Source organism: Streptomyces sp. NPDC002573, assembly GCF_042889625.1.
Lineage (GTDB): Bacteria > Actinomycetota > Actinomycetes > Streptomycetales > Streptomycetaceae > Streptomyces > Streptomyces gibsoniae.
This window is the reverse complement of the sequence record NZ_JBIARC010000044.1, coordinates 1-56,512: the sequence shown is the minus strand read 5'-3', so window position 1 is coordinate 56,512 and position 56,512 is coordinate 1. Positions and strand designations below refer to the sequence as shown.

Below are 56,512 nucleotides of genomic sequence, written 5' to 3'. Positions count from 1 at the left end.
CGCGCGAAGTCAATTCTGCCATTCTTGATGTGCAGAGACTGAAGATAGCGAACCCCGTCATCTGCGAATAGGCCGCGCGTTGGGCCGACATATCCATTCGTCAACTGATTCAAAGCATGGTTTAGTGACAGCATGCGCCAGTCGGGGTTAGCGGTTTCAGGCTCGATCACGTTGAGATCAGGCCCACCTTCACCCTGAACGCTGTCATGGAATGCCACGCTTTGTCGTTCCGCGACAAGTTTCTGTTGGCGTTCGGTCGCGCGATTCAGTCCGTCCATGCGGGCGGTCTCGGCGTCGAGGAAGTCGGCGATACGGCGCTGCTCCTCCAGCGGTGGAGACGGGATCTCAAGCTCACCAATGAGCGCAGCGCTCAGATTCTGCAGCCCCGTCGTTGAGGAGCTCAACTTCCTAATCTGCTGCTTGGCGTACGTACTATTCATGAAGTACCACGCGAATCGCGAGTTGTGGGTTGGTGCGAAACGGAGTCTCTGCAGGAAGTTCGAAAATGAAGCTCCTGCCGATTCGTCACCAACGTATCCGGTCTTTCCCAGGTGGGCGTCACTACCACTGGATCGCACGACCAGAAGGTCACCTCGGGCCAGACGTGTTCGTGAAATATCCCGTTCGGTCAATGAACGATTTGCAGGGTCCTTAGAATTCAGGTTTCCGTCGAGATCAATCTCCGTAGACCGTAGTACAGGCACGCCGCGACCGTCTTCCGGGTCATCACCCCAAGCTCCCGAATCTGTATCCGCAAGGCAGTACTTGAGCTTCATCAATTCGTCACCTCCCCCAGCAGCGCCTGAATCTCCGCCTCCAGCGACTTCAACTCCGCGTCGATCTCGGCCAGCGGCCTCGGCGGCTGATACACGTAGAAGTGCCGCGTGAACGGGATCTCGTAGCCGATCTTCGTCTTCGTGTGGTCGATCCACGCGTCCGGGACGTGTGGCAGCACCTCGCGCTTGAGGTAGTCCTCGACGTCCTCACCGAGCGGGACGTTCTCGTAGTCCCGCAGGTCCGCATCCGGCTCCGGTGCACCCTTGACCTTCTGCACCTCGCCCTCCGGGTCCCGGACGCCGACCGCCTCCCGTACCGCCTTCGCGAACGGCGCTCCCGTGGGCCAGGTCAGACCGGCCGCGACCACCGCGTCCTTGAGCGCGATGAACGCCCCGGACTTCGTCATCCACGTCGAGCCGAGCAACGTACACACCGCCGCGACGAACTCCTCGCTCCGCTCCAGCTTGGCCACGGGCTTGGCCTCCGCCAGCGCCGCCAAGGTCTCCTCCGTGACTTCGAAGCGCAGCTTTAGGGGGCGTTCGACGGTGATGCGCTGGTAGCCGAAGTCCTCGTTGGCGAAGACCTTCGCCTTGCCGTGCAGCGGGTGCTCGGGGTCCTTGGTGACCTGGAGGGCCTCCGCATACAGGCGTGTGATGTCGCCGATGTGGTCGGGGCGGCCGTTCGTCCCGTCGCCGAGCTCCTTGCGCTTGTCGCCGAGCGACTTGCGCATCTTCTGCCACTGGTCGCGCGCGTCGAGCAGGACGACCTTGCCCTTGTGGTCGGGATCCTTGCGGTTGGTGAGGATCCAGAAGTACGTGGAGATGCCGGTGTTGTAAAAGAGTTGGTCCGGGAGGGCGACGATCGCCTCCAGCCAGTCGTTCTCCAGGATCCAGCGGCGGATGTTGGACTCGCCGGACTCGGCCGCGCCCGTGAACAGCGGGGAGCCGTTGAAGACGATGGCGATGCGGGAGCCGCCCCCACCGTTCACGTCCACCGGCTTCATCTTCGAGATCATGTGCTGGAGGAAGAGCAGCGAGCCGTCGTTGATGCGCGGCAGGCCCGCGCCGAAGCGGCCGGCGTCACCGAGCGATTTGTGCTCGTACTCGACCTCCTCCTTGACCTTCTTCCACTCCACGCCGAACGGCGGGTTGGCGAGGATGTAGTCGAACGTGCGGCGGGCGTGGCCGTCGTCGGAGAAGGAGTTGCCGAAGCGGATGTTCTCCGGGTCCTGGCCCTTGATCATGAGGTCGGAGCGGCAGATCGCCCAGGACTCGGGGTTGAGCTCCTGCCCGTACACCTCGACCGTCGCATCCGGGTTGAGGGCCTTGATGCGATCGTCGGCGGCGCTGAGCATGCCGCCCGTACCGCAGGCAGGGTCCATGACCGTACGGACGATCCCCGGCAGGCTGAGGGCGTCCGCGTCGGGCGCCACCAGCAGGTTGACCATCAGCTTGATGACCTCGCGTGGGGTGAAGTGCTCACCCGCGGTCTCGTTCGACTGCTCGGCGAAGCGGCGGATCAGCTCCTCGAAGATGTAGCCCATGTTGTGGTTGGGCACGACATCGGGATGCAGGTCCAGGTCGGTGAACTTGCCGATGACCTGGTAGAGCAGGTTCGCGCCGTCGAGCTTCCTGACCTGCTGGTTGAACTCGTACTTGTCGAGGACCTCGCGGGCGTTGTCGGAGAAGGCGCCGACGTAGATCTGCAGGTTCTTTGCCGCGTTCTGCGGGTCGGCCGCGATCTTCCGCAGCGTGAGCTCGCTCTTGTTGTAGAAGGAGTGGCCCGAGGCCTTCCGCAGGAAGCGGTCGGTGTCGATGTCCTGGCCGGCGAAGCGGGCCACCGTCTCGACGACCTTGTCCCGTGTGGGCTCCAGGACGCATTCCAGGCGCCGCAGCACGGTGAACGGCAGGATGACCTTGCCGTAGTCGGACTGCTTGTAGTCGCCGCGCAGGAGGTCGGCGACGGACCAGGCGTGGTTCGCCAGTTCCGTGTGCTTGCTGCTGTTCAAGGTTTGCCGGGTTCCTTCCGAGCCGTTCCGCCGGGCGAGGGGGTGGTGCGGCCGAGTGTGGTGGATGAGTGAAGAAGTGCGCCAGGGTCCGTCAGGACGATGTCGTCTCGGGTGGGAGCAGCGCCCCCGCTGTCAGGCCGGTGGTCAGGAGGTCCGCATATTCGCGGGCCAATTCGGTGGCCTGGCGGGCGGCGGTGCGTAGTTCGTGGACGCGGCGGAAGGCTTCGCCGTAGCGGCGCTGCTCCTGCAGGGGCAGTAGCGGTACGCGTAGCCGGCCGGGTTGGAGGTGGATGGTGGTGCTGCCGGTGGATGCCCCGGTGATGTTGTCGTGCGCGCCGACGAAGCCCGTGAGGAACCAGGGGTCCAAGCGTGTTGGGTCGGGACGCAGAAGGTAGAGGTCATGGCCGAGTAGGACGCCGATGTCCTGCTCGTCGGCCAGTCGGGCCATGCTCCCGCCGTCCCCTGTGAACACGCGTACCAGAATGTCCCCTTCGGTGATAACGGGTGACGACTTCAAGGGCATGCTGTCGAGGAATGTGCCGGAGGCGGGTACGCCGTCCGCGATGTCAGTGCCGTAGAGGACCAACCGTCCGGCGTTCTCGGCCCTCCATTGCGCGCCTTCGGTCTTCTCCCGGGTGTCGGGAGCTGCCCGCAGGATCTCCAGGGCGCCGCCGCGGGCGAGGTCGGAGATTGTGGCTGTGCGCCACTGCCGTGGGGAGTCGCCGGTGGGCTGCCATGTGCCCTGAGCGGCCTCGACGAGGAGGTCGGCGTGCTCGGTTAGTTGCTTGCGGTGGTCGTCGGCTTGCCGCGCCACTTGGGCTGGGTCGATGTCGGCGGGCAGGGCGCGGACCTGGCGGGCTGGGGTGAGGTCGACGACCTCGTCAAGGAGGTCCAGTACAGGCACGGCCCGGGCGATGCCGGGCTCGTCGGAGAAGGACTCTGGGCTGGCGCGGAAGGCCGTCCAGTGGTCCAGCACGATGTCGGTCAACTCGTCCCAATCCAGGGCGTCGCGGCGTCGGCGCGTCCCCGGCGAGCTGAGCGTGCTCCCGGCCGTGTTGCGTGGCCTGTCTTGTTGCCGCTCGGCGCCGGCGTCCACGAACAGCACCGAGGTGCGGTCCGAACCGTCAGGCTCTGGGGTCTGGAGGATCCACAGTTGGAGTCCGATGTGCATGGGTGTGGCCGCGCCTGATGGCAGGGCTACGACGGCGCGTAGGGCGCCGCCACGGACCAGTTCGGCGCGCACGCGGCGGCCCGAGGCGCGGGCGGCGATGGCGGGGGGCAGGAGCAGCACCGCGTAACCGCCGGCGCGCAGGTGGGCAAGGGCGTGCTGGATCCAGGCGAGTTCGGATTCCATGCGTGGTGGGACGCCGTAGGCCCAGCGGGGGTCGTAGGCCAGTTCGTCGTGGCCCCAGTCGCGGTCGCCGTAGGGCGGGTTGCACAGCACCGCATCCATTGGGGGCTGAGGGAAGGCGTCGTGGCGCAGGCTGTCGCCGGCCTGTACGGCCACCGCCGCGTCGGGCGTGGCCAGCAGCAGGCGCACTGCACTGCGTTGGGCCTGGACCGGCAGGGCGTCCTGGCCGTACAGCTCGCGGGGGCCGTAGCGTGCGGCGGCGGCCAGCAGGGTGCCACTGCCGCACGCTGGGTCCAGGACTCGGGCCGTGTCCGCGGGTAGTAGGCGTGCCATGAGGTCGGCCAGGCGGTCGGGGGTCTGATAGGTGCCGGTGGAGGCGCTGTCGTCCAGTTCCCGCTCTGCGAGTACGTCGAGGGCCACCTGGGCGCCCTGCTCCCGTACGCAGTGGATCAGCGCCCGCACGATGCCCGCGTCGGCTGCCGTGAAGGGGGCGGCCTCGGTCTGGGGAACTGTGTCGGCGAGGTCGGCGACGGCGGCGTCCGCGTGTGCGGCGAGGTCGGCGTCCGACAGGTCGGCCAGCACGGTGAGCTCGTGTGGGGAGCGGCGGGAGGTGGCGAGGACCAGAGGGAGAAGTGATGCGGCCGAGCCCGCGTCCGCGGGGTGCAGTCGCAGCAGAGTGCGCAGCTCCTCGGCGGGGGCGGCAGCGGAGGTCTGGCCGCGGGAGCGCAGCCAGGCACGCACGGTTTCCAGGTCGTAGAGCGGGCTGGTCTCGGTGCCGCCGGCTGGCGTTGGGAAGTCCTCGTGCCGACGGCGCCAGTTGCTGACGGTGGCGCGTGTGACCCCCGCGATGCGGGAGATCTCCGCGGCTGTCACCTGGGCTGACGGCTGGGCCATGACGTGTTCCCACCTCTCGTCGGGTACAGCGAACACACTACACCATCCACTAAGCCCGAAAACAGGATTGACAGTGCTTTCATTGTGATGCTTATCTGTAGACGCTTCCGGCTGCCACGGCCGGCGGGAGCGTCCCTGGGGGAGTCGGTACGGCCCACCCCGGGACAGCAGACGAAGCCTCACAACTGGAGAGACCTGCTTGACCGAGACGGGCGATCCCGAACTGACCTTGTACTACCGCCACTTGGCGCAGTTGCTGAACCGCGATGCCGACGCGAACTTCCGGGCCCTGCTGGTCCAGGCCCGCCACATCACCGGCACGTCCCACGAGACCACCCTCTACGACCACCAGCAGGCATTCCGCCTTCTGTGGCGCCATCTGGAGCGCAGCGGCTACCTGCGCCGCGCCCGCCGCGAAGCCCAAGCCCGCCTCTCCTCCGGTCACGCCGCGCCCGACGAGCGCGCCGACCTGGAGCTGTTCCTCACCGTCTACGGCCAGGTCCACCCGTCGACCGCGACCGGCGCCTGACCCGCATGCCCCATCAAGCGGGCGTCTGGCGCCGCCCGCCCTCTCTCCCGCTGTCCCGTCACGAAGACAAGGAGGCAACAACTGCCATGGGTCGTCGTTCTCCCCTCGCCCACGCATCCCGCCCCGCCACGTCCACTCGCAGCTCTGTGTGCGTGAACGACAGGGTCAAGGCCGTCGCCGGGCCGATCGTGCTGGCCACGGACGCCTCGGTGGGCCCGGACCGGGTGGCCTCCGGCTACCTCGCCACCACCGGCCATGCCGGTCTGCGTGCCCACATCTACCCGAAGTACCTCGTGCACCCTCGCTCCCGCGTGGTCGTCACCGAACTGCGCGCCGTGTACTGGGGTCTCACGACGGTCCTTCACACGCACCCCGGCCGGGCCCATCGAGGTCCGCGTGGACAACCTGCAGGCGCTGCGGCACCTGCACAGCTGGCAGCAGGGCGGGACGGACATGCCCGAGGGCTACGACACCCACCTGCGCTCCCAGGGGCGCCGGCCCTGCCTGGTCAAGCTGCAGTTGCTCGCCGAGTACACGCCGGACCTGACGTTCGTCCACGAGAAGGCCCACGCCGGTCACCCCCTCAACGAGGCCGCCGACTCCCTCGCCAAGCTCGGCCTGCGGTGCGTGCGCGGCGTCGTCCCGCGCACCGAACTCCCGCGCCTGGTCCCGCTGTGGGCCACAGGCGCCCTCGCCGCCTGGGCCGCCTGACGCACATCCCAGCTCCACACGTCATACGCACCCGCAAGGTGCATCTACATCCCCTGGAGGGACCATGAGCCAGCAGCAGTACCCGCAGCAGCCCCAGCCCGGTTGGGGCGGCCCGCAGCAGCAGGGTTACGGCACTCCGCCGTTTCAGCCGCAGCCGCCGAAGAAGTCGAAGGCGGGGAAGATCGTCGGATTCGGCTGCCTCGGCGTCGTTGCCTTCTTCGTTCTGATCGGCATCGTCGCCGCGGCCAGCGGCGGAAACGGCGACTCCACCGACACCAGCGCCAAGGACAAGGCCGTCGCAGCCGGCCGCACGCCGGAGTCCGACAAAGCCGAGGCGACGCCCGCGCAGAAGACGAAGACGCAGGCCGAGCAGTTCAAGGCCTGCGTCGCCAAGTCCGGTACGACTACGGAAAAGAAGGCCGTCCAGCACGTGACGAAGGTGACCGGCGCGGACAAGCGGAACGACATCCTGGACTCGGCGGAGGTCTACACCGACTTCACTGGCGGGCTTACGAGCGGCAACCAGGGAGACGCGAAGCTCATCGCCTCCGCGTTCACGTCCTGCTACGAGTCCAAGAACGGGCTCGTCAGCGTCTACGGCCAGGATGGCGACCTCATCGCCAACGCCAACTACTGATCTCTTCGGCCAAGGCCGTGACGGTGGCACGACGGCAGCTCATTCTTCAGCGGCAAATGGACCGACACCAACGCCGGCTGACCGGCTGACCGAACGGGTCAGTACGCCTTTGAGTGCGGCGGCGCGGAATTGCCCCGCCGCCTCGGTGTCGCCCCCGTCACGACCTGCTGCGAGGTGCTCACCCTCCGATTCCGTACCTGAAGGACAACCGTGAACCGAGTCAACATCATCGCCATTGCCGCCTGCGGGTTGACCGCCCTGTCCGTCACCGCGGCCACGGTGGACCACGTCACTACCCACTCTGCGCTCGCCAGCGCCCGCCGCCAGGTGGCTGCTGCCGACCATCGCGCCCGTCAGGCCGCATCCCGCCCGCCCAAGGTCGTCACCCATACGGTCACCAAGACTGTGGACAAGCCTGTCTTCGGCCGCTCAACACTTCTCGGCGCCTACGCGTCCGGCGTGATATCGGGGGGCGTGTACGCCGACGACGGCAGCATGACCTACACCGCGAGCGACAGCACGTGCTCACAGGAGTACGCCCAGATCTCCCAGGTGCCCACCGGCGGTACCGTCCACCGCGACGACTTCATGAAGGCGTGCCTGACTAACGTCAACGACACCGCCAAGGCTGACTCTGCGCCCTGACTGGCCTTGGCGCTGACCTGTAGGTCACAGGGCGGGTGGGCGCGGCCCCCCTCAACGGGGCCGCCGACTTCCTCGCCAAGCTCGGCCTGCACTGAGTGCGTAGAGCGTCCCAGGCACCGAACTCCCGTGCCTGGTCACGCTGTCGGCCACCGACGCCCTCACCGACTACCGACGCTCTCGGGCCGAATTTCCCCGCTGTCGGCCGGGGGTCCGGCGAACCTGCCTCGCCTTCGGCCCGCCCCTCGGGCTCTCCCACACTCTCACGCGCCCACCCGGAGCACCTCATGACTGAGACGAAACACCCCCAGCACACCGCACATCATGCCGCCACCCAGCCGCCCCAGACCACTCCGTCCATGCCCATAGCCGAACTGGTGGAGGCCCGTCTCGCGGAGGCGGTTCTCAGCGAGTCGGTGAAGGTGCTCCTCAGGAGCGCGCTGGGTGAGGGGGAGGCTGAAGGGACGTCCTCCGTCGGCCGGATCTACCTGGCCTCCGTTGCCGTCACCGGATTCCGCGGCATCGGCCCCCGCACTTGGTTGAACCTCAGCCCCCGGCCGGGCGTGAACCTCGTCGTGGGCCGCAACGGGTGCGGCAAGTCCAGCATCGCCGAGGGCATCGAGACCGCGTTTACCGGTACGAACATGCGCTGGCATGGGCTGCACGCGTCGCGCAGCAGCAACTGGCGCAACCTCCACCTCGAGGACAGTGCCAAGCCGGAGATTGAGGTCAAGCTCGCCATTGAGGGCGACACCGGCCGCAGCACGCTCACCCGCACGTGGGCGAGCGAGGACTTCGGCGGCTCCGAGGCAGAGTTCAAGCGGCCCGGACACGGACGAGTCCCTCTCGACCAGGTGGCTTGGAAGCAGGCCATGGAGGACTACCGGCCCTTCCTGTCGTACGTCGATCTCGACCGTCTGATCAGCGGCAAGCCCTCCGAGATGTACGACGCCATCGCGACGATCCTCGGCCTGCGGCATCTCAGTGCAGCGGACGGCCGGCTTCACGCGGAGGAGAAGGCACTCGACGACGCGGCGAAGGCGGCGAAGGCTGAAGTTCCGGAACTCGTTGACGCCCTGTATGCGCTGGAGGACGACGAGCGCGCGGTGCGCGCTCTCCTGGCTATCGACACCCCGGGCAGCCCTGATTTCGACACGATCGACGCCCTGGTGGCGGGTCTGCCCACCGACACCGACGAGGGTTTTCTCGCCGAGCTGCGGATCGCGGTCGCCGTGCAGGGCCCCGACATGGCGCAGGTCGCCGCCGCGGTAGCCGGGCTGCGCAACGCCCTCGCCGATGCCGAAGGAGTCCGCGGCACGAGCGCCGAGGACGCTCACCAGCGCGCCGACCTCCTTGCCAGGGCTCTGGCCCACAGCGACCAGCATCCCGACGAGGGGTCCTGCCCGGTCTGCGGAACGGACCGCGTCCTGGACGGGGAGTGGGCCGCGCGTGCCGCCGCGCAGATCGCCGTACTGCGGCAGGAAGCCAAGGCCGCCGACGACGCGCGCAGCGCATTGCGCTCCGCGGTACGTGCCGTACAGGACCTCGTGCACAGGCCCCAGCGGATCCCGGCCGCGTTGACCGACCCGTGGGACGCCTGGGCCGCCTGCCGCACGGTCAGGGATCCAGGCGAGCTCGTCCGGATTGCCCACGAGGCGGCCGCAACTCTGGCTGACGCTTGCGCGGCGGTCAGGGAGAACGCCACGCGGGAGCTGGAGAAGCGGGATGAACGCTGGCGCCGGCTCGTCACCCGCCTGGCCGGTTGGGCGGAGCGGGCCCGTGCCGCTACGGAGTGCGATCCCCGGCTGAAGAGCATCCGGCGAGCCCGAGCCTGGATCAAGACGCTGAGCGCCGAGCTGCGGGAGCAGCGTATGGAGGGCTTCGCCGAACAGTCGCAGCGCATCTGGGAGAAGCTTCGCCAGGAGAGCAACATCGACCTCAACGGTGTGAGCCTGCGCGGCAGCGAGAAGGCCAACGTACGCAAGCTCGTCATGGACGTCTCCGTCGACGGCCAGGACGCCTCGGCGCTGGGCGTCATGAGCCAGGGCGAGCTGCACTCACTCGCGCTGTCCTTGTTCCTGCCCCGCGCTGTTACGGCCGACAGCCCGTTCGGTTTCATAGTCATCGACGACCCGGTGCAGTCCATGGACCCCGCCAAGGTCAACGGGCTCGCTCAGGTCCTGCACGAGCTCGGAAAGCACCGGCAGGTCGTGGTGTTCACCCACGACACCCGGCTCCAGCGGGCGTTCACGAGCCAGGAGTTGCCGGTGACGGTGTTCCAGGTCGAGCGGAGCAAGGCCTCGCGGGTGAAGGTCGAGCGAGTGACCGACCCGGTCGCGCAGGCGATCGCCGACGCGAGGGCTATCGTCCTCACCCCGGACCTGCCGCTGGCGGCCCGGACGCATGTGCTGCCCAGCCTGTGCCGTATCGCGCTGGAGAACGCCTTCCTGGAAGCCGCGTGGATCAAGCACCACCTCTCCGGCGGACCTGAGCAGGAACTGCACGCCGCTGTCGACGACGCCGAGAAGTTCACGAAGGTCGCGGCGCTCGCCCTGTTCGGCGACATCACACGGGTCCGCGACGTCGACAAGGAAGTGCAGAACCGCTACGGAGGGCAGGCGGCTTACCTCGTCAAGCAGTGCCAGAGAGGAGCCCACGCCGCAGGAGCGCAGGTCACCGACCCGCGCCGTTTCGTCCAGGACGTCGAGGCTCTGGCGCAGAAGGTGCGCAAGCCGGAGGTGAGCGCCCGATGAGCGTCTCCGCTGCATCCTCGCTCTCCGTGTCCGCCACACCTGCTTCCCCCGCCTCCGTCGAAGAGCTCCTGCTGACGGCGGACCGTCTTCTGGCCGGCGACCTCGGCGGTGCAACGGACGCCGGCCGTCACCGCGGGGCCTCACTGGCCCTGAGGACTGCTCTGGAGATCTGCGTGGACCGGGTGCTCGACGCCGCGGTACCGGGGCTCGCCGGCGCCACCATGCGGGCCAAGATGCTCTGCTTGCGTTGCTATCTCCCTGGGGAGGCTGCCCGGCGGACCCGCGCCGTGTGGTCGCACCTGTGCCTGGGGTGCCACTACCACCAGTACGAGATCGGTCCCTCCTACGAGCAGGTCTGCGGCTGGCGTACGGAGGTCGACGAGCTCGTCCGGACGCTGGAGGTGCCTTGAGTGTTTGATCACCGCGGTCACCATTGGCCGCCGTTCAGCGGTCAGGTTTCCCCCGGCGCCGAGACCAACGCACCGCGGTCCCTCACGAGATCCGGCCCTTGTGACGCGAAGAGGCGCTATCCGGCGGGGGTAGGGCCTCTGGACCTGTCTTGCGGGCCGATCTGTGCGACCAGTTCGCACAGGACAGTGGCGCGGATCTCTCGCGTGCCGAGACCCTTTTCGGTCACTCCGCTATCTGATCTACTACGCAACAATGTCGTGAATGTGCTGGTGGCAGGCGGTTCGAGGGTTTGCATCACCGCTCGCATTGGGCCGATCCGAAAGGGGCATGGGGGATGAAGGAGGGGGTGGTGCACATCGCTCTCAAGGGCGATGTGGTCGCCATGTGTGATGCGCCGATCGACCGTTCGGCGCCGCGAGCCGAAGAGCCGGAGCAAGCGACTTGTCAGGAATGCGTCGACCTCTACATCGAGGGGTGGGCGGCAGCCCAAGAGCAACCCTCTGTAGGCGCACCCCCGATGCCCGCGTACCCGCCCTCTCTCGCGTATCCGCCTTCTCCAGCCAGACGTCCAGCCAGGCTGGTGGTTGCAGTTGGAGTCGGCTTGGCTCTGGCTGTCGGCGGTGTCGTCTACGCGGTCGCGGGCGGCGGGGACGAGACTGAGCATGTAACTGGCTCGGTCGTCGACTGCTCCCAGACCGAACTTTTCCAGCCCAAGGGGAGTGCGGCGATGCTGCCCGCGCGAGTTGCGCAAATCCGCTTCGTGAACGATGGGGACCAGCAGGAGACCTTTTCGCCGCAAGTCGATGGCGCAACGCTCGTAGCGAATGATGGCAGCCCAGCAAAGTTCACCCTGGCGCCGCACGAATCGAAGGTAATCAACTACCCCATGAACCCCCAGCGGTACGGAAGCAGCGAGGGAAGTTGCTACGCCCTGGATGTCAGTGCTGCTCGGTGAACCTTGCGGTAGCCGCTTCCCTGCCCTGGCGATTAACAGCGGTCGTTTATGCCGGTTTCGGATATGCCTGCGGTATGGGCCGGGCCGCCCATCTGGCAGGGACGGCGGCCCGGCTGCGGTGGGGTCAGGAGGCGGCGGACTTATCGACGGTCGGCTTGACGGAAGTGCGCTTGCGGACCGGGCGCGGCTTCGGCTTGGCGTCAGCGGCCGGGGGGTCGGGCTTGTCGGCACGCTTGGTGCGGCGGGGCCGCGGCGGGGTGACCTTGGGCTCGGCCAGGGCCCGCGTTTCCGGCTTGGGCTTGGGCGCGGACCCGGGCTGGTCAGCGTCGGCCTGGGTGGTCGCCTCGGCGTCGGCCTCGGCCTCGGCTTCGGGCGCGGGGTCCCAGGGCCGGTGACCGACGTACAGAGGCTTGGCGTCGAAGGCGGGCAGCAGGCGGTCGGTGATGGCGTTGTAGAGGACGACGCCGGGGTCCATGTCGGCGGTGAGGCGGCCAATGTGGACGGGGGTGTGCCAGCGGCGGCCGTGCGGCAGGGGGTTGATGCCTTCGATGGGCTGGTGGTCGGCGGGCTGGGTGCCGCCGGTGGCCCACAGCTGGATGCTGCTGCCGTTGCCAAGGAGGCGCATGCCGATCTGGCGGTCGTGGGGGCCTTCGAGGCTGATGATGTCGTCGGTGATCAGCTCGTTGACGTGCCAGGTGTCGGTGCCGAGGTAGCCGGTGAGGGTTTCGGCGGTGGCGTGGAGGGCTGAGGGTGCGAGTTGCACGGGGTTCTCCAAGGGGTCGGTGCTGCTGGCGGGTTGGGGCCCCGCCCCTGGTGGGGCGGGGCCGGGTTGGTCAGGCGGGGAGGCCGGCCAGGAGGGCGCTGGTGGCCTGGACGAGCTGGGTGACGCCGGCGAGCTGGGGGGTGTTGGCTTCCTCGCTGCGGGCGTAGTTGGTGGCGATGCGGAGGGTCTCGCGGGCCTTGTCGGTGTCGCCGCGGCCGAGGTGGTTGCGGGCGGTGCTGAGCTGGAAGGCGACGACGCGGAGGGCTGCCTCCTGCTCCTCGCAGGTGGAGCGGATGGCGAGCTGGCGGGTGCGGTCGGCCCACTTGCGGGCGCCCGCTTCGAGGGCGGAGGGGTCGAGGTGAACGTCGAGGGTCGGGGCTGCGGACTGCATGGGGTTCTCCAAGGGGGCGGGTGGTGCTGTGCGGAGGCCCCGCCAGGGCGGGTGGGGCCGGCGGTTCAGGCGGGCAGGAGGCGGATCTCGTCGCCGTCGTCGAGGAGCATCGAGAGGGTGGAGCCGCTGTCCCAGCTGACGTGGAGCTGCTGGAGGTTGGGGTTGAAGGAGCGGACGGTTCTCTCGTCGCCGGGGCGGAGGTCGGTGTGGGGGTCGGTGGTCGCCACGAGGGCGACGCGCTGGCCGCGCTGGTACCTGGGCATGGGAAGCTGTCTCTCTCGCGTGAACGGTTGACTGTTGTGGCACATCCAGAGCTGCGGGCGGCGGAGTGATCCGCCGCCCGCAGCGGGATCAGAACTCGGAGCGGACGGTGACCTCACCGGTTCCGGTGGTGTTCAGCGTCGTCTCGCTGAGCTTGCGACCGATGGCCCAGACCTCGGCGCCGTGTCGCCCTCGACGCGCGACCTCAGCTCCCAGCCGCACTGGCAGTTCGTGGAGCACTTCGTCCGCTGATCGCCCCTGACGTGCGGCGGGAACTCGGAGGTGACGGTGACCTCACCGGTTCCGGTGTTCAGTGTCGTCTGGCTCAGGTTGGCGCCGAAGGTCCACAGCTCGGCGATCGCCGTGCCGTCCTCGTCGCGCATCCTCAGCTCCCATCCGTCGTGGTGAATGGAGTGCGTCTGCTGCTCGCTCATGTGCAGTTCCCCTCGCGGTGTAGGCCGGGCTTTCCCCCGCCCCATCGCTCTTATTCTAGCTGCTCTCGGTGGGGGGTCAAGATTTTTACCGGCAAAACCCCAGGTTAGACGGCCTTTGAGCTGATCAGCCGGTCGGCGAGCGCCATCGCCTGGTGCGCCGCTTCCGCCACCGCGAGACGGCCGAGGATCTCGTCGCGCTCCTCGAACAGGTGCTTGCGCTCCTGCGCGGCCCGATCCGCCAGGCCGCCGTCAGCGAGGGTGTCGCCGCAGGCGATGACGACGTTCGGGCCCAGCCCCCACACGATCGCGTTGACGGCCGCGCTGGCCGCGGCCAGCGGCTCCAGCTCGTTCAGCCACCACTCGAAGTCGGCGGGATCCAGCTGCATGTGGCGCAGGTGCTGGGCCAGCGCGCGGAACATGCCGCCCGTTCCGCCGGCGGGCTCGTGGAAGCGCATGCCCTTCTCGGGCGCCTCCGGGCACGTCATCGCAGCCATCATGTCGCACAGCTCCGGCGGCGTGTGGAACTCCCCCAGCCCTTGTTTGGCGCCGTGCGAGCGCAGCGAGGTGATCGTCCACGACATGACGTCGGTGTCGGAGCGGCACCAGGGGTCGGGGTCGCCGGTCAGCTGCAGGATGCCGTAGCGCAGCGCCGTCTCCGTCACCCGGCGCACCGCGTACGCCTTCTCCATCACGCCGTCCTCGGTGAGCCAGCCCATCAGCGGCGCCATGCGGGCGCCCAGGTCGGGCCGCTGCGCCCAGGTGTGCGCGTAGATCTCGCGGTAGCCCTGAATCAGCTCGAAGTCGGAGGCGTTGCTGATGATGCGGGTGACGTCCTCGGTGTGGCCCTTGATGGGGAACAGGGCCAGCCCGCCGACGATGCTGACGGGGATGTCCATGCGGTAGCCGCCCCAGTTGGAGGCGTGCCAGGTCTCCGAGACGGCCTCGCCGAGCCGCTGCCCGGCGTCGCGCGGGTTGCCGATCAGCAGCGGCGCGATCTGGCGCGGCGCGGGAATGGGGGTCTGCACGGACGGCAGTTCGGGGCGCGGGTCGGCGAGCAGGCCGCCGGGCTCCTCCTCGGCGGCGACGACCGGGCGGGGTGCGGGCGCCGGGCGAGGCGCCGGCGGGGCGGTGACGGTGCGGGCCGGCTTGGGGCGGGCGGCGAACGTCGCCGGGATGGGGGTCTCCTCGGCGTCGGCGAACAGGTCGAGCTGATCCATGGCGTGCTCCGTTTCAGGTGCGGGCATGACGGCGCCCCGCCACCCGGCCCGGGGATCCGGCCGGGGGCGGGGCGCTGCAGGCTGGGTTGGGTAGGGGTCAGGGGCGGTCGTTGACGGCGCTCACGGTGTCGGCGAGGCAGAGCATGGCGGCGGCCAGGCCGCTGAGCAGCTGGGTGATCTCGCCGGCGTCGTGGGAGGTGATGTCGCTCGGGAGCCACATGGCGGCGTCCTCGGCGATCTCCCGCAGGCTCGGCATGCTCGGCCTGGTGCGCACGGGTTCGGGCTGGCTGTTCGGGCCTTCGCGGCGTGCGTGCACCACGTCGGCGACGGTGTTGAGGTGGCGGCCGGGGCGCTGGCCGGGGTACTCGTTCTCGCCCCAGTAGTGGCCGAGGGTGAGGCGGACCTTGCCCTCGGTGTCGTCCCAGTCGGCGTGGACGGAGTACAGCTCCTCTTCCGGGACGCTCTCGACGAGCAGGGCCGGGGCGAAGACCGTGGTGCCGTCCTGGACGGCGGCGGGGGCTATCGGGGTGATGCCGAGCTGGTCGAGCGCGCGGTTGATGCGGCTCGCCCGTTCGCGGGCGGCGTGGCGGGCGGCGAGGATCTTGCGGGCCTCGTCGGCTTCCTGGCTGCGGGCGTAGGCGGCTTCGGCGTCGGCGAGCCACTGGGCCGCCTCGGCGAACTCCTTGGCGGTGTCGGTCTGCTGGGGCTGGGTGTCGCGGGTGAGGTCGCAGCCCTCGCAGTCGGTCACGTGCCAGTCCATGCCCTTGCCGCAGACGCACCACCAGGTCGCGAAGTGCCAGGTCCACTCGCCGCCGCCGATGCCGTACAGGCCGTCGGCGTCGGGGTTGACGATCGAGGTGGCGCCTTCGGCGTCTCCGTCGTGGTACTGCCAGCTGACCTGCGCGACGACCACGCGGGGCTCGCCCTGGTCGGTGCCGCCATCGATGACGTGGACGGTGTCCACGCTGTCGTAGCCGCACTCGACGGCCATCTCCTGCGTGCGGGCGGCCATCTCGCGGACGGTGTCGAGGGTGAAGCGCGGGCACAGCCAGCCGTTCCACCGGTGGGTGGGGTCGACCTTGGCGTCGAAGGGGCCGAACGTGTCGTCGATGCAGACGCGGGTGTCGATCACGGGTTGCGTTCCTCATCTCATGGATGGGGCTGGCCCCCGCGGGTGCGGGGCCCGGCCTGGTGGGTGGTGCGGGTCAGAGGTCGGAGGCGGAGGCGGCGAGCGCGTTGACGAGCAGGGCCACGGCCTCGTCGTGGCGGCCGTCGGCGGCCAGCGCGGCGTAGCGGAAGAGGGTCGCCGCGGCGGTCAGAGCGAACTGGCCGACGTACTGCTCGAACGTCAGCTCACGCTGCCGCCAGGCACGGTGCTGGTATCCGGCGCGCAGCGCGGAGGTGGCCAGGGCGTCGGCGTACCGGATGGCCTGGCCTGTGAGGTCGAGGTCCTGCGCGGCGTGGGTGAGGGCCCGCGTGGCGGCGTCGAGGACTTGGTCGACCTGCCGGACGGCTGGTGCGATGCGGCGCTGGGAGCGGCAGGCGCGCTGGCGGGCGCGGACGCTGCGGATGCGCTCGACGTCGTACAGCTGCCGGGCGCAGCGCCGGGCCTGGTCGGTGGTGGGGGCCTGAACCTCGTACGAGGTCAGGCAGGCCACGCACAGCTCGCTGTGGAGCTCGGCGCGGGCGTCCGCGTCGTCAGGGAGGGGTTCGACGGCGACGATGCGCATCGCGTACGGCTCGTCGTTGAAGACGACGAGCCAACGGAGGCTGGCAGGTGTCTCGGTCATGCGGGACTCCAAGAGGTCGACAGGAAAAGCAGAGTTGTGGCACATCTGAGGGCCGGGTGGCGTGGTGCTGCGCCGCCCGGCCCGGGGGTGTCACCTGGTAGGCCGGGTCTTTTTCAGGCGACGAGGCGGGGGAAGGTGACCACGAGCGCGGTCGCGTTGTCGCGCTTGTCGCCTCGCCTCACGCCCACGGCCAGGGCCTCGGCCACCAGGGAGGCCGCACTGTCCTTCGCGTCCAGCGCGAGTTCGGCGGCTGCCTCCAGCAGGCCCGGCTCGTGGGTCTCCAGCGGGTGGTACACCCCGTCGGAGCACAGGATGAGCTGCGCGACCAGGTCCACCGGCACCTGGGTGTCGCCGATCACCCCGTCTTCCAGGCAGGCCGTCACCGAGTTGTGGTCCCACTCATGCGGGGTGCGGCCGGCGTCCAGCAGCTCCTGCGCCCAGTTGTGGTCCTTCGTCAGCTGGTGGAGCCCTGCGACGTGGGAGAGCCGGTAGGCGCGGGCATCGCCCGACCAGGCCAGGCGCAGCAGGGGGTCGCCGCGGTGGTAGACGGCGACGACCGCGACCGCGCCCGGGTCCATGTGGCGCCAGCGCCGCGTCCGCAGCCGGGCGTGGATCTGGACGCGGACCTGGGCGATCGCGTCGGTCGGATTGCCCGAGAGAGCGGCTTCGCGGGCAAGGGCGGGCGCCCACCGGCGCACGTGAGCCTTGACGTCGTTCTCGTCGCCGATGCCGTCGAGGACGACGTACGCCCACCGGCCGCTCGCCGGGTCGAGGTGCACGGCGTGCGCGTCGCACTGCAGGTTGCGGGTGCCGATCGCCTGGGCGGCGGACACGTCGGGGCGGGTGGCGACGACGGTCGCCGCGCGCTGCAGGCGCGCCCAGTGCGCGACGAGTTCGGCGCTCGCGGCCGGAAGCGGCTGCAGCAGGCCGTCGCGGCGCTCGGGCCCAGTGATGACGACGGGGCCGCGCAGGTCCGGGCCGGGCGAGCCCGCGAGGTCGTGCCAGGTGCTGAGCGCGACCTTGTTGCGGGGCCGCTGGTGCGCGTCGGGGTTGGCGTGGATGGTCAGGTGGCGGCCGAGCCGCCAGGCCAGGGCGGGGCCGTCAAGTTCGGCGGCGATCGCCTTCTGCTGCCGCTCGGGGTCGCCAGCCAGGGGGAAGTCCTCGATGTGGCCGCCCGGCTGAACGTACAGGGCTTCGGTGTTCACAGGTGTCCTTTCGGATGTCGGGAGGTGGCCGGGCCTGCGGTGGGGCCCGGCTGTGGGCGGGCGGTCAGGCGATGGTGCTGTAGCGGTCCTTGAGAGCGTTCATGACCTTCGGCAGGACCTCGTGAAGCTGCGGGGGGACGTCGGTGTGCTGGCGCGTCTCGTCGAGGGCACCGAGCAGGACGACCGTCCCGTACAGCGGGTCGGGCAACTGCTTGCGGTAGATGGCGTTGACCAGCGACGTCGCGTACAGGTTCTGCTCCTTGGTGAGCGCGCCGTCGGCGTCGACGGCCACCGACAGGCGGCGGTTGCCCTCGGGGCGGGCGTAGTGGGCGATCTCGACCCAGCCGCCGACGGCCTTGCGCAGCGCCTCGACCAGTCCGGCGCCGGGGGGCAGCTGCAGGTCGGTGAGGGTGCCGTCGGGGTCGAGGCGGACGGCACGAATGGTCTTGCTCATGGCTTCTCCTAAGGGGTTGAGGGCTGGTGTGTTCTGGGCGCGGTCCGTGCACCGGAACGGGTTGGGGCACTGCGGCTTGCCGTCCCACCACTTCGCCCGCCGGCGGGGAACGGGGTGAGCGCACCAGGAGCAGGTGAGCGGGCCGGTGGATGTCGGCTGCCGTGTGGGCATCGGGCTTCGCCAATCGGGTTGAAGGCGGGGGCCGCCGCGGCGGCGGCCCCCGGTGGCGGGTCAGAAGGGGCGCAGGGCCAGGGAGAGTTCGGTCAGCAGCTGGCGGCCGACGTGCAGCACGTGGCCGGTGGTGAACTCGTCGGCCTCGGCGCACGCGGCCATCTCCACCAGGCACTTCAGGAGCACGTCGGGCATGCAGGCGACCCACGTGCGGTAGTTCTGGCCGTAGGAGGCCCGCCGGTGGGTGACGGTCAGGGTCCGGTCGATGGTGATCGCGGCCTCACCGGCGGCTTCGGCGCTCAGACCGAACCGCTCGGCGAGCAGGTGCTGCAGGTGCGGGCCCTCGACGAGGATGTCGGCGAGCCGGTCGGCCGTGTGGCCGGTGGTGAGCGCGTAGGGGGCGGCGAGCGCGTCGGGGTGGGCGGTGATGTGCATGGCTTCCTCCAAGAGGCCGTGGTCGTGCGGGGACACCACCGGCCGCCCACCTGCAAGGAGTGGGCGGCCGGCCTTAGCGAGGGGTCAGCCGATCTGCCAGATGTCCTGGTAGGCGTCCAGCCGCTTCAGGACGTTCGAGAAGTTCTGGGAGCGGGTGTGAACGAAGTCGGCCGTGTCGATCGGGCCGCGCTCCGGGTTGATGAGCTGGAGCGTGATCTTGGTTTCGTCGCCGGCGCCGGGCCGGGCGGTGATCTTCAGGACGGCCAGGTCGTTGGCGTAGCGGACGTAGACGCTGTCGCCGACGATCGCGGTAGACGCGTCTTCGGCTTCGCCGCGGTTGGCGGCGATCAGGCCCAGCAGGGCGCTCACGGGCTTCTCCAAGAGGTCGTTGAGCGAATGAGGGTTGTGGCACATCTGGGGGCGGGTTGGGCAGTCGGGGCGGCTTCCCCCCGACATACTGCTCTTATTCTATCGGCCTACCTCGCCCCGTCAAGATTTTTTCCGCATATGCGCAGGTCAGGGCACTGCCGGTCGGGCAGATACTCAGGCCACGGCACCCCGTCCAAGGCCCGCCGGTGCGTGTCCGGCACCACTGCCAGCGGCCAGCCCGCCCAGTGCAGGCCCATCGCGGCGAGGATGAACGCGTCCGCCTTGTCGTAGCGGCCCACCCCGTCGCACTCCAGGCCGTACCGCTCGGCGACCGCATCGCGCACCATGCCCTTGGCGATACGGGCCCGCTTCGCCTTCGGGTAGTCCTTGGCCGGGTTGGCGCTGCCGGTGGCGTAGATGGTGCGGGAACTCGGCGCCACCACCACGTACGGGACGCCCCGCTCCCACAGGTCCTGCGTGAGGATCCACCACAGTCCCGCCAGCTCGTGGTGCCCGGCCTGCCCTCCGTGCCTGTACGCCGCGCCCTCGATGACCACCAGGTCCGCCGAGCGGGTGCGCTCCCGTATCTCCTGGCGTAGCCACCGCAGCCGGTGGTGCCCTTTGCCCTTACAGCGCAGCGCGTCGGCCCAGCCCTCGCCGGCGATGCCCGTGCACGTCAGCGACGGGTCGATGCCGATCACCAACGGCGGCGCGGTCGGGGCCGCCACGGCGGCGGGCTCCAGGACGAGGGTGCTCAACGACAACTCCTTCACGGGCGCGGCGTAAGAGGGGGTCAGTGCGGGTGCTGGGCGGGCTGCTCGCCGTCGGCGGCCGGCTCCTGCGCGGCGGCCCGGACCAGGTAGGCGACGTCGCCGATCAGCGCGGTCAGGGAGTGTCCGTAGTTCTCTGGGCTGGCGTTGGCCGCCGCGAGGTACAGGGCCTGGCAGGTCGGCATGTCGCCGTTGGCGTAGGCGGTAATGAACCGCAGGGAGAAGGTGTGCGCCGGGTGCTGGGCGCAGCCGTCGTCCGGGTCGGGGGCGACCATCGCCCACAGGCCCTCCGGGCTGGGGTGCCCGTACAGGTGGATGAGGGTCTGCCGTCCGGCTTCGGCGAACGCGCGGCACACGCCGTACATTTGGCGGCGGTCGGTTGCTTCGGCGATCTTGCCCATCGTCTGCATCGTCCGGTCGTAGTCGCCTGCGACGGCGTGCTGCAGGACGTTCATGACCAGCTGGGCGCGGCGGGTGGTGTCCACGGTGGCTGTGCTCCTTGCGATGGGGTGGATGGTGGGGGCCGCGCGCGGGGCGGGTCACCGCGGGCGCGGCCCGGATCGGGGGGCGGTTCAGTCGGTGTGCTCGGGCGGCAGGAGGCCGAGGCTGGCCGCCCATGCGCGGCCGCCGGACGCCCACGCCACCGCGTGCAGGGCGAGGCGTCTGTTCGGCTCGTCCAGCGCGTTCAGGTTGGCCAGGGACAGGACGTGACGTCCGGTCAGCACGCAGGCCAGGCGCAGGACCTGCCACTCCGCCGGGTTTCCGATGAGCGGGCCGTCGCCGGCGGACAGGCACGCGGAGGCGACCTGCCGCCAGGCGATGCGGGACTGGCCGTCGCCGTCGGCGACGATCAGGCGGGTGCGCTGCAGCTCGGGCAGCCAGTGGCCGTGCGAGGCCAGCAGCCACACGGCGGCTTCTTCCTGCCACGATCCTGCGGCGCGTTCTCCCAGGCGGGCGGCGAGGGCGGGGATGTCGTTCACGGGTGTCTCCAAGAGGTGTTGTGGGTCAGTGGCGGGGCTTGGGGAGGTGGCCGACGTGCCAGCCGCGGCAGGCCTGGTTGCGGCAGCGGTAGGCGGTCAGACGGACGGCACCGTTGGCGATGAGCCGCCGACGGTGCTCCTCGGCCTGCTCCTCGGTGTCGTGGCGGCGCTTGCCGGTGCAGGCGCGGCCCTTGGTGCGGATCACCGCACGCCCACCGGGGCGGTATCGCTGCTGGCGCAGCCGGGGCAGCGGTCTGCGGGCACCTGCCAGTGGGCCGGGTCGGCGACGCCGACGATCAGGCCGCCGCACACCGCCACCTGCCCGTCCTTGGTGCGGTCCCGCTTGTGGACGGCGCTTCCGCTGCTGGTGAGCCACACCCATTCGCCGCGCAGGCTCAGGCAGGTGACCTCGATGGGGGTGTGGTCGATGCGTCCGATGGCGGTGTGGGACAGCTCGCCGGGCCGGCTGGTGGGCTTGGGGGTGCTGAAGTCGGTGGCGCCGATGGCCTTCACCCACTGCTCGAACACGCCGGCGCCGGGGTGGTACAGGAGGACGCGCAGGCCGAGCGGGTCGTCGCCGGTGGCGACGCTGATGTGGTCGATCTCGATGCTGTTGGCGGGCAGGCCGGGGTGGGAGCTGGCCAGGACGGCGCCGGCGATCATCGGGGCGATGGCCTGGCGCAGCGGGCGGGCGGTTGCGGGGTGGGGCATGGTCTCTCCAAGGGCAAGGTGGGGCCCGCCCCCGGGGTCGGGGCGGGCGGATCTCTCAGGTGGTGGCGAAGTCCAGCTGCAGCTGCTTGGGCTGCTTGGCCTTCTCCTCCCTGCGGCGCGCTGAGACCTCGCGTGTGGCCTGGCGGCAGGAAGGGCAGACGCGTTCGCCGTGGCGTTTGTGGTCCCGCGCTCCGGCTTCGGTGCCGCAGGAGGCGCGCAGCTTCGGCTCGGCCAGCTCGTCCTCGAACACGTCGTCGAGGGCGTCGATGACCTCACCGTTGCACCACAGGCGTCCGCCGGCGATGCCGTCGAACTTGGCCTGGGCCGGTTTGACGGTGGCGATGCACGCGGCGCGGAACGGGCACGGCCCGCACGTGTCGAGCTGCGGCCTGCACAGGCGCTTGAGGTCGGCTCCGGTGCTCCAGTCGTCCTCGCTGGGCGTGAACCCGTCCCGGCCGCTGCACGGTGCGGAAAGCGGCCAGTCGCCGGTCACAGGCGCTCCTTGATGCGCTCGCCAATGTGGCGGGCGACGTTCACCGACACCGCGTTCCCGGCCTGCATGGTCTGCTCGGCCTGGGTGCCGAACAGGCGGTAGCGGCGGAGGAACCTCTGCGCTTCCAGCTGCTCGCGCGGCTTGAGCATCCGGAAGAAGCACTCTTCGATCGCTGGCGCGCTGCGAAGGAGGGCGGCCGAGTCGTGGGTGGTCAGCGTGTGAACGGGCTCGGCGGCCGTCTTCACGGCGGCCTTGCGGTAGGGGATGACGAGGGTGTTGCGTAGCTCGGGCGGGACCGGCCCGGCGCCGCCGGGGATGACCAGGCCGTGATGGTTGCCCTGCGCGGTGACGCTGGTGATCGGCTCGGTGGCCAGCGCCGGGTTCGCGTTCTGCCGGTAGGTGATCACGAACGGCTCCGGGTCGACCGTGACCAGGGCTTCGCTCTCGCGGGTCAGGCGGGTGCGCATCGGGTCGCTGACGTCGCTGCAGGCGGTGTTCCAGCTGCCGCCGGTCGGCACGAGCAGCGCGTCGCCCTGCTTGATGGTGCGGGTGGAGAACGGGCGCTCGGCCACCGGATAGGCGCGGTCGGTGCCGTCCTTGCCGTGGTTGAGGGTGATCGAGGACGTCGTATGGGGGAACTTCGCCAGGCCCGCGCGGATGCGGTCCATAGTGGTGTCCGCCAGGGGCTTCTTGCGGTCGCCGATGCGCTGGCCCAGGTCTTCCCAGTTGATGACCGAGGCGGCCGGCCGCACGTACGGCTCGACCTCGGCATGGGCGCAGCGGGTATTGGGGCAGCGGTAGCTGTAGTCGCGCAGGTACTTGCCGATGCGGACCCGGGGGTTGAACCACGCCTTCTTCGCGCGGACGTCCTTGCCGCACTCGAAGCAGAACGCCGTCGGGCGGGGCTCCAGGTCCGGCTTGGGCATCCCCTTGAGGCGGAAGACCACATAAATGCGGTCCCGCCACTGCGGGGCGCGCAGGTTGTCGTCGTCGCCGACGTGCGCGGAGGTCGCGCACAAGATCTGCGGCTGCTCGTAGCCCAGCTCCGTCATCGCCTTGACCCAGGTCTTGAACAGCACCCAGCACTGCGCGAATTCGACGACGTTCTCGACCACCACGTACGGGAACCGCTTCGCCTCGCAGGCCCGCACCACGCACCAGGCGGTCGCCCGCGTCCGCTCGAAAGCCTCCGGGGTCAGGGCCTTCCACGACTCGGCATCGTCGTCGCCGAGCTGGTCGAGGACCTCGAACAAGTCGATCTGATCGGTTCGATGAACGCGGCCACCGGCCGGGGACACCTCGATGCAGATGACCGAAGCCCACAGAAGCAGGGCGCGCGGCAGGAACCGCATCGGGTAGCCGGTGACGTCGGCGGTCAGGTGCTCGATGGTGGGGTGGTTGGCGGCGTGCGAGTCCATCGCGGTCTGCCAGTGGTTCATGGCGAGTCGACCGGTCCAACCGGCTTCCACCAGGCCGGAGGAGGAGCCGCCGGCCCCGGCGAGCAGGTCGTTGAACGTCAGCTCAAGGCTGCGCGGAAGTGTGGCCAACAAGGTGTTCTCCGAGAGGTGCGGGCGGCCCCGCACACGCGCTTGCGGGGCCGCCAGGTCGGGCGAGGGGTCAGAGGAGGGAGAGGCGGGAGACGAAGACGACCTGCAGCACGTCGCGGCGGTGCCACACCGTCACGGGCCAGTCGTTGCCGCCCTGCTCGTGGACCGGCTTCCAGCCGTCCTCCTCGAGGAGGTGGGTCTGCCAGCCGTAGTCCTTGACCGCCTCGGCGTGGGTGTCGAAGGGGCCGGTGATGATGCGGCCCTTGCCGACGTGCTGGGAGTCGACGCCGACGAAGCTGACGGCGAACCGTTGCGCGGAGGCCATCAGCAGCTCGCCGAGCTTGGTCCCGGCCGACTGGGTGTCCGCGTCGGGCAGGGACTTCAGGTGCAGGGCGACTGCGGCGAGCATCGTGACGATGTCCGCGCCGTGCTTGTCGTGCTCGCCGCCTTCGGTGGAGTCGAAGACCAGGGCGTCGAAGGTCGGGTTGTCGTGGTGGCTGCGCTGGACGATCCAGCCAGTGACCTGCTCCAGCCGGTCGGGCAGCGCGTCCTGGTCGGCGATGACCAGGTGCGTGCCGTCGGGCAGGTCGACGGTGAGGTGGGTCTGTCCGCCGCAGGTCTCGACGTCGCAGACGAGGCCGGCCATGCGCAGCGGCGTGGTGACGGGCTCGTACTGCCGCCACAGGGCCTGCCACTCGGGCCGGTCGGTGCGGCCGTGGTCAGGCAGGGGTGCGAGGTTCATGTGATCTCCAAGAGGTGGTTCGTACGGTACAGAGTTGTGGCACATTACGGAACGGGGCGGCGGGTTCGTTCCGCCGCCCAGTTCCGTGCGGGTCAGGCCGTCTGGACGTGGCGCGCGGCCAACGGGAAGCCGAGCTCGGCGGCGATCCGCTCGGCGACCTCGGCGCTGGCCGCGAACCGGCCGTCCTTGTGCTCGCGGGCGGGGACCTTCAGGCCGTGGAACTCGCCGTGCGCCTCGGTGATGGCGATCGGCCAGGCGGCGTCGAGGAAGCCGACGACCCCTTCGGCCGCGACGACCAGGACGTCACCGTCGCGGATGTCGTCGCGGCACTGGGTGGCGTCGTACGCCTCGGCAGCGGAGCCGTCGAAGCGGTGGACGGTCGGCCCGGCGGCCGGGTCCTCGACGGTGACGACGCCCTCGGTGCTCAGCGTCGTGATGCTCAGCTTCACGCCGAAGGACCAGACCTCGGCAACGACCCTGCCTTCCTCGTGCCGGACCTTCAGCTGCCAGCTTCCGCCTTCGCAGGAGGCGGTCGAGGTCGGGGACTGCTCGCTCATGCGGTTCTCCAAGAGGTGAGCTTTGCTCGGTCGAATGGTGTGGCACATGCTGGTCCAGGCAGCGGGGTTTCCCGCCGCCCGGACCGACGGATTCAGGCGCTCAGCTGGGCTATGTGCGTGTGAACGTCTGCGGCCACCTGGCGCAGGCCGCGGCTGGTGAGCGCGCAGTCGAACAGCTCCATGTAGAAGCAGTGGCAGACCAGCTGCGTGAACTCCTCGCGCGTCATGCCGTGCGACTCGCCGTCGAAGGACGCGTTGATGGCGTTGCGCACGAGGTCTTCGGCGTTGTGGATGTCGGCGACCGTCACGCCGTCGTGGCGGTCGACGATGTCGTCGATCTCCAGGTCGCCGGCGGGCGGCTGGGGCGGGAGCGTCGATTGCGTTGTCAAGCTTCTCTCCAAGCGGTCGGCTGGACGGGGGGCCTTCCCCTCCCCCATCCCTCTTATTCTAGCTGCGAACAGGTGGGGGTCAAGATTTTTCTTCGGGCGGCGGATCGGCCTCACGGGCCTTCTCCCGCCCCTGGCGGGCCATCTGACGCGCCAGCAGCCGGGCCGCCGCAACGTCCTCGGGCCGCTCCTGCACGACCCGCCGCGCCTGGTCCAGGTCCTCCTGCCACCCGCGCAGCCACTCCCGGTTCGTCTGCCGCTCCACATCCGCCCGCTCACGTTCCTGTGCCGCCCGAGCGGCACGCGGGTTCGTGCCGCAGGCACGGCAACTCGCAGCAGAGACAGGGTGCCTGGCGCAGCCACGGGTCTCCCCTGCGGCGCCAGCCGCGGGGGTAGGGGGGAAAGGAAGGACAGAGGAAGAAGAAGGAAAAGAAGGGGTTCCCCCGGGGGAACCCAGTGGGTTTCCTCCGGGGAACCCTGAGGGTTCCCCCGGGGGAACCCTGCCGTCGCCCTCCTCAGGGTTCCCCCCGGGGAACCCTGGCCGCTCCACGCCCTCACCGGCCGCGAGCGCCCGCACATCGAGGTCCTCGTGCGTCATCGCGGGCTTGGACGGGGCTGCACGAGCGACGCCCGAGCGGGCCAGCCGCGGGTTCTTCGGCGCGGCGTCAGCGGCCCTGAAGCGGGCGTCCAGATCGTCGTTGGAGGGGATCGCGGGCACGCCCATCGGGAAGACCCGGTACACCGCCCTACGGCCCGCCTTGCCGACCTCCACGCGCTCTATGAGGCTCTTGGCGACCAGCTCGGTCACGATGGTCATGCACCGCTTATCGCCCACGCCGACCCACGCGCGCAGCCTGCGCAGGCCCGGCTTGGACAGGCGCGTCTCGTCGTCGGCCGAGTCGCAGATCTTCATCAGGGCCAGCTTCTGAGACTGGGTCACCACGTCCTCGGGCAGGTACGCGGCCACGACCATCAGGTGGATGGACAACGGAAGTTCCCTTCAGGGCGCACCGCCGCCCGCCCCAGGCGGGGGCGGGCGGCGGCCGTCTGGGTCAGGCCTTGAAGGGCCGCACGGAGATGATCTTGGGTGTCTTCTGGGCGGACTTCTTCTCAGGGACGGCCAGGCCCGCCGCCTTCAAGTTGGCGATCATCCGTATCTCGTCGGGGATCAGCGGCACCGGGATTCCCGCGTCCTCGTGCACGTCGACCATCGCCTCCACGTCGACGTCCCACTTCGCGTTGCCGCCGCCCCACCCCAGTTCGTTGGCGCCGTACGCGCCGGCCGGGGAGGTGTCGACCTTCGCGCGGGCGAGCTTCTTGATCCGCTTGCCCTCGGTCTCCAACTCGTGGCCGCGCACGTAGTCGGCCAGGGCCTGCGCCCGGTCGGCGTCGTCGTGGATGAGGATCGTCTGCACCGGCGTGCCGGGCGGGTTGGGCAGGCCCCAGCAGGCCGTCATGAAAATGCAGTGGTCGCAGATGGCGTCCAGGCCCGGCCCGTCGAAGTCGCGGCGGCCCTCCTCCGGGCTGTTCAGCTCGCGTACGCGCTGCACCCACCAGCGGGCGCGTGTGGCCTCCATCGGGTCGAAGGGGAACTCCTCGATGTGCTCTTCGCCGTTGTCGCGGTTGACGAAGCGGAAGCGGATCCGCGCCACCTCCAGCGGGCCCAGCTTGGCCAGGTACCGCTGGCCGCGCACGTCCTCGAAGCCGACCGTGCGCAGCAGGTCGGCGTACAGGTACACCTGGCGCAGCTCGGCATCGGTGGGCCCGTAGCGGCGCACCTTGTCCCACAGGAACGTCGACTTGGTCTTGACGTCCTCCACCGTCACCCCGCCGGCGGCGGCCACCTTCGGGCGGTGGCGGGCCGGAACGCGGGCGGCGGTCGCCGCATCGAGCTGCACGGCGTCGATGTGGCCCTTGATCGTGTCGTCGGCGACGGCACGCTCCACCAGCCAGCCGTACTCGGTGCGCGCCGCACCCAGCAGGCCCTCGTGGATGTAGGTACCGAGGATCGCGGCACGCTTGTCGGTCTCGTCACTCGGGGCGGTCCCGGCCACGATGTAGGCGGCGCGGCGCTCGCACACCGTGTCCGAGGCGCCGAGCTGCCTCTGCAGGGAACGCGGCCGTCTGGCGTCAACGTCGTGCGCGGCCGTCCACAGCGACGGTGTGGTTTCCACAGCGTCTTCCACAGGCTGAGCGGTCATCAGGTCTCCAAAGAATGAGGGCGGGCGGGCCGTAGGGGGCCCGGCCCGCCGGGCAAGTCAGCGGCGGGCGGGCGTGCGCTTGGCGGCCGCGCGCTTGGCGGCGGGCGTGCGCTTGACGGGCTCCTTGCGGACGGGGCGCTTGTCCGGGTCGGGCTCGTCTTCGGGCTGCTCGTCGCCCTCCTCGGCCCGGCGCTCGACGGCGGCCCGCAGCCGGTCGGCGTCGCTGACCGGGCCCTGGCCCATCTCCGTGGGCGGGTTCTCGAGCTGGGCGACCTTCTGCTCGATCGCGTTGCGGATGGAGACGACCTCGGCGCGGGTCAGGCCGGCGTCGTCCTTGTCCGCGTCCCACCACAGCTCGCGCAGCTTCTCCACATCGCGCAGGTCGGTCACGTCGTGTTCCTTCAGCCACGCCTGCACGCGATCACCGACCAGAGCGGGCATCTGGCGGGGCTGCGAATCCACCGAGCAGCCCAGCCGGTTGAAGACGAGGTCCTCGATGGTGAAGTCCGGCAGGTTCAGCGGCTTGCCGTCCTCGACGCGCAGCCGCAGCGAGCGGGCCTTGATGACCTGCGGGGCCCGGCCCCGGCGCATCCGCACCCACACGGAACAGTCGAACGCCAGGTCCTTCTGCGCGGAGACCTTCCACTCCCGCAGGGCGCGGCCCTTGTTGTCGGTGACGGGCCTGCCGCCCTCGTCGATGGCGGTGACCTGCTTGCCCCGCGCGGTGATGATGGCGATGCCGGGGAACGTCTGCAGCAGGTGGATGACGTCCATCCACCGCTCGGTGGCGTCGTTCCAGAAGTTCATGCCGACGTCGATCGCGGCGTCCGGGTCCTCCTCCAGGCGCTGCGCGTTGGTCCTGCCGCGCCGAGCGCGCTCGTTGGCCCAGGTCTTGAGCATCCGCCACAGCGCGGTGCCTGAGTCGATGGACAGCACCACCGGCGGCTCGCCGGCGGCCGCCGCCCGGCGGGCTTCGAGGTAGACGGCCCGGATCTGCTCCAGGATGTCCCGGTAGGAGCCGTCGTGGTCGATGATCAGGTAGTCGGCGCCGGGGATCGCCGCGTACTCGTCGGAACTGCCCTCCGCCAGGTCGATCCAGTACACCTGGCCGATCTGCTCCGAGGCGGAGAACTCGGCGACGGAGTAAGTCTTTCCGCTGCCCTCATCTCCCTCGATGAGGATGAGTGGCCACGGCACGATGCCGGTCGGCTTGCGGGTTTTCAGCTTGATGCCCATCTGGGCTGCTCCAAGAGGTCGTTGGTGTCATGCGGCGCGCAGGGCCCTGGTCTCGAACAGGTGCGACTACTCGGGGTGGCGTTCGATCGGGAGCCGCACGTACCGGCTGCGGAAGTTGTTGTTGAGGCGGAAGGCGTCGCCTTGGGTGGCCTCTCCGTAGCGCCAGCGCCGGCGAAAGCCCTTGGCGACGCAGTCGGCGGCCAGCGCCTCCAGGTGCCGCAGCACCCACGGGTTGGGGTCGTGGAACGCTTCGAACCGCTGCTGGATGGACTGGCCGGGGTGAATGGCGGGGTGCTGGACGGGCTGGATGTCGTCCAGGCCGGGCAGTTGCTGCTGGTGAACGGGCACAAGCCTCCGGATGTTCTGCTACCGATCCAATGATGTGGCACATCTTTCAGGAAGGGTCTGACGTGATCAACCAGCGCACCGCACCGAAACCCGCGCCCGGCGGTCGACGACCGGGCTGCGGCCGAGACGGCATGCATCGTTCCTCCCAAGACGAAGAGCAGTGGCCCACTCCGGACCGCTGCTCTTATTTTAGCCTTCTGGGGGGATGGTGTACAGCTAGTTTCCGCAGGTCAGACGGCCTTTGCGGCGAGCCCACGGGGGACGATCGAGGAGCCGGGACCGGTGTAGCGGCCCTGCCGGAGCGCCGCCTCGACCTGCGGCACGATCGCCCACATCACCTTGCGGGACTTCGCCCGGATGTCGGGCGCGGCCTCGATGAGCGTGTCCAGCAGCCACAGCGGCGACCCGGACAGCTGGTAGTCCGCCGGCGCGAACCGGCCCTGGCGCACCACCGCCGACAGGTTCTGCTGGCTGGTCAGGCCGAACAGCTGCGTCGCCTCCTGCAGGCCCAGCAGCGGCGGCACCTCGCTCACGCTGCTCGCCCACACACCGGGCTCCTGCGCGGCCACGAGCTGCTGCAGCACCCGCTGGTCCAGCTCCTTGGGCCGCGGCTGCGTCTGCCCGTACCCGCGCACGAACGACAGCAGCCAGTACGGGGACCCGGACACGATCAGCGCATGCTTGTAGTCCAGCACGCCTCGCCCCAGCCACGCCGTGACCTGCGGCCCCTTCACCCCGTACAGGGCGGCGAACTCCTGCCTGCCGGCCAGGAACGGCTTCCCCGTCACCACCGGATCCCCTTCTCTGTCTCCTCCTGGAATGCACTTAGATTCTACCTAGGACGGTCCGGGGGCCCGTTCTCGCAGACTGCTACTCTTGAGCCATCCAAGAGGTCGAGGCCCCCACCAGGTGCGGTGGGGGCCTTGGTCTTTGCCGGGTCAACGGGCCTGGCTACGCGGCGAGGTCGTACTGCGGGGGCCGGGCGTAGCCCAGCAGCCACCCGAAGCGCGGCGATACGTACTGTTCGGCCAGGCGGAACACCGCGTAGTAGCAGAAGCGGCCAGCGGCGTCAGCACCCCGGACAGGGCCTGCGCGTCCAGGTGCAGGCCGTGCGCGGCGGCGATCGCCACCAGCCAGCCGACCAGGGCCGGGATGCCGGTGCGGATCAACGACACGAATAGGTTCACGGTTCAGGCCTCCTTGGGTTGGCGGGCGATCGCAGCGTTCGCCCAGAACATGACTTCTTCGAGGCGGAACATGGCCGCCTGCTTCTCCGCGCCGACGGGCAGCTCGGAGTGCAGCGTCAGCGCCAGCTCCAGGCACGAGGAGCGGATGTCCTCGTGGGCCTGGCGGCGCTCAGCGGTGTCGGCCGGATGGAACGTGAACCGGCGGATGACGTCGTCGGCGGTCACCGGCTGCTCACTTGTGGCCGTAGGCGAGGCGGAACAGGCAGGCCCAGCCGCGCGGACCGATCGCGGTGTCGTGCGGCTTGCCCTTGGTGCGGAACTCCGAGTGCGCGTCGAAGAACCGGCCCACACCGCCCTCGGTGCGCGGCCCGTACATGTCGGACAGGTCCGCGTCCGTGATCTGCAGGAACCCGGCCGCGCGCAGCGCCTTCTGCAGGCCCTTCGCCGACGGCTTGGACTTGCCCGGCGCCAGGCCGGCCGGGAACGGCGGCGGCACGTAGGGCTTCGACGACGGCGGCCCTGGAACCGGTCGCGGCGCCGGCTCGGGCACACCCGCCCAGTCCTTCCACGCCGCGACCGTGGCGAAGTTGCACACGTCGACGTCGGTGTAGTTCCGGATGCCGTACTGGTGGATCACCCACGGGTGCTTGACGCGCGGCTTGCCCGCTGCGGCGCCCGGGTCGGCGATCCACAGGCCGTCCCCACACTCGGAGGTGGTGTCGTGCCGATCCCAGAAGTCGAGGTTGCAGTAGAGCATGACCCGCAGGTGCGGGCACAGCTTCTTCACCGCCTTCAAGAAGGCGTCCTTCTCCGCGCACGTCGCCGCGGTGTGCGCGGTGGTGGTCTCCCAGTCGCACGCCAGGACATCGCCCGGCTTGGGGTCGGCGCAGTGGACGAAATACTGCGCCTGCGCCTGGATGTTGGAGGGCCACAGGAAGTGGTACCAGCCCACCTGCTTGCCCTCTCCCCGTGCGGCCTTCTCCTGCTCGTCGCGGAGCGGGTTGGCGTAGGTGCGGCCCTCCGACGCCTTGATCAGGACGACGTCCACGCCGTCCAGGTCCGGGTGCGGCTGCAGGCTGCTGATGTCGATGGCCTTGAGCATCTCGGTGTCTCCTTACTTGCGCAGCTGCAGGGCGTCGGCGTAGCGGCGCAGCAGCTGGTAGGTGGCGAGGGTCATCAGGCCGTCGCCGTCGTCGCCCCACGACCTGGACCAGGAGTTGCGGAAGCGGACGACGGTGGCCTCGGGCTCGATGCGGCCGGCGTGGTCCTGCACGACCCGCTCCAGGGCGACCAGGCAGATCTCGTGCCCGCCGACCACCGGCGAGGACGACCAGTTGCTGCCGTCGACGAAGCCGTACCGGTCGGGCTCGAACCACGCCTTGAACCACGGGGTTCCGTACAGCACGCCCCCGGACTGCAGCAGCGATGCGACCGCGGTGGCGGTGGTGGCGTGCCGGTAGTGGCCGACCAGGCCGCGCCGCTTGAGGACCTTGGCGATGGCCAGGCCCGAGCTGCCGGTGTCGTTGGGCGGGAAGCGGCCGTCCGTGTCGTCCACGCCGGTCGCGTCCGCGTACAGGCCGATCGCCCACTCCTCGGCGCCCTTGGCGTCGGCCAGGTCCAGGCCGACCGCCTTGGCCTCCGTGTCGTCGAGGAGCAGCGACACCGCGGCGGTACCGCCGTTGCCCGTGCACGAGCCGAGCGCGTCAACGTCCTCGGCGCGGGGCACGACTTGGGACACGCGGATGCCCTGCGCGAACAGGTCCTCCTGGTCCAGGACTGGGACGCGAGGGGTGTGCGAGGTGGGTTTGAGGACCGCCCCGGTGTGCTCGTGCACCCACTGAAGGGAGCGGGCGTCGAGGACCTGGTGGCGGCCCAGCTTCGTGTGATGCGGATAGCGGTGGGTGAGGGTGCCGTGAGTAAGGGGCACGTCCGGTGCCGTTCTCCCCCGCGCCGGACGAACAGATGGGTTTTTGCGCCGCGGTACGGCCCGCTACGGGCCGGCGCCGAGCCTGGCGGACAGCCACAGCTGCAGCACGCCGATCAGCAGCGGCGCGATGAACACCGCCACAAGCCACTTGCGGGTGTTCGCCGCCTGCAGCTGGTCGGCCTCCCGCGCCCTGGCCGCCTCCCGCTGCACCTCCTCGATGGCCAGCAGCCGCTGGTTCACCAGGCGCTGATCGGCCTGGTAGACCTCCTTGGTGACCATCTCCTCGAAGCGGGCGCTCATCGCGGCGAGGTCGGCACGCAGATCGTCCCGCAGCGACTTCATGCCGTCGCTCTGGTCCTTCCGCAGCTGCTCCAGTGTGCGGTGCAGCTCCCACAGGGTGGGATCGGCGCTCGGCGGCTGTGTCACCGCGCACTCCTCAGATCGGCGTGCCCCGCGCCGCAAAGGAGTCTACGGGCACGGGGCGGCGGCACGTCAGCCCGTGGTCATCTGCACCAGGTCGGTGACCTCGTTGCCGCACTGCCCGCACACGGCGCGGAACGTCGGCGGCTCCGCGTTAGGGGTCATGGGGACCGCCGTGAACGTGATCCCGCTGACGGAACACCCTTCGGTGTGGCATGTGACGGACATGAGGACCGGCTGCGCTGCGTCAGGCATGTCAGCTCCCAAGGAGGAGGTAGTCCACGAACGTTGTGTTTGTGTTGGTGCGGGTGGCCACGACGGTCGCGGACGTGGCGGTGATGGAGGAGATGCCAACCCCGGTGACCTGGGTGCCCGGGACACTTGTGGCGGCCGTTGCCAGACCCCGAAACGTCTTGCCGCGCAGGGTCAGCCCCGTCACGGTCACGCTCGTCGGCGAGTTCGCCACCGGGGAGATGGTGACTCGCCCCCACACCATGTTGCGGGGCGAGAGGATGCCGCCGATGTCCACAACCATGTCAGGGTTGTTGGGGCCGCTGTTGCCGTCCCACTCCAGGGAGATGAACGGCGCGCCGCCACCACCGTTGTTGATGGCGAGCGGGCTGTCCCCGGACGCCATGATGATGTGCGCCTGAGCACCGCCCTGGATCATGCCGGACTGGATGTCCAGGGTGCCACCGTCCGCCGTCCCCGTGATGCCGGTGTTCACCACCTGGTGGACGCCCGTCGAGCCGAACGTCAGCTCTCCGGCCTCCAGCCGCGAGTAGGTGCGGCCGTCAGCCGACGTCGTCTGGAAACCCGCCTGCCCGTCGCCGACATCGGGCGCCATGAGCGCGGCCACCGAGCCGTCACCACGGACGGCCCGAACGACGGCGCCCGTGATCGTCTGACCGTCGATCGCCCCGGCCTTGATGTTGCTTGCGGTGATGCCGCCGGTCTCGACGACCTCGATGGCGAACATGTCCACCTCGACGCTGCCGCTGCCGCCCTGATAGTTCGCGTACAGGATCGGCGTGACGTAGCGGACGCTGGAGTGGAGTTGGGCGGGCGCGTTCGCCTTCGGCGCCTCCTGCCTGACCGGGCTGGCCGAGGTGCCCTTGATGTAGCCGGTCCAGTTCGACCAGCCCGCGCCGGCGGTCAGGGTCTCGGAGTCGGCCGCCACATAGAACTGGCTGGCGAGCGAGTTGGCGCCGGTGAGGTTGACGAAGGTGACACCATCGCCGGCCAGGCCCGCCACGCCCACGTATAGGTTCTGGTTCGTGCCCGGCGTGGAGTTCGCGACGGTCTGCCGCACCCGGGCGCTGACCCGGTACGTCACCGACGGGTCGAAGGGGATCTTCACATCGGGCCGGTAGGCGCCCTGGATGTAGCCCACGCACCGCATCACGTTGCCGCCGGACTGCGCGTCCGCGACAGCGACCGTCGTCATCGTGCCCGACGCGGCGTTCAGCCACTTCGACGCCGAGTCACCGAAGTCGTACCACTTCTGCCCGACCTGCCCGACCAGGCCGACCGCCAGGCGGTCCACGGAGATCGTTCCGGCCTTGATACTGGCCGCGTCCAGGGTGTTCGTCAGGATCGACGCGCCGTTGATGGTGGTCGTCTGCGGGATCTGCCCGGCGCCCATCTGGGTGGGCGGCACGGTCACCCCCGCACCGATCGACCCGTTCACCGTGGTGGCGCTGCCCGCCGTGGTCGCACTGCCTGCCGTGGTGGCGCTGCCCGCCGTGGTGGCGCTGCCCGCGGTCGTGGCGGAGGCGACTGTGCCGCTCACGTTGGCACCGGAGATCACCAGGGACGTCGCGTCGATCTGCGACGCCTTGACCTTCCCCACGGTGATCACGCTGGCGTCGATCGAGGAGATCACACCCGACGCCGCGGTGATCGTCCCTGCCGCCATCTGGGCGGCCGTGACCGTGTTCGCCGCGAGCCGGTCACCGGTGATGCCCAGGGCCTTGATCTGCGCGGCGGTGATGCTGGCGGCAACGAGCCGGTCGGCATTGACCGTCCCGGCCGCCAGGACCAGGCCGTCGATCTGCCCCGCCACCAGCTTCGGCGTGGTCACCGCACCATCAGCCAGCACGGTGCCGTCGACCGCCCCCGCCTCAAGCTTGGCGCGGGAGACCGCACCATCGGCCAGCGACAGCTCGGTCACGATGCCGTCGAGGACTTCCTGCGCGACGACCGGGGCGGGCCCGATCGGGCCCGCCACCGCCGACGGCCCGGAGTCCTCCCCGGACGTCGACACGCACACCAGGCGCACCCACACCGGCACGCCCGCCGGGACGGTCATCGTGCTGCCCTGCGTCGAGTAGAACGCGGCGAACAGGGAGCCGTCGTCGGGGAAGTCGGCGCTGGTGGAGAAGTGGACCTCCACGTAGGCGAAGTCGGCCGGGGCCTGGCTGCCGTCGGCGAACGTCCCGTCCCAGGTGACGGCGACACCGCCGAGGACGGAAGCGAGGACGGGCACCGTGGGGACGGGCGGGGGCGGGCCGTTGACGGCGGCCAGCGCGACCGTGCCGTCCTGCTGCAGGCCGATGTTGCCGCGCAGGACGCCCTGGTCGTCGTAGACCGTGATGGAGCCGTTCTCGATCGAGGAGTTCGCCAGGCGGCTGGAGCGCGACAGGTCACGCATCAGCCGTTCCAGAGCGGCGATCCTGCCCGCGAGAGTTGCGAGCGTGTCAGCCAAAGGGGTTCAGCCTCCGTAGATGAAGGAGTCGGCGGGCGAGAGGCTCACCGTCATCCGTTCCTGCTGGTCCCCCTGCGCCGGCGTGAGCGTCCATCCGGTCACCCGCGCCCAGCCGTCGAAGTCGGTCCACTGGTCGTGGACCTGCACCCACACGTCGTCACCCACCTGGAAGGAGCCGAAGCGGGCGGCGGGGTGGTCGACGATGTTGACCTGCTCGACCGTGCCGCGTTTCTGGCTGGCGATCCGCCCCGTGCGCGCCTTGGCCGCCAGCTGGTCCTTGCCCTTGACGGTGGGCAGGTCCAGCACGTTCTCCAAGCGCAGCCGGCCGTCCCGTACGGCGTCGATGGCGCGCTGGCGGGCCTGCCCCTCCCCGGAGCCCAGAGCGGCCACCACCTGCGCGTAGGCGTCGCCGTCGTAGACGACCGGCTGCGACTCGGCGACGTTCACGCCAGTCGTGAACGACACGTCGGTACGGCGGGCGCCCAGGCGGGGCCAGCCCAGCCGGATGCGCCGCTCGGGCAGCCCGCCCACCCACGCCACCTGCTCGGTCCACTCCGGTCCGCCGAACACGGCGACCGCGTCGGCGACGATGTCAGCCAGAGCCGGGGACTCCCACCAGGTCGGCTTGTACGGCTCCTCCGGGGTGCCGATCGACGCCTTGGAGGTGGTGGAGTCGACGACCACGCCCAGGTCGCCGTCCGGCTGCGCCTGGCAGTACGCCCACACGTCCCGGATCAGCTTGCACGGGTCGGCGAACGTGTAGGGGCCGCGGCCGTCGAGGTTGCCGTGCATGTCGTGCCGCTTGCCGAGGTAGGAGCTGACCCCGGCCGCCTCGATCGGGTACTTGCCGCCCTCCGGCTCAGCCCGCCAGATCAAGCCGCCCCACATCAGCTTCGAGTCCCGCTCGGCGAAGATCAGCGTGTTGCCCGGGTCGACCATCGAGCCGAGCAGGGACGCCAAGTGCGGCTCCAGCGTGGCCTGCAGCTGCCCGGGCCCGTTCAGCTCCGGCCCGTAGGACACGTCGGACAGCGGCAGGTCCCACGCCAGAACCTCCCCCGTCAGCGCGGCGCACGTCAGGTAGCGGTAGGCGGCCACGTCAGATCACGCCCTCCTCGAACTCGATGTCCGTGATGAGGGAAGTGCCGTTGTCCACGCCGAGGTTGCCGGTCTCGGACTTGGACATGTACGTCTGCAGGTACAGGGCCTGGGTGGTGCCGCGCATCGCTGCGGGAATGGTCAGGCTGTCGGCGACCACGACAGTGCTGCGGCGGGTACCCGCGCCCTGGTCGTCGTCGATGGCCGTGCCCTGCCCCTGCACGGTCCCGATGACCTGCCGCATCTGCGCGAAGACGTTGGCGCTGTCCTCGCGCAGACCGGCAAGAGTGGTCACGATCTTCGCGGTGACCGCCCACGCCGGCACGTCGACGTTCCAGCGGGCCGCCGTCGGCCAGGTGTGCCACTGGTTGTCCTGGTAGGTGAGCCGGACCAGCGGGTTGCCGGGGAAGGCGGTGTAGAGCTTCCGGGTCCGGCGCGGGTTGGCGATCTGCCGCAGGTCGGTGATCATCGCGTCGGTGACGGTCGCGCAGTTCGCGGGCAGCGCGATCCGGGCGAGCGGTATCGCCGTCATGCCCGCCGGCGGCTGCGTCGCCGTCGCCGACACGTTGGAGACGACATCGAAGAAGCCGATGTTGTCCGTCGCCGGGTTCAGGCTGCCCTCGTACTCGGGGTCCAGGACCCGCAGCACCACCATGTCGGTGCGGGCCTGCGCCCCGGTCGGCGCGATGTTCACGGTCGCGGAGCCCACGTTGTACTGGGTGTAGGAGCCCTGCCCCCAGGAGGCGCCGCGCACCACCCCGGAGCCGTCACCGACCTGCACCCTGGCACCGGGGGTGGTCTGCTGGGTGACCTTCAGGTCGTTGTACTCGGTCACGCCCTGCGACCCGCGCGACAGGTCGCGGATCATCATGCGCATGGTGCGGGCGGGATGCGTACCGCCATTGATCATCATGGGGGGCTGGATCAGCGTCATCTCAGTGTCCTCACAGGGCGGTGTAGGCGTCGCGCCACGACAGGGTCAGGCGGCAGGTGTTCGTGTAGTCGCTGGCGGTCCACCGGATCTCGCTCGTCCCCGGCGGGATCTGGAACAGGTCCAGACGCGACCCGGCCGTCAGCGCCGGCGCCGCGTTACCGGACCCGCTGCGCAGCACCCAGCGGGTCCCGGGCCGGGTGTCGATGTCGATCCACTCCCCCGCGGCCAGGCTGGTCTGCAGCTGCAGGTAGCGGCCGGTCTCCACCACCCACACCTTCGGGTTGGTGACCGGGCCGTCGATGCGCAGCGCCGGCCACGCGGCCACATCCCCGCCGTTGACGACCCAGCCGGGCCGCTCCGAAGGGTCGGCCACGCCCGTGGTGATCGGGGCGACCACGGGCGCCTTGAAGCCGTGGTCGTCGTTGGAGATGTCCAACGGCAGTACCAGGCCCTGCACGGTGTCGGCGTGCCAGCGCGCATCCGTTGCCGCGAACTCCAGCGCCAGCGGAATCCACCCGTACACGGCCTGCGCCATCGACACGGCCTCCACGCGCCGCCACCTGCCGAACAGGCACTTCACGTTCCGGCCAGGCCACTTGGCGCGCAGCACCGCCAGCGCCCCCGCGGTCTTGCGGATGCTGTCGACGCCGGTCGTCTGCTCCAGCTGGGCCAGCAGATCCAGGGCCGCACCCGGATCGTGGGGGGTGCGGATACCGGCCTCGATGGACACCGTCCGCGTCCCGAACAGGTCCACGCCGGGAAACCCGCCGTCGTCGGTGGGGTTGTCGACGTCGGCGGTACGCCTGTCAGGGGCGCCCAGCCCGGTGACCTCGCCGACCGGCAGCAGCGTGCCCGAGCCGATGACCACGCCGCCGACGTCGAACTGGTAGTCCTCCAGGACCGTCACAGCTTGCCTCCTCGCTGCGCGGCACGCAGGCGCCGCATCACCTCGGCGCCCATGTCCTGCGCCGTCTTGCGGCCGTCCCCGCCGCCGGTGACCGTCACCGGCATCTCGCCGATCAGCGGCCGGGACGTCTCCTTCACCACCACGACCTGCACCCCGCCCGACGGGTGGGCGTCCACCCGCGTCGGCCCGGTCACGCCGTGCGCGGTGAGCGTGTAGCCGAAGCGGTGGGCGACGTCCTCGAGGACGGCTGTCGCCGACGACCGCCGTTCCTGCCCGAGCGGGATGTACGCCTCACCGCCGGTGGAGGGCTCCGCGAACCGGATCAGGCCGCTGCTGGTGGCGTACAGGCCCGGCGTCAGCACACCGCCCGCCGCATACGACAGGCCCTTGTTGGCGCGCCGCAGGTCGGCGAGGAACTTCACGGCCTTCTTGCCGAGGGCCTTCGTCAGCTGGGCTTTGCCCGCGTTGGCGACCTCGATGATGCGGTCCTCGCCGAGCTTGGTGGCGTCCGCGACATCGTGGATGCCGGTCTTGGGCGTCTTGACCGCGCCGATGACCGTCAGCAGGTCCGCCAGGTCCTCGTCGGACAAGGTGGCCGACGCCGCCTTGGAGGTGCTGTTGGCCTTCGCGGCGGCCTTCTTGCTCTTCACGGCCTGCGCCGCGAGGTCCTGCGCTGCCTGGTCGCCCTGCGCGGCCAGCCGGGACGCCAGATCGCCGTAGCCCTCGGCCGCCAGCTGGGCCAGGTTCTTCTGGAACGTGGCCGTCTGCTTCGCGGCAAGGCCGAGCTGGCTGGTGAAGTCCGACAGCGAGGCCTTCGCGGTGTCGGCCAGCTTCCTCAGGTCGGCCGACATGGACTTGATGTACTTCGAGCTGCCGGTGGCCATCTTGTGGGTCAGGTCGATGCCTTCGGAGCCCATCGCCTCCAGCGCGTCCGCGACGTCCTGCCCGGCGCGGCGGGCCACCGTCGCCAGGTCCCGGCGCCACCGCTGCGCCTCCCCCACCGACTTGTGCAGGTTCTTGGAGAACTTGCCCAGGTCGACGGCGTCGCCCTTCTTGTTCATCGAGTCCGACGCGATCGACGACAGCGAGAACAGGCCGTCCGAGCCGCCCGCCGGCGTGTACGTCCAGTTGGAGAGGCCGCCTTCGGCGTGGAACTGGACGGTGGCCCCGAACCGGTGCGCGACCTCGGCGAGGATCTGCTTGGAGCGGGCCCGCTTGGACGGGGCCAGCGGGATGTACGCCTCACCCGGGTAGGTCTCGGGCTCGGCCCACACCCGCCACGACCCGGCGGGCGCGATCTGCGCCACATGGTTCTCCCGGCGCATGCCGCCGTCGGCGTAGAACGACAGCAGACCGCCGTCGGCCTGCGGGATCGGCTTGTTCCGCCACGGTCCCGTGCCACCCACACGCGGGATCACCTCCACCGACACCGGCGCGGGCGGGGCCACGCTGATGGAGATCGTCTTGGAGCCGGGGATCTCCTGCACGCTCACACCGATCGCGTTCAGCTGCGCCTGGACGGCCGCCATGTCCCCGGACAGCAGAGCGGACGTCAGCGACGACGCGGCTTCGGTGCCCTTCGTCTTGGACACCTGCGTGATCAGGTCGAGCATCGCCGACCACTCGCCCTTGGACTTGCTGCCCGCCGTGTGGAACGCGGACACGACGCTCTGCAGGTCCTTGGCGCTGATCGGCGGGTCCGCGCCCCAGATCGCGCGGATCTGGTCCATGGCGGTGGTCACATCGCCCGACAGAAGGGCCTTCTGCAGGGCGTTCGCCGCGTCCGCGCCCTTCTCCTGTGCGACCCGCGCCAGCAGTCCCATACCGCGCGACAGCTGGGTGCGTGCGGCGGTGCTGCCGGCGCGTACGGCGCGGCTCATGTCGGTGACGGCCATCGCCTGCATGACGCGGGCGAACTTGCCGGCGTCGTTGGTCTCGGCGGCGTCCGCGAACTGCGCGGCGATCTTCTTGCCGTAGCGGGCGGCGATCGCGGGCAGCTGCGCCAGGCCCGCCCTGAACGCGGGCTGTGCGCGGGCCGCAGACTCGCCGATGATCGATTCCAGCTCGTCGGCGACCTTCGTCTTGCCCTTGCCGAGCTGCTTCACCAGCTCGTCGAGGATGGGCGCCGAGGACACACCCAGCTTCGCGAAGTGGTCGGTGAGGTCGGCGTACCCGGACATGGCCAGCTTGGTCAGGTTGCCCTGGAAGTCGCGCTGCGCCTTGAGCTGGCTGCGCAGCTCCCGCAGGTAGTCCTGCAGGGACGCCTTGGCGTTCTTGTTGGACTTGGCGACCTTGTCCTGCGCGGTCTGCCACGCCTTCGCCGGGTCGACGATCGCGCCCAGGGCCTCCGCCATGGCCTTCATCTCGTCGGTGTACTGCGGCATGCCGTCCTTGCCGGTCGGCACCAGCAGGTCCAGCGTCCACGCCTTGGCCGCGCCGACCTTCGCCTGCTGCACCTTGGCGTTGACGATCTCCATCGCGGCGGCGAGTTCGGCTTCCTTCTTCACCGCCGTCGACCAGATGTGGTGCTGCTTGTCCAGGACGTCCATGGCGTCCTGCCCGGCGGGGGTGAGGGCAGAGCTGACCTGGCCCGACTGGTCGACCGTGGCGAAGGAGGCGTCCCGCCAGATGTCCTTCTTCAGGTCGGCGAGCTTCTTGCCGCCGGAGGTGATGGCGTCCAGGGCGGACGTCATGTCGATGCCGACCTTCTTGAGCTTGGCGGCATCGTCGGAGTTGGTCAGGGACTCCGTCAGGGCCCGCAGGCCCGCGCCCTGGTCGCCTTCCTCGCGTTCGGAGCGCAGGGCCTGCACCAGGTCGTCGGTGGCCGCCTTGGCCTGCTCCTTGGACGCCGAGTACGCCGAGTAGGCCAGCACACCCACCGCGAGTAGCGCCGTCAGGCCCGACACGGCCAGGCCCGCACCCCGCAGGACCGCCGGCATGACCGAGCCGCCTGCCTGCGCGGCTGCCTGGGCGACGCGGAACTCACGCCACTGCGTTGTGATCTTCGTGATGGCGGCGAGGGCGAGCGCACCGCCCGCCGTGATCGCCAGCAGCCCGCCGCCCAGGGACTTCAGCGGGCCCGGCGCGTCCGCGATCGCCCCGGCGAAGACGGACAAGGCGTTGCCGACGGTCTGCAGCACCGGCAGCAGCGCCCGCCCCAGGTCGATGCCGAGGGCCTTGCTGCGGTTGACGAACAACTGCCACTGGCCGGCGGTGGTGTTCATCTGCATCTGGAACGCCTTGTGCGCGGCCCCGGCCCGCTCCACCTCGTTGGCGATGCCCTCGTAGGTGCTGGCGTAGTTGCGGCCGTCGTTGGCGGCCAGGGCGAGCATCGCGCGGGAGGCCCGCACGTCGTGGAACAGGCCGGTGATCGCCTCGGCGGAGCCGTGCGTGGCTTTGGTGATCTTGTTGACGACGACGTACAGGCCGTCCTGCTGCACCGCCGACGCGGCCGACTCGTAGCCGAGCTTGTGCATCAGGTCGCTCAGCTCTTGCGTCGGCTGCAGCAGGCGGGTCATCAGCATGTTCAGGCCGGTCGCCGACTCGGCTGCGGGCACACCCGCCAGGGTGACCGCGGCGTACGCGGACGCCAGATCGTCGAAGCTGACCCCTGCCGCGGCAGCCATCGGCACGATGTCGCCCAGGTGCAGGGCCAACTCCTCGAAGGAGATGACGCCCTTGTTGACGGTCTGGAACATGATGTCCATGACGTCGGACGCCTTCGAGGCGGGCAGGCCGTACGCCTTCAGCACGCCCGGCAGGGCGCGTGCGGAGATCTCCGTCGTCGTCAGGCCCGCGCTGGCGCCCTCCGCAGACGCCGACAGGACCGTCATCGCGTCCGCGCCGTCGAAGCCCGTCGACACGATCTGGTACAGGCCCTCGGCGAGCAGGTTCGCGGACTGCGTCATGTCCTTCGACAAGCCGATGATCTTGTCGGTGAACCCGCTGACCGTCGTCGCGTTGATCTGCTGGGAGATCGTCATGACGTTCGCCATGCGCTTCTCCAGCTGCACAGCGCCTAGGACGCCGGCGCCGAGGACCGCCGACAGCACCACCCCGGTACGCAGGTAGCCGTCGATGCGGGCCTGCGTCGCCGCGCGGGACTCGGCGACCGCGGCGGCCTCCGCTTGCCGCACGGCCATGGCGTTCGCCGCAGCACGCGACGCGGCAGAAGCCTCCGCCTCATTGCGAGCGGCCAGCGTCCCCATCGCCCGCTCATCGGCCGCCTGCCGGGCCTGCGTCGCCCGCGCCGACACACTGGACGCGCGGGTGGAGGCAGCCTGCGCGGCAGCAGCCCGCTCCTCCTGCACCGTCTGCGCCTGCGCGGCCCTGGTCGCCGCCGCGGCGGCGGCGTTCGCGGTGGCCTGAGCCGCCACCGCACCCCGCCCCGTCGCGGCCTGCGCGCGGGCCGCCATCGTCTGCGCGACCGCCTGCGCGCGCAGAGTGCGCTCGCCGGCCGCGACCGCCGCAGCCCGCTCCCTCTCCGCCTTCGCGGCAAGGGACGCCGACAGCGCCTGGGCTCGGCCCGAGCGTTCGGCCGCTACAGCGGCAGTGCGCTGCGCGGCCGCCGTGCGTTCCACGGCCGCGGTGACACGGGCCTGGCCGAGGACCGCGTCAGCCGACGCCGACGCCTGCAGCCGGGCCAGGCGCTCGGTGGCCGTCCCGGTCTCCAGCAGCGTCCGGTTGACCTGCTGCAGCTGGCCGTCGAACTGGCGCAGCTGCGCAGCGGACTGGCGCAGACCGCCGGTCAGCCCGGTCGTCTGCGCCGTCAGATTGACGTACAGGTTGTAGGCGGAAGACACCTACCGCTCCCGTCTGGGCGTGAGCCCGATCTTGACCCCGCGCCCGTCCCGACCGTCCGGTACCTGCTCCCGCTCCATCGCCAGCAGCTCGCACCCCGGGCAGGTGTGCGAGTCGGTGACGTAGGCGAACCGGTCCCCGCCAAGCTCCGGCCGCCACTCGTCCATCCGCGTCCCGCACCCCGAGCACACGGCCCGCGTGTACGCGAGCCACGCCAGGGCCTTCGCCCGGTCCAGGGCCGTCCACCGCCCCTCACCGGCCCCCGTGAACTGGCTGTGCGGCATTCCATAGCTGTGGCACAGCTCCATCTCGGCCCGGAACGCCAGGTCGGAGATCAGCCTTTTCCCAGGTCCGCGCGCAGCGTCTGGTTGATGAGGAGGGCCGCCGTGAACAGGGCCTTCGCATCCGCGTCCGCCCACGTGTCCAGCAGCTCCTGCGCGTCGGCAACGCTCATGCCGTCCACGGTTTCGCCGGTCTCGTCGCGCTCCACGTGGCAGGCGGAGACCAGCGCGGCCGGGAACGTCTCGACGTTGTACTCCATGCCCTGGTCGGCCTGCGCCTCCGTCGGCGCGTGTTCACGCAGCAGCTGCTCCCACACCGGCCGGGGCAGCGCCCGGAAGGTGAGCTTCAGCGTCGCCGCGTCCAGGGCGTCCTGAGCGTCACTCAGGGCCGTGTCAGCGGCGAGGACCTGCGGGTTGGACGCCACCCAGGCGTCCCGCTGGTCCTCGCGGATGCCCTGCTCGGCGCACTCGGTCATCGCCGTGGCGCGGGCCTTCGCCAGCTCCAGCGCCGCATCCGTGACAGCAGTTTTCACGCTGTCGTCGTCGCAGATCGACAGAGACCGCTCGGGCAGCTTCCGGGCCCGAAGCCGGGCCATCTTCGCAGCCCAGTGCGCGTCCTTGGCGACAGCCGCGGCGGGCGGGTTCACAGTGGTCATGCAGCATCCCCCCGAGGTCAGCTGGTAGCCGGGACGGCGGCGTCGAGCGTCGGCGTACCGGAGATCGCGAAAGTCACGGTGAACTTCGCCGGGTCCGAGCCGGTCGAGTAGGCGGGCGCGCGGCCCGCGACTCGCACCGGGAAGACGTCCATCGACTTGCTCTGCGGGATGTCGCCCTTGCGCAGGATGACCACGAAGCCCTCAGCGCCCTTCGACAGAAGGGTCTCGATGGTCTCCGCCGCCTGGTCCTCGTAGAAGGTGAGGGTGGAGGAGTCGGCCTTGTCCTCACCCGGGATGGACGTGGTCAGGGTCGAACCCAGGTCGGGGGTGTCGATCGGCGCGTTGGCCAGCGACCAGCCCGCGATGTCGGAGATCGCGCTGGACAGGTCGGTGGCATTGGTGCCTGTCAGCTCGGTACGGACCGGAACGTTGCCCGCACCGGCGATCGCCTTCAGGAAGTAGATCTTCGTGACGCCACGGCGCATGAACCGCTGCTGGGTGGTACCCAAGGGGGATTCTCACTCTCCGGGGACCCCGGCCCCCGGCAAACGGAGGCCCGTCCCCAACAGGTCGCATATGCGAGCCAGGGGGTCAGCCCGTACCGTGTGGCCGGACGTCCGCGAGTGGGCCTCCGCGGTGAGGTGCGATCCGTTCAGCTGTTCGGCGTGGACACCGTCAGCACGAAACGCTGCACGTAAGTGTAGGTGGAGCTAACGACACTGGTCCCGTCCTCACGGTCCAGCTCCCGGCCGATCACCGTCGCACCCGTGACGTTGATCTGGTTGGCGAACTGGCCGCTGCCAGCCTGCTGACGGGCCAGGAACGCCTGCCGCACCTTGTCGGCGTGCAGCGACGCCTGCTCGGCGGTCGTACCCACCGAGGAGACCTGCAGCAGCACCCGAGCGTCCGCGTCGGTGTCCCCGAACGACGGGCCGATCCCCGAGGTCTGTCCCAGCTCGTACAGCACCGCGTACGGGATCGTGTTGCCCGTCGGCAGCGACGCCGACGTGGGCGCAGTCCCATACCCGCAGGAGCGGGCCGTGGCCGTCTGCAGCATGGCCTGCACCGCAAGCGCCACCTGGCGCCCCGACACACTCATCTACTCATCCTCCTCAAAGCCCGTCACCCGCGATGCGGTGACGAGCGCCTCAATGTCGGCGACCGCATACCGGTGCAGGCCAAGCTCCGACCACACCGGCATGTCGCCGGGCACGGACCCGCGCAGCAACGTCAGTTCGCCACTGTCCTCGACGACCTCCACCACGAACACCAGCCGCGACACCAGCCCAAGCCCCGTGGGCCTGCATGACGCCGGCGAACGCCTGCTGCACGTCCTCGGCGAAGCTCACCCCGGCCCCCCGTCCGCGACCTGACCGAGCGCCGCCGTGAACAGGGGCCGAATGGTCTCCACGGCCGGACCGACGTGCGGGAACGGCGGCTGGGCGAAGATGCGTCCCAAACTGTCCGGGCCGATGTACCCGAACTCCAGGCGGCGGGCCTGCGGCTTGTTCGTGCCGACAACCCCGGTCACCGAGTCACCCGTCACGAACACCTCGTGCGTCCACGAACGCCGGTAGTCACCCGTGATCACGTTCGGGCCGGGCCTGCCCGAAGCGTTCGCTTTGATCTGGGTCTCCAGCAGCATCGCGTAATGCCGCACCACCGACACCGTGGCGGGCAGCACCCGTTCGGCACGCCCCTGCAGGACGGCGGCGACCTGTACGGCGTTGCTGTACGCGCCCCCACGGGGGTCACTGCGGGACGGCATCCGTCACCTCCTGCGGCTCCCACCGGCCCGACGCCCACGCCTGCAGGAGCCGCAGCATCGCCCGCGTCAGCTCGTTGGGGCCACCGTCCATCAGGTCGTGCCGGGCCAGCACGTGCCGCTCCAGCTCGCACGCATCGATGGCGCCGAGGAACGCCGCGGCGGCAGGGCCCGGGTCCGGTGCCTCGCCGACAACGACGCGGGCCAAGCCGTCGAACTCGTCCTTGACGAGCGGTGACAGGAACAGCACCAGCTCCGCCGGGTGCCCGGCCTGCTGGCGAAGCGAGTAGCCGGAAACGTGCTTGGAGATGTCGCGGCCGTCGAGAGCTACCGATCCGGCGCCCTGGTCGGCGCTGATCCGCACCTGACGAAGCTGATCATCCATGGTGATCAGCCTACGGACCGGCACGGACAGCCCCGTCAGACCCGAATCCGCAGGTAGTGGCCGACGGCTGGTCAGTTCCCAGCCCGTCTGGCCGTCGGGCCTGTTGCGGGGCGGGTGGGCAGGGGTGTGGCCCGGCTGTCGTGCCGGGGGGCGGCTTTCCAGGGCGGTGGGTGGTGGTTCGGGCCCGGTCGGGGCGGTGTTCAGGCGGACAGGAGGCGCCGGTGGGCGCGGATGCGGGCCAACGCCTGGGCGATCAACCCGTCAGCGGCCTGGGTGAAGTGAAGCTGGTGGCGGCGGGCGGTGGCGGTCCAGCGGGCCGCACGGCGGATCAGCAGGCGGCGCACGGTCGCGATCCGGCGCCGTGCCGCGCCGATGGGGGCGAGCATCTGCAGCCAGGCCGAGAGGCTGTAGGCCAGCAGTGCGCCCCACATCCACATGCTGTTGACGGCGTGGGAGCCCGACGGCAGGTGGCTCAGGCCCGCGCCGTGGGCAGTGTCGCGGAACAGCTCCTCGACCTTAGTACGGCGGCGGAACTCCCACTCCGCAGCCGCGACCTCCTCGTCCAGGTCCAGGGGTTCGTTGGTGGCGATGAACGAGTAGGCGTACGCGGTGTCCTCGATCCCGTCCAGGACCAGGGCAAGCTGGTCCTTGCCCACGGTCCGCGAGCGGCGCGAGCGCGGGTCCGCCGACAGCTGGCCGGCGTCATAGCGCACCCTGCGCGCGACCACCCTCGTGCCGTCCGGCCAGTCGGCCGGGGCGTAGTCGAGCAGGGCGACCTGCGCGTCCGGGTAATCGACCGCGTCGATCCAGTCGTCCTCGTGCACGGCGGCCACGGCCCGCCACAAAGCCGCACCCCGCGGCACCCCGAGCCGGAACAGGCCACCGCGGGCCACGATCTTCTCCGCGACCTTCCCGGCGTAGTAGCCGGAATCACCCTGGAACAGGATCCGCCCGGTGGCTCCGGCGGCGCGGACCGCGTCCACCGCCCGGTCGACCTGGTCGGGGGCCTGGGTGCGCCCGTCCGAGCAGCCGTCGAGCAGGTCCGCGACCAGCACCGCACCGGCCTGGGCCCAGTGGGCGGCATGCACCCGCCCGGCGACCTCGCCCTTGTACGAGCGGACCACCTGCTCCTTGCGGGTGGAGAACACCTCGATGTCCTTGGCGTCCAGGTCGATTGTCACCCGCCCGCACAGCACCCGAGCCCGCTCCGCCACCGGCAGCACGCCCACCGCCCGCCCGGTCAGCTGCGCGCACGCGGTCTCGATACCCTCACGCTGCCGCTGCCGCTGCCCGAACCGGGCCGCGAGGGTGGCGGCTGTGGTCGCCGCCGGCACCGGTGCGGGCAGCAGCCCCTCGCCGACCGCATCCGCACGCAAACGGTCGAAGCCGACCAGGTGGTCCTCGCCAGTCAGCTGCACCACCGCACACCCCAGCACGAACTCCCCGCCCCTCAGGCCCCGGTCACGCTCCTTGACCGGCCCGATCCCCGCATCCAGCGCAGCCGTGACGCCCAGCGCCCGGTCCAGTCCAACTCGGCCACCAGCACAAGACCGCCGTTCTCAGTCAACGACCCATCCGGCGCACCGACCCGGGCGTTCAGCCGCCTCCAGCGCTTGCCGGGCGTGCGAGAGGCGGTACGGCGGCGACGCGATGTCTTCTTCACTCGACAGGTGCACTTTCATGTTCGAGTAGACCAGGCGTAGGAACCTCGTTCTTCTCAAACCGGAAGCGCACCTGTCGTCGTATCAGCCTCCCACCTCCGCCACTACCTGCGGATTCGGGTCAGAGACGGGACCTGCTCACCGGAACGGGGACGGCGCGACAACGGACACCTCGACAACTGCATCGATCTTCGAAACAGGTCCGAGCATGCCCGCTGATCATGCTGGCGCACCGGCAAATTCCAAGATCCCCGACAGAGTCATCCTTGGTCCATCAAGTCCCCGGCCGCGTGGCGCCCGGCGAACCGCTTCAGTGGTCCTGGCCGGGCCCGTTGTCCCTGGGGTGTCAGGCTCCCAGCAGGCCGACCGCTCCGTACCAGACCGGGCCCGGGTTGAGGCGGTCCGGGTAGAGGGCCGTCATCCGGTCGAAGTACTCGCGGGCGGTGGGGTTCTGGCCCAGCAGCTGGATCGCGTCCAGCAGGTACTGGCGGGTCTCCTCGATGGTGGCCGGGTCGTCGGGCAGGTCCTTGTTCTTGTGACCGGCCACGACGACGCGCGGCTGGAGCGCGGCCACGCGGTCGAGGGCCCCCAGCCATTCCTCCAGGCCGCCGTCGCCGCCTTCGAGGATGTACTGGTGCACACCGTTGTAGACGACATCGCCGGCCACCACGAGACCGATCGACGGCACATGCAGGACTGTGGTCTTGTCGGTGTCGGTGTGACCGACCTCGACGGCCTCGATGAGGTTGCCCTCCAGCTGGAAGCCCTCCGCCGGGACGGGCTGGGCCAGCACCGGGGTGTCGGGGATCAGGCCGGGGAAGCGCTTGTCCCACAGTTCCTCGCGGCCCTCGGTGGCCTGCTTGTGCATGACCTCGATGGTGCCGGGGGTCGCGTAGACGGTGACGCCGGGGAACCGCTTCACGAGGTCGGCGGTGCCGAACCAGTGGTCGCCGTGCCCGTGGGTGGCGTAGATGTAGGCCAGACGCTTTCCGGAGCGCTCGATCCAGTCGCCCACCCGCTGGGTCTGCTCGATGGTCAGGGGCGGGTCGACCAGCACGGCGTCCTCCTCGCCGAAGATCAGCGTCGAGGTCAGGGGCGAGGAGACGAGCCCTTCACCGTTGGGCAGCCGCTCGCCGCCGGCTCGGGGAGTGCCCTCCTGGACGAGAACTTCGTAGGCCAGGGGAGTGGGTGCGGATGCGGTCATGATGGTGCCTCCTTCAGAGGGCGGAATCGGCGGAACTTGGCTCGCGCGGCCGTCTGCTCGTGGCCGGACGGCGGCGAGCCGGGCACATGTCAGGGCGGCCAGCTGTGAGGATCCGCTCCGGTGGGTGCGGTGGTCCCGGCACCGTGGGGAGCGGCGTTACGGGCCGTCGAAGGCAGTCCCGTCGATCCCGGTCGTGCTCGCCCGAGCGGTGGGCGGCAGGCCGTCTTCGGATGACCCCTGAGAAATAACCGTAGCACGTTCGTCTATTTCGGAGGCGGATGTCGAGGAGCCGTCCTCGCCGCCTCCGGCGAGCGCATTGCCCTGCGACGCCCCGGTCGTGACCGCCGTGCGCCCCCGCTGCGGGCGACCGGCCTGGATGGGGGCGGGGGCGCCGAGGCCGCCAGCCGTCCGGTCTGGGCGGGGAAGGGGTGCCGGGGGGCGGGCCGTCGTCAGGCGGATGCGCTGTGGGCGCCGGGGCCGGTGATGGGCTCCACCTCGGAGGTGGTGACCTCGTGTCCGCAGGAGCAGTGCAGTTCGAGGTGCACCCGGCCGCCGCAGCCGGCGTGGTTCAGCAGGGCCGGCGGGCCCTCGGGGCCGCCGAGATGCGTGTCTCCGTACTGCAGGAGAGCAGCCAGAACCCAGTGAATGTCGTGCGCGGACGGCGTCAGGTGGTACTCCTGGCGCGCGCGCTGCCCAGCCTCCTGGTAGCTGCGGCGCTCCAGCAGCCCCGCCGCGACGAGCTGGCCGAGGCGTTCGGTCAGGACGCGGCGGGAGACCCCGAGGTGCTCCGCGATCTCGTCGAAGCGATGTAGTCCGGCGAAGACCTCACGCAGGATGAGAAGGGCCCACCGCTCGCCGATCAGCCCCAGGGTCGCGGCGATGCTGCAGTTGCCCAGATCGAGTTCACGCCAGTCCATACGGCCAAGATAGCTCCAGGGTTTCCATTTGGAACCCAGCCTTGACTTCCTGAGTTCCAAATGGAAACTTAGACGCGCCAGGGCGCCGAGAGACACCGCCACGCCGCCCGGGCCCACGAAGCCCGACTGATGACCGCCCGAGCACGGTCAGGCTCCCGGACGCCGCACGCCTCACGAGCCGATCGGCCTGTCCCCTTGATCCCCGGCCCCTCCGCGCACCACTGGACGGACAGCCGGGGCGAGTGGACAAGCCTTCGCCCCAGTACTGCACCCAGCCATGAGTATGGAGAAAACATGTCGAGCAACCGGGCGATCGTCGACGCCTGCCACCGCGCATACACCGGGTTCGAGAAGAACGACTCGTCCGACCTAGTGGCCCAGATGTCGCCGGACGTGGTCTTCCACTTCCCCACCTCGCTGCCCTACGGCGGCACGTTCCACGGCCGGGACGGCTTTGCGGCCTTCTACAAGGACCTCTTCGACCACTACTACGAGTACTTCAACTACGACCTGCACACCGTGCTCGACGCCGGGTCGCACGTGGTGGTCCCCGTCCGGGCCCGGGCGAAGGCGAAGAACGGCCGCACCATGGAGAACGAGCACCTCCTCCTGTTCGCCGTCACCGACGGACTGATCACCGAGGCGCGGCTGTACGCCGACACCGCCAAGGGCCGTGACGTGATCGAGGGCCTTGAGTTCTTCCCCTCCGCGGCCAGCTGATCCGTCCGTCCGACCGGAACCGGGAACCGGCATGGAGCGCCGGCCCGTTCGCGGCCCGGACCCGGACCCGACCCGGAGCCAGAACGACGACGTACCGGCCGGGCTCCCGAGGGCACGGTCGTCCCACCTCACTCCATCGGTGCACCGGTGCCGCGCGCCGGGGCCGGCAGCGGCGCCGATGACCCGCCCCCAGCCCTCCCCGGCCGCACCTTCACCGGCGGCATGCCGCCGCGCATGTCAGAGAGGACATGACCATGATCATCAACAGTGACGAGCTGGACGCGACCTCCGCGTACAAGCTGCTCATCGGGGCGGTCACGCCACGCGCGATCGGCTGGGTGAGCACCCAGTCGGAATCCGGCATCGCCAACCTGGCGCCGATCTCGTTCTTCACCGTGGTGAGCCGGGTGCCCCCGATCGTGTCCCTGACCCTTCAGCCGCGGTCGGACGGGACCCTGAAGGACACGTTCATCAACATCCGGGACAGGGGCGAGTTCGTCACCAACCTGGTCACGCTTCCGCTGGCCCACGAGATGCACCGCAGCGCCATCGAATTCGACAGCTCCCAGGACGAGTTCGACGAGGTCGGCCTCGAGAAGGCGGACTGCGAGGTCGTCAAGGTGCCGCGGGTGAAGGACTCACCGATCGCGATGGAATGCGTCGTCGACCGGATCATCCAGATCGGCGACATCAACGACCACGTCGTCTGGGGCAAGGTCGTGCGCTTCCACGTCCGGGACGACGTCTACGTCCGGAACGGACGCATCGACACCGGCGCGATTCCCGCGGTCGGCCGCCTCGCCGCCGAGTACACCCTCGCCGACAACGCGTTCGTCCCGCCCCTGCCGGACGACGTACTGAGCGCGCGACTGGGCCGGCGCAGCCACCGTCTCGACGGACGCCCGGACGGATGGTCGCAGGTGGACAGCGCCGACTGGTCCGCCTCCGGAGCCACGAAGGCATGACGGCGTCGCCGCCGGGCCGGCCGCATACCAGCCGCGCACTCCCGCGCGGTATGTCATGGACGCCCGGAGCGGCCGCGCCGTACACCGGGCCCTGATCAGGCCCCCGAACGGTCCGACACCCGACACCGCACACCCCGAAGGAGCCCCCCATGCCGGTCTTCAACGCCCACATCCCCGCCAACCGCTTCTCGTCTCAGCAGAAGCGTGCGCTCGCCGACGCGCTCAACCAGTCGCTGGTGCAGGGGCTCGGCATCCCCGAGGGCGACCGCTTCATCATGATCAGCGAACACGGCGAGGACGAACTGTTCCTCGACCCGACGTTCATGGGCATGCATCGCAGCTCAGGCGCCATGATCATCACGGTTCTTTTCGGGGCCCACCGGCCCCTGGAGGACAAGCGGGCGGTGTCCGCCGCCATCAACAGGCTGGTCGTCGAGGCGCTCGATGTCTCTCCCGACGACATATTCATCGCCCTGATCCCGGTCCCGAACGAGAGCTTCTCGTTCGGAAGGGGTGAACTGCAGCTGGCCGAAGGGGCTCCTCGCTGGTGAACCCCACGTTCCCGCCCGCCGACCAGGCCCGGAGCCTGCCCGCGTACCGGGGCGGGCCGTGCCCGGCGGCACCCGCCGGGCACGGCACCGGGGCACACGGCCACACCGGAGTGCCCGAGCATCCCGCCGGGCGAACGGGCACGGCACGCCGAACAAGGGATCGGCGACGGGAGCAGCAGAACCAATCAGCAAAGGAATCAGTCGTGGAAACAGAAACCGCCGCGTCGACGCGGACCCCCGCGCCCGGCCGAGCCGAGGAGCCGGTCTTCGCGCTCCACCACGGGGGAAAGATGGCGGTCACCCCGACGGTGCCGCTGCGCGACCGCGAGGACCTCTCACTCGCCTACACGCCGGGCGTCGCCGAGGTGTGCACCGCCATCGCCGAACAGCCCGGTCTCGTCCACGACTACACCTGGGTCTCGCACACCGTCGCCGTGGTGACGGACGGCACCGCGGTGCTCGGCCTGGGCGACATCGGACCGCAGGCGTCACTGCCGGTCATGGAGGGCAAGGCGGTCCTGTTCAAGCAGTTCGGTGACGTGGACGCGGTGCCCATCGCGCTCGCCACCAAGGACGTGGACGAGATCGTCGACACCGTCGCCCGACTCGCGCCGTCCTTCGGCGGCATCAACCTCGAGGACATCTCCGCACCCCGGTGCTTCGAGATCGAGCGCAGGCTCCAGGACCGACTCGACATCCCGGTCTTCCACGACGACCAGCACGGCACGGCTGTGGTCACCCTGGCGGCCCTGCGCAACGCCGCCCGCCTCACCGGGCGGACCCTCGACGGGCTGCGCGCGGTCATCTCGGGCGCGGGAGCGGCAGGCGTCGCGATCGCCAAGATCCTGGTGGAGGCCGGCATCGGCGACGTCGTGGTCACCGACCGGACCGGCGTACTGCACCTCGGCCGCACCGACCTGACCGACGTCAAACGGGACATCGCCGCGTACACCAACCGGGCCGGACGCACCGGCACGCTGGAGGAAGCCCTCGCAGGCGCCGACGTCTTCATCGGCGTCTCCGGAGGCACAGTCCCCGAGACCGCGGTCGCCACCATGGCCGAAGGCGCCTTCGTGTTCGCCATGGCCAACCCCACCCCCGAGATCCACCCCGACGTCGCCCACAAGTACGCGTCCGTCGTGGCGACCGGCCGCAGCGACTACCCGAACCAGATCAACAACGTCCTCGCCTTCCCCGGCATCTTCTCCGGAGCCCTCCGCGTCCGCGCCTCGCGCATCACGCCTGGCATGAAGATCGCCGCCGCGGACGCCCTGGCCGGCCTGATCGCCGACGAGCTGCGCCCCGACCACATCATCCCGTCCCCCTTCGACCCGCGGGTCGCCCCCGCGGTCGCCGAGGCGGTCGCCGAGGCCGCCCGGCGCGACGGAGTGTCCCGCCTCTAGACGGCCGGCCACGCGGACACCGAAGCCGCCGAAGACACCGCACGCATCAAAGACTTCGACTTCGACCGGATGCGCGCCCGGACGCACGTCCCACCGACATGCCCATCGAAAGCCAGGAATCGAAAGCCAGGACCGGTCCCCTTCCGGGGCGACGTCCACACCCGGACAGTGAGGACACACACATGAAGACGGAACGCGTCGCCAACACCGACGTACGCTACCGCCGCACCGGCGACGGGGACTTGGCCATGGTGTTCGTCCACGGTTTCCTCGACGACCAGTACGCCTGGGACCGCCTGATCCCTCAGCTCGCCACACCCGGCATCGAGTGCGTCACGCTCGACCTGGCCGGCTGCGGTGACCGCACCGCGGCGGACGGGCCCTACGACTACGACCGGTTCGCCGCCGAGGCGGGCGCGGTGGTCGACGCCCTCGGCAAGCCGTTCGTGATCGTCGGCCACAGCATGGGCGCCGCCGTGGCCGAACTGGTCGCGGTCCAGCGGCCCGACCGCGCCCGCGGACTCGTACTGGTGACCCCGGTCCCGCTCGCGGGCGTGCATCTGCCCGACGAGATGATCGAGCAGTTCCGTTCGCTGGGCGGCGACGAAGCCGGCCAGCGAGGCGTACGCGAGAACCTGTCCGCCGCGTTCCCGCCGGCGGAACTGGACCGGCTGGTCGCCACCGGGACGCGGCTGCGTCCGGAGGTCCTCCGAGCCCTCGCCGAGTGCTGGAACACCGGACACCCCCAGGGCGAGGAGCCGAGCACCTGCTCCGGCCCGGTGCTCATCGTCCGCGGCGCGGGCGACGGGTTCGTCACCGAGAGCATGGTCGACGACGCGATCGCACCCCGCTTCACCGACGTGACGGCGGTGGCGGTGGCCGAGGCCGGTCACTGGGCCCACATCGAGCAGGCGGCCGAGGTCGCGGGCCACCTCGACCGTCTCCTCGCCGGGGTCCTCGGCTCCGAAGCCGCTCCCGTCGCGGACACGACGGCTCCGCGGGGCTGGACGAACGCCTTCGCGCAGAAGTCCGCCACGGCGTTCGGCGAGGCGTTCACCGAGGACGTGGCTCTGGAGGCGAGCGTCCTGATCCGCCCCGTGGAAGGCCGCGACCAGGTGAAGAAGGTGATGGGCACGGCGAGCGCGATCTACGAGTCGCTCCGCTTCACCCGGGAGGCCGTCGACGGTCCGCGCAGCTACCTGGAGTGGGAAGCCACCGCGTTCGGCGGCCTGCCGATCGAGGGCGTCACCATCCTGACCAGGAATGCGGACGGCCAGATCCTCCGTGCCGCCATCCACCACCGTCCGCTCGGCGCCGCACTGCGCTTCTCCACCGAACTGCGTGACCGGCTGGCCGGCGAGATCGACTCCGACCACTTCCACCAGGGCTGAAGTCCCCGCCCACACAGAAAGGTTGTTCCATGCTCCAGCGCGAGGATGTCGAGTTCGAGGCCGACGGCGGGATACGCCTGCGCGGTTGGCTCTTCCTGCCGGACGGCCCAGGCCCGCACCCGGCGGTCACCATGGCCCACGGCTACGCCGGGGTGAAGGAACACGGCCTGGAGCCGTTCGCACAGACCTTCGCGGACAACGGCTTCGCCGTCCTGCTGCACGACCACCGCGGCTTCGGGGCCAGTGACGGCCTTCCCCGCCAGGACGTCGACCCCTGGCGGCAGATCGCCGACTGGCGGCGCGCCATCTCCTACCTGGAGAGCCGGCCCGAGGTCGACCCCGACCGGATCGGCCTGTGGGGCACCAGCTACGCCGGCGGTCACGCGATCGTCCTCGGCGCCACCGACCGCCGACTGCGGGCCGTGGTCGCCCAGGTGCCGACCATCAGCGGCTTCGAGCAGGGCCTGCGCCGCATCGCACCGGAGGCGGTCGCCGGTCTAGAGGCGGCCTTCGACGAGGACGAGCGCGCCCAGTTGCGCGGCGAGGCCCCCCGCAGCCAGGCCATCGTCGGCAGCGACCCGGCGGTGCCCGCGTCCTACCGGACCCAGGAGGCCGTCGACTTCTACCTCCAGCCCAAGCCCGACGGTGTGTGGGACAACGAGGTCACCGTCCGTTCCACCCGTGCCGCGCGCATGTACGAGCCCGGAGTCTGGGTCACCAGGGTCTCGCCTACACCGTTGCTCATGGTGGTCGCGCTCAACGACACCGTCACCGTGACCGACCTGGCCCTCGCGGCCTACGAGCGCGCGCTGGAGCCGAAGCGGCTGCGGACCATCCCCGGCGGCCACTTCGACCCGTACACCACGCAGTTCGGCAAGGCGAGCGGCGCCGCCGTCGAATGGTTCCGGGAGCACCTCGCCTGACAGGGCGGCAGCAGGCTCGCCGCAGCCTGAGCGTCCACCGCGAAGGGGCCGTCCGGAACCGGACGGCCCCTTCGCTCTCCTTCCTGACAGCCCGCTACGTGCTCTTCCGGCTCGAAGCATCAGCACAGACTCAGGCCTTCGGTTCCATGTCCGCGTGGGGCGCTCTCACCGCCCTGGCTTCTTGTCCCGGCGGACAGCCAACGGCCCACCTGCCATAAGAGACGGCCTATTAGTACTGCAACCGCATCTGGGGGTTGTGGCCTCGACGTTTGTAGTGGGAGCGGCGGGCTCGGGCCTGGCTGTGTCTACGGAAGTGTGACCAGTGCAGATGGTGGTCGTTGGTGTGGTGGCGGGGTGTGATGACGATGTGCCCGATCAACCGGCGGATCTCCGGGACGCTGAGGGTATGAGGTCTTGCTCGTCCTCTGCTTCGCCCTTTTTGTGGCTTCTTGGGCGCGGACTGCGGTCAGGTAGGCGAGTGCGGCCATCGACAGGGTGATGTGCCGGTACCAGGCCCGGTAGAGCCGGACCTGGTAGTGGTCCAGGCCGCACTCACCCTTGGCGGTCTGGAAGCACTCCTCCAC

Annotated in this window: 62 protein-coding genes and 1 pseudogene (1 of these 63 cut by a window edge); 13 read left to right on the top strand and 50 right to left on the bottom strand. The window is 70.1% G+C overall.

The features are described from left to right. The 3 genes from ACFYX0_RS32260 to ACFYX0_RS32250 all read right to left on the bottom strand — a co-directional run. Window positions 1–776, bottom strand: the 5' portion of a protein-coding gene (locus ACFYX0_RS32260; protein ID WP_388975535.1) for a restriction endonuclease subunit S. 505 nt of this gene lie to the left of the window's left edge; 776 of the gene's 1,281 nt are visible here — the first part of the coding sequence; the start codon lies at window positions 774–776; its stop codon lies beyond the left edge, outside the window. Continuing rightward, window positions 776–2,785 (bottom strand): N-6 DNA methylase, encoded by a 2,010-nt coding sequence (locus ACFYX0_RS32255; RefSeq protein WP_388975532.1) that lies wholly within the window; start codon window positions 2,783–2,785, stop codon window positions 776–778. Before ACFYX0_RS32255 ends, ACFYX0_RS32260 begins: the two co-directional genes overlap by 1 nt. 91 nt (window positions 2,786–2,876) lie before the next feature. Then, the gene (locus tag ACFYX0_RS32250; RefSeq protein ID WP_388975529.1) at window positions 2,877–5,030 is read right to left on the bottom strand and encodes an N-6 DNA methylase; all 2,154 of its coding nucleotides are present in this window, start codon (window positions 5,028–5,030) and stop codon (window positions 2,877–2,879) included. Between the two features lie 199 nt (window positions 5,031–5,229). Between ACFYX0_RS32250 and ACFYX0_RS32245 the strand changes: the two genes are divergently transcribed. The 7 genes from ACFYX0_RS32245 to ACFYX0_RS32215 all read left to right on the top strand — a co-directional run bounded on the left by ACFYX0_RS32245 (window position 5,230) and on the right by ACFYX0_RS32215 (window position 11,668). Beyond that, on the top strand, window positions 5,230–5,559 hold the full coding sequence (locus tag ACFYX0_RS32245; protein WP_388975526.1) for a hypothetical protein: 330 nt from the start codon (window positions 5,230–5,232) through the stop codon (window positions 5,557–5,559). 396 nt (window positions 5,560–5,955) lie between these two features. After that, entirely contained in the window at window positions 5,956–6,270 is a 315-nt protein-coding gene (locus ACFYX0_RS32240; RefSeq protein WP_388975524.1) for a hypothetical protein, read from the top strand. Between the two features lie 64 nt (window positions 6,271–6,334). Beyond that, window positions 6,335–6,907: a hypothetical protein gene (locus ACFYX0_RS32235; RefSeq protein ID WP_388975521.1), complete on the top strand. Its 573-nt coding sequence runs from the start codon at window positions 6,335–6,337 to the stop codon at window positions 6,905–6,907. Between the two features lie 210 nt (window positions 6,908–7,117). Next, window positions 7,118–7,552 carry a hypothetical protein gene (locus ACFYX0_RS32230; RefSeq protein ID WP_388975519.1) on the top strand — a complete coding sequence of 145 codons (435 nt, stop codon included), beginning with the start codon at window positions 7,118–7,120 and terminating at the stop codon, window positions 7,550–7,552. Window positions 7,553–7,836: 284 nt separating this feature from the next. After that, on the top strand, window positions 7,837–10,302 hold the full coding sequence (locus ACFYX0_RS32225) for an AAA family ATPase (RefSeq protein WP_388975516.1): 2,466 nt from the start codon (window positions 7,837–7,839) through the stop codon (window positions 10,300–10,302). Next, window positions 10,299–10,712, top strand: a complete 414-nt coding sequence (locus tag ACFYX0_RS32220) for a hypothetical protein (RefSeq protein WP_388975513.1) — start codon at window positions 10,299–10,301, stop codon at window positions 10,710–10,712. The genes ACFYX0_RS32225 and ACFYX0_RS32220 overlap by 4 nt, the downstream gene beginning before the upstream one ends. Before the next feature lie 350 nt (window positions 10,713–11,062). Beyond that, the gene (locus ACFYX0_RS32215) at window positions 11,063–11,668 is read left to right on the top strand and encodes a hypothetical protein (RefSeq protein WP_388975511.1); all 606 of its coding nucleotides are present in this window, start codon (window positions 11,063–11,065) and stop codon (window positions 11,666–11,668) included. Between the two features lie 124 nt (window positions 11,669–11,792). Here ACFYX0_RS32215 and ACFYX0_RS32210 read toward each other — a convergent pair whose 3' ends face one another. The 46 genes from ACFYX0_RS32210 to ACFYX0_RS31985 all read right to left on the bottom strand — a co-directional run bounded on the left by ACFYX0_RS32210 (window position 11,793) and on the right by ACFYX0_RS31985 (window position 49,975). Continuing rightward, window positions 11,793–12,431, bottom strand: a complete 639-nt coding sequence (locus ACFYX0_RS32210; protein ID WP_388975508.1) for a hypothetical protein — start codon at window positions 12,429–12,431, stop codon at window positions 11,793–11,795. A 70-nt stretch (window positions 12,432–12,501) separates the two neighbouring features. After that, complete coding sequence (locus ACFYX0_RS32205; protein ID WP_388975505.1) at window positions 12,502–12,822, bottom strand: hypothetical protein; 321 nt, start codon at window positions 12,820–12,822, stop codon at window positions 12,502–12,504. A gap of 65 nt (window positions 12,823–12,887) precedes the next feature. Next, window positions 12,888–13,085, bottom strand: coding sequence for a DUF4314 domain-containing protein (locus ACFYX0_RS32200; RefSeq protein ID WP_388975503.1), 198 nt, complete (start codon window positions 13,083–13,085; stop codon window positions 12,888–12,890). 132 nt (window positions 13,086–13,217) lie between these two features. Beyond that, entirely contained in the window at window positions 13,218–13,517 is a 300-nt protein-coding gene (locus ACFYX0_RS32195) for a hypothetical protein (protein WP_388975500.1), read from the bottom strand. A gap of 104 nt (window positions 13,518–13,621) precedes the next feature. After that, entirely contained in the window at window positions 13,622–14,734 is a 1,113-nt protein-coding gene (locus ACFYX0_RS32190; protein ID WP_388975497.1) for an N-6 DNA methylase, read from the bottom strand. 97 nt (window positions 14,735–14,831) lie between these two features. Next, on the bottom strand, window positions 14,832–15,866 hold the full coding sequence (locus ACFYX0_RS32185; protein WP_388975495.1) for a hypothetical protein: 1,035 nt from the start codon (window positions 15,864–15,866) through the stop codon (window positions 14,832–14,834). Between the two features lie 73 nt (window positions 15,867–15,939). Further along, the gene (locus tag ACFYX0_RS32180; protein WP_388975492.1) at window positions 15,940–16,524 is read right to left on the bottom strand and encodes a hypothetical protein; all 585 of its coding nucleotides are present in this window, start codon (window positions 16,522–16,524) and stop codon (window positions 15,940–15,942) included. 113 nt (window positions 16,525–16,637) lie between these two features. Further along, window positions 16,638–17,729: a PP2C family protein-serine/threonine phosphatase gene (locus ACFYX0_RS32175; RefSeq protein WP_388975490.1), complete on the bottom strand. Its 1,092-nt coding sequence runs from the start codon at window positions 17,727–17,729 to the stop codon at window positions 16,638–16,640. A 64-nt stretch (window positions 17,730–17,793) separates the two neighbouring features. After that, window positions 17,794–18,183: a hypothetical protein gene (locus ACFYX0_RS32170; protein WP_388975488.1), complete on the bottom strand. Its 390-nt coding sequence runs from the start codon at window positions 18,181–18,183 to the stop codon at window positions 17,794–17,796. Between the two features lie 231 nt (window positions 18,184–18,414). Continuing rightward, window positions 18,415–18,828, bottom strand: a complete 414-nt coding sequence (locus ACFYX0_RS32165) for a hypothetical protein (RefSeq protein ID WP_388975485.1) — start codon at window positions 18,826–18,828, stop codon at window positions 18,415–18,417. 45 nt (window positions 18,829–18,873) lie between these two features. Then, window positions 18,874–19,158 (bottom strand): hypothetical protein, encoded by a 285-nt coding sequence (locus ACFYX0_RS32160; protein WP_388975482.1) that lies wholly within the window; start codon window positions 19,156–19,158, stop codon window positions 18,874–18,876. A gap of 107 nt (window positions 19,159–19,265) precedes the next feature. Further along, window positions 19,266–19,916 carry a hypothetical protein gene (locus tag ACFYX0_RS32155; RefSeq protein ID WP_388975481.1) on the bottom strand — a complete coding sequence of 217 codons (651 nt, stop codon included), beginning with the start codon at window positions 19,914–19,916 and terminating at the stop codon, window positions 19,266–19,268. 35 nt (window positions 19,917–19,951) lie between these two features. Beyond that, complete coding sequence (locus ACFYX0_RS32150; protein WP_388975478.1) at window positions 19,952–20,413, bottom strand: hypothetical protein; 462 nt, start codon at window positions 20,411–20,413, stop codon at window positions 19,952–19,954. An 87-nt stretch (window positions 20,414–20,500) separates the two neighbouring features. Continuing rightward, window positions 20,501–20,908 carry a hypothetical protein gene (locus tag ACFYX0_RS32145; RefSeq protein WP_388975476.1) on the bottom strand — a complete coding sequence of 136 codons (408 nt, stop codon included), beginning with the start codon at window positions 20,906–20,908 and terminating at the stop codon, window positions 20,501–20,503. Between the two features lie 25 nt (window positions 20,909–20,933). After that, window positions 20,934–21,113, bottom strand: coding sequence for a hypothetical protein (locus tag ACFYX0_RS32140; RefSeq protein ID WP_388975473.1), 180 nt, complete (start codon window positions 21,111–21,113; stop codon window positions 20,934–20,936). Next, on the bottom strand, window positions 21,110–21,619 hold the full coding sequence (locus tag ACFYX0_RS32135; protein WP_388975471.1) for a hypothetical protein: 510 nt from the start codon (window positions 21,617–21,619) through the stop codon (window positions 21,110–21,112). Before ACFYX0_RS32135 ends, ACFYX0_RS32140 begins: the two co-directional genes overlap by 4 nt. 55 nt (window positions 21,620–21,674) lie before the next feature. Continuing rightward, entirely contained in the window at window positions 21,675–22,112 is a 438-nt protein-coding gene (locus tag ACFYX0_RS32130) for a hypothetical protein (protein ID WP_388975468.1), read from the bottom strand. Continuing rightward, a complete protein-coding gene (locus tag ACFYX0_RS32125) occupies window positions 22,109–23,659 on the bottom strand; it encodes a DNA cytosine methyltransferase (protein WP_388975465.1) in 1,551 nt (516 codons plus the stop codon). The genes ACFYX0_RS32130 and ACFYX0_RS32125 overlap by 4 nt, the downstream gene beginning before the upstream one ends. Before the next feature lie 70 nt (window positions 23,660–23,729). Beyond that, window positions 23,730–24,401 (bottom strand): hypothetical protein, encoded by a 672-nt coding sequence (locus ACFYX0_RS32120; protein ID WP_388975463.1) that lies wholly within the window; start codon window positions 24,399–24,401, stop codon window positions 23,730–23,732. A gap of 92 nt (window positions 24,402–24,493) precedes the next feature. Continuing rightward, window positions 24,494–24,958, bottom strand: a complete 465-nt coding sequence (locus ACFYX0_RS32115) for a hypothetical protein (protein WP_388975461.1) — start codon at window positions 24,956–24,958, stop codon at window positions 24,494–24,496. A 92-nt stretch (window positions 24,959–25,050) separates the two neighbouring features. Continuing rightward, window positions 25,051–25,347 (bottom strand): hypothetical protein, encoded by a 297-nt coding sequence (locus ACFYX0_RS32110; RefSeq protein ID WP_388975458.1) that lies wholly within the window; start codon window positions 25,345–25,347, stop codon window positions 25,051–25,053. Between the two features lie 79 nt (window positions 25,348–25,426). Next, window positions 25,427–26,332, bottom strand: coding sequence for a hypothetical protein (locus ACFYX0_RS32105; RefSeq protein ID WP_388975455.1), 906 nt, complete (start codon window positions 26,330–26,332; stop codon window positions 25,427–25,429). Window positions 26,333–26,396: 64 nt separating this feature from the next. Beyond that, window positions 26,397–27,518, bottom strand: coding sequence for a hypothetical protein (locus tag ACFYX0_RS32100; RefSeq protein WP_388975453.1), 1,122 nt, complete (start codon window positions 27,516–27,518; stop codon window positions 26,397–26,399). 84 nt (window positions 27,519–27,602) lie between these two features. Next, window positions 27,603–28,781, bottom strand: a complete 1,179-nt coding sequence (locus ACFYX0_RS32095; RefSeq protein WP_388975450.1) for an AAA family ATPase — start codon at window positions 28,779–28,781, stop codon at window positions 27,603–27,605. Between the two features lie 66 nt (window positions 28,782–28,847). After that, window positions 28,848–29,129 (bottom strand): hypothetical protein, encoded by a 282-nt coding sequence (locus ACFYX0_RS32090; RefSeq protein WP_388975448.1) that lies wholly within the window; start codon window positions 29,127–29,129, stop codon window positions 28,848–28,850. Between the two features lie 230 nt (window positions 29,130–29,359). Next, the gene (locus ACFYX0_RS32085) at window positions 29,360–29,920 is read right to left on the bottom strand and encodes a hypothetical protein (protein ID WP_388975446.1); all 561 of its coding nucleotides are present in this window, start codon (window positions 29,918–29,920) and stop codon (window positions 29,360–29,362) included. 147 nt (window positions 29,921–30,067) lie between these two features. Next, window positions 30,068–30,316: a hypothetical protein gene (locus tag ACFYX0_RS32080; RefSeq protein WP_388975443.1), complete on the bottom strand. Its 249-nt coding sequence runs from the start codon at window positions 30,314–30,316 to the stop codon at window positions 30,068–30,070. A gap of 3 nt (window positions 30,317–30,319) precedes the next feature. Next, window positions 30,320–30,541: a hypothetical protein gene (locus ACFYX0_RS32075; protein WP_388975440.1), complete on the bottom strand. Its 222-nt coding sequence runs from the start codon at window positions 30,539–30,541 to the stop codon at window positions 30,320–30,322. Window positions 30,542–30,548: 7 nt separating this feature from the next. After that, a complete protein-coding gene (locus ACFYX0_RS32070; protein ID WP_388975437.1) occupies window positions 30,549–31,418 on the bottom strand; it encodes a GH25 family lysozyme in 870 nt (289 codons plus the stop codon). 12 nt (window positions 31,419–31,430) lie between these two features. After that, complete coding sequence (locus ACFYX0_RS32065; RefSeq protein WP_388975434.1) at window positions 31,431–32,243, bottom strand: hypothetical protein; 813 nt, start codon at window positions 32,241–32,243, stop codon at window positions 31,431–31,433. Between the two features lie 63 nt (window positions 32,244–32,306). Then, complete coding sequence (locus ACFYX0_RS32060) at window positions 32,307–32,669, bottom strand: hypothetical protein (protein ID WP_388975431.1); 363 nt, start codon at window positions 32,667–32,669, stop codon at window positions 32,307–32,309. A gap of 250 nt (window positions 32,670–32,919) precedes the next feature. Next, on the bottom strand, window positions 32,920–35,370 hold the full coding sequence (locus tag ACFYX0_RS32055) for a hypothetical protein (protein WP_388975428.1): 2,451 nt from the start codon (window positions 35,368–35,370) through the stop codon (window positions 32,920–32,922). 6 nt (window positions 35,371–35,376) lie between these two features. Continuing rightward, entirely contained in the window at window positions 35,377–36,465 is a 1,089-nt protein-coding gene (locus tag ACFYX0_RS32050) for a hypothetical protein (RefSeq protein ID WP_388975425.1), read from the bottom strand. A gap of 1 nt (window position 36,466) precedes the next feature. Continuing rightward, a complete protein-coding gene (locus tag ACFYX0_RS32045; protein ID WP_388975423.1) occupies window positions 36,467–37,399 on the bottom strand; it encodes a hypothetical protein in 933 nt (310 codons plus the stop codon). 10 nt (window positions 37,400–37,409) lie between these two features. Further along, window positions 37,410–38,306: a phage distal tail protein gene (locus ACFYX0_RS32040; RefSeq protein ID WP_388975420.1), complete on the bottom strand. Its 897-nt coding sequence runs from the start codon at window positions 38,304–38,306 to the stop codon at window positions 37,410–37,412. Then, window positions 38,303–43,108, bottom strand: coding sequence for a phage tail tape measure protein (locus ACFYX0_RS32035; RefSeq protein WP_388975418.1), 4,806 nt, complete (start codon window positions 43,106–43,108; stop codon window positions 38,303–38,305). Before ACFYX0_RS32035 ends, ACFYX0_RS32040 begins: the two co-directional genes overlap by 4 nt. Then, on the bottom strand, window positions 43,109–43,390 hold the full coding sequence (locus ACFYX0_RS32030) for a hypothetical protein (RefSeq protein WP_388975415.1): 282 nt from the start codon (window positions 43,388–43,390) through the stop codon (window positions 43,109–43,111). A gap of 50 nt (window positions 43,391–43,440) precedes the next feature. Next, window positions 43,441–44,043 (bottom strand): hypothetical protein, encoded by a 603-nt coding sequence (locus ACFYX0_RS32025; protein ID WP_388975413.1) that lies wholly within the window; start codon window positions 44,041–44,043, stop codon window positions 43,441–43,443. Between the two features lie 17 nt (window positions 44,044–44,060). After that, window positions 44,061–44,552, bottom strand: coding sequence for a hypothetical protein (locus ACFYX0_RS32020; RefSeq protein WP_388975410.1), 492 nt, complete (start codon window positions 44,550–44,552; stop codon window positions 44,061–44,063). Window positions 44,553–44,695: 143 nt separating this feature from the next. After that, a complete protein-coding gene (locus tag ACFYX0_RS32015) occupies window positions 44,696–45,142 on the bottom strand; it encodes a hypothetical protein (protein WP_388975408.1) in 447 nt (148 codons plus the stop codon). Further along, the gene (locus ACFYX0_RS32010; protein ID WP_388975405.1) at window positions 45,143–45,325 is read right to left on the bottom strand and encodes a hypothetical protein; all 183 of its coding nucleotides are present in this window, start codon (window positions 45,323–45,325) and stop codon (window positions 45,143–45,145) included. 63 nt (window positions 45,326–45,388) lie between these two features. Beyond that, window positions 45,389–45,811 (bottom strand): HK97 gp10 family phage protein, encoded by a 423-nt coding sequence (locus ACFYX0_RS32005; protein ID WP_388975402.1) that lies wholly within the window; start codon window positions 45,809–45,811, stop codon window positions 45,389–45,391. Then, on the bottom strand, window positions 45,795–46,193 hold the full coding sequence (locus ACFYX0_RS32000) for a hypothetical protein (protein ID WP_388975400.1): 399 nt from the start codon (window positions 46,191–46,193) through the stop codon (window positions 45,795–45,797). Before ACFYX0_RS32000 ends, ACFYX0_RS32005 begins: the two co-directional genes overlap by 17 nt. Window positions 46,194–46,393: 200 nt before the next feature. Continuing rightward, window positions 46,394–47,614 (bottom strand): transposase, encoded by a 1,221-nt coding sequence (locus ACFYX0_RS31995; RefSeq protein WP_388975398.1) that lies wholly within the window; start codon window positions 47,612–47,614, stop codon window positions 46,394–46,396. Window positions 47,615–48,200: 586 nt separating this feature from the next. Continuing rightward, window positions 48,201–49,058 (bottom strand): MBL fold metallo-hydrolase, encoded by an 858-nt coding sequence (locus tag ACFYX0_RS31990; protein WP_388975396.1) that lies wholly within the window; start codon window positions 49,056–49,058, stop codon window positions 48,201–48,203. A 449-nt stretch (window positions 49,059–49,507) separates the two neighbouring features. Beyond that, a complete protein-coding gene (locus ACFYX0_RS31985) occupies window positions 49,508–49,975 on the bottom strand; it encodes a winged helix-turn-helix transcriptional regulator (RefSeq protein WP_388975394.1) in 468 nt (155 codons plus the stop codon). A gap of 294 nt (window positions 49,976–50,269) precedes the next feature. Between ACFYX0_RS31985 and ACFYX0_RS31980 the strand changes: the two genes are divergently transcribed. The 6 genes from ACFYX0_RS31980 to ACFYX0_RS31955 all read left to right on the top strand — a co-directional run bounded on the left by ACFYX0_RS31980 (window position 50,270) and on the right by ACFYX0_RS31955 (window position 55,928). After that, window positions 50,270–50,695, top strand: coding sequence for a nuclear transport factor 2 family protein (locus ACFYX0_RS31980; RefSeq protein ID WP_388975391.1), 426 nt, complete (start codon window positions 50,270–50,272; stop codon window positions 50,693–50,695). Between the two features lie 254 nt (window positions 50,696–50,949). Further along, window positions 50,950–51,660 carry a flavin reductase family protein gene (locus tag ACFYX0_RS31975; protein WP_388975388.1) on the top strand — a complete coding sequence of 237 codons (711 nt, stop codon included), beginning with the start codon at window positions 50,950–50,952 and terminating at the stop codon, window positions 51,658–51,660. A gap of 149 nt (window positions 51,661–51,809) precedes the next feature. Further along, complete coding sequence (locus ACFYX0_RS31970) at window positions 51,810–52,211, top strand: tautomerase family protein (RefSeq protein WP_388975385.1); 402 nt, start codon at window positions 51,810–51,812, stop codon at window positions 52,209–52,211. A gap of 203 nt (window positions 52,212–52,414) precedes the next feature. Beyond that, on the top strand, window positions 52,415–53,614 hold the full coding sequence (locus ACFYX0_RS31965; RefSeq protein ID WP_388975382.1) for an NADP-dependent malic enzyme: 1,200 nt from the start codon (window positions 52,415–52,417) through the stop codon (window positions 53,612–53,614). Between the two features lie 182 nt (window positions 53,615–53,796). Beyond that, entirely contained in the window at window positions 53,797–55,005 is a 1,209-nt protein-coding gene (locus ACFYX0_RS31960) for an alpha/beta fold hydrolase (protein WP_388975379.1), read from the top strand. Window positions 55,006–55,034: 29 nt separating this feature from the next. After that, window positions 55,035–55,928 carry an alpha/beta hydrolase gene (locus tag ACFYX0_RS31955; protein ID WP_388975376.1) on the top strand — a complete coding sequence of 298 codons (894 nt, stop codon included), beginning with the start codon at window positions 55,035–55,037 and terminating at the stop codon, window positions 55,926–55,928. A gap of 305 nt (window positions 55,929–56,233) precedes the next feature. Here the strand turns inward: ACFYX0_RS31955 and ACFYX0_RS31950 are convergent. Beyond that, window positions 56,234–56,512, bottom strand: a pseudogene (locus tag ACFYX0_RS31950) (IS701 family transposase); the annotation flags it as partial.

Bases quoted from the DNA above. Each gene is read 5' to 3' on its own strand.
- ACFYX0_RS32205 (WP_388975505.1), bottom strand. From the start codon at position 12,822: ATGCAGTCCGCAGCCCCGACCCTCGACGTTCACCTCGACCCCTCCGCC.
- ACFYX0_RS32190 (WP_388975497.1), bottom strand. From the start codon at position 14,734: ATGGATCAGCTCGACCTGTTCGCCGACGCCGAGGAGACCCCCATCCCG.
- ACFYX0_RS31980 (WP_388975391.1), top strand. From the start codon at position 50,270: ATGTCGAGCAACCGGGCGATCGTCGACGCCTGCCACCGCGCATACACC.
- ACFYX0_RS32200 (WP_388975503.1), bottom strand. From the start codon at position 13,085: ATGCCCAGGTACCAGCGCGGCCAGCGCGTCGCCCTCGTGGCGACCACC.
- ACFYX0_RS31970 (WP_388975385.1), top strand. From the start codon at position 51,810: ATGCCGGTCTTCAACGCCCACATCCCCGCCAACCGCTTCTCGTCTCAG.
- ACFYX0_RS32070 (WP_388975437.1), bottom strand. From the start codon at position 31,418: ATGCTCAAGGCCATCGACATCAGCAGCCTGCAGCCGCACCCGGACCTG.
- ACFYX0_RS32250 (WP_388975529.1), bottom strand. From the start codon at position 5,030: ATGGCCCAGCCGTCAGCCCAGGTGACAGCCGCGGAGATCTCCCGCATC.
- ACFYX0_RS32195 (WP_388975500.1), bottom strand. From the start codon at position 13,517: ATGAGCGAGCAGCAGACGCACTCCATTCACCACGACGGATGGGAGCTG.
- ACFYX0_RS32220 (WP_388975513.1), top strand. From the start codon at position 10,299: ATGAGCGTCTCCGCTGCATCCTCGCTCTCCGTGTCCGCCACACCTGCT.
- ACFYX0_RS32025 (WP_388975413.1), bottom strand. From the start codon at position 44,043: ATGACCACTGTGAACCCGCCCGCCGCGGCTGTCGCCAAGGACGCGCAC.
- ACFYX0_RS32095 (WP_388975450.1), bottom strand. From the start codon at position 28,781: ATGGGCATCAAGCTGAAAACCCGCAAGCCGACCGGCATCGTGCCGTGG.
- ACFYX0_RS31975 (WP_388975388.1), top strand. From the start codon at position 50,950: ATGATCATCAACAGTGACGAGCTGGACGCGACCTCCGCGTACAAGCTG.
- ACFYX0_RS31960 (WP_388975379.1), top strand. From the start codon at position 53,797: ATGAAGACGGAACGCGTCGCCAACACCGACGTACGCTACCGCCGCACC.
- ACFYX0_RS32015 (WP_388975408.1), bottom strand. From the start codon at position 45,142: ATGAGTGTGTCGGGGCGCCAGGTGGCGCTTGCGGTGCAGGCCATGCTG.
- ACFYX0_RS31990 (WP_388975396.1), bottom strand. From the start codon at position 49,058: ATGACCGCATCCGCACCCACTCCCCTGGCCTACGAAGTTCTCGTCCAG.
- ACFYX0_RS31955 (WP_388975376.1), top strand. From the start codon at position 55,035: ATGCTCCAGCGCGAGGATGTCGAGTTCGAGGCCGACGGCGGGATACGC.
- ACFYX0_RS32000 (WP_388975400.1), bottom strand. From the start codon at position 46,193: ATGGATGATCAGCTTCGTCAGGTGCGGATCAGCGCCGACCAGGGCGCC.
- ACFYX0_RS32120 (WP_388975463.1), bottom strand. From the start codon at position 24,401: ATGAACCTCGCACCCCTGCCTGACCACGGCCGCACCGACCGGCCCGAG.
- ACFYX0_RS32180 (WP_388975492.1), bottom strand. From the start codon at position 16,524: ATGACCGAGACACCTGCCAGCCTCCGTTGGCTCGTCGTCTTCAACGAC.
- ACFYX0_RS32005 (WP_388975402.1), bottom strand. From the start codon at position 45,811: ATGCCGTCCCGCAGTGACCCCCGTGGGGGCGCGTACAGCAACGCCGTA.
- ACFYX0_RS32235 (WP_388975521.1), top strand. From the start codon at position 6,335: ATGAGCCAGCAGCAGTACCCGCAGCAGCCCCAGCCCGGTTGGGGCGGC.
- ACFYX0_RS32170 (WP_388975488.1), bottom strand. From the start codon at position 18,183: ATGAGCAAGACCATTCGTGCCGTCCGCCTCGACCCCGACGGCACCCTC.
- ACFYX0_RS32135 (WP_388975471.1), bottom strand. From the start codon at position 21,619: ATGCCCCACCCCGCAACCGCCCGCCCGCTGCGCCAGGCCATCGCCCCG.
- ACFYX0_RS32045 (WP_388975423.1), bottom strand. From the start codon at position 37,399: ATGACGCTGATCCAGCCCCCCATGATGATCAATGGCGGTACGCATCCC.
- ACFYX0_RS31985 (WP_388975394.1), bottom strand. From the start codon at position 49,975: ATGGACTGGCGTGAACTCGATCTGGGCAACTGCAGCATCGCCGCGACC.
- ACFYX0_RS32225 (WP_388975516.1), top strand. From the start codon at position 7,837: ATGACTGAGACGAAACACCCCCAGCACACCGCACATCATGCCGCCACC.
- ACFYX0_RS32115 (WP_388975461.1), bottom strand. From the start codon at position 24,958: ATGAGCGAGCAGTCCCCGACCTCGACCGCCTCCTGCGAAGGCGGAAGC.
- ACFYX0_RS32030 (WP_388975415.1), bottom strand. From the start codon at position 43,390: ATGCCGCACAGCCAGTTCACGGGGGCCGGTGAGGGGCGGTGGACGGCC.